Here is a 57,671-nt window from a genome sequence, read left to right as displayed (position 1 = left end):
CTGAATTGATTGCTTCACGGAGTTTTTTTAACGATCTACGTTGTAACCTGGAAACATGCATTTGGGAAATCCCCAACAGTTCACCAGTTTCCTTTTGGCTCATATTATCAAAATATGTGCATTTAATAATCTGTTGTTCTCGATCCGTTAAAATTGGAAGTATTTTTTCTAACAACATTTTCAGGTCTATTTTTGTATATCCAGCTTCGTCTGTTCCGATCATATCTAGAATAGCTACGGTACTTCCATCTGAGGTTCCTTCAATAGTGCGATCGACGGATAGTGCTTGATAGCTCTTGCTCATCTCCATCGTTTCCAGCACTTCTTCCTCAGATACTCCGATATGCTTGGCTATTTCTTGAACTGTAGGTGATTTTTGTTCGATTGTGGTTAACTCATCCACGGCTTTTTTTATTTTCGGACCTAGTTCTTTAATTCTTCTAGGTACATGAACACTCCATGTTTTATCACGGATGAACCGCTTCATTTCTCCAACAATAGTAGGAATGGCAAAGGATTCAAAAGTCTTTCCAATGGATGCATCAAACCGTCTGATTGCAGCAAGCAGTCCAATCATACCAACTTGAACTAAATCCTCGTGAATCATACTATTTTTCGAGTATTTCCTAGCAATCGCATGCACTAAATCCTGGTAGGCTAGAACAATCTTCTGCTGTGTTGCCTCATCTGTGGGATTCTGTTGAAGCTGCGCTATCCATTGATATACCTCATCGCTTCCTTTATTGTCTGGTTGAGACGTGGTCGTCATGTAACCCCACCTCTTGTTTCTCCAGGTACTTGGTCATAAGAACGATAACACCTGAGTCATTATTTATTTCAACTTTATCCATTAAAGCAGTAATTAAAAATAAACCAAAGCCTCCTTCGCGCAAATTTTCTACGGATTCCGTGCTTTCATAAGGACCGATTGTCGCTTTCACATCGCTCAAGCTAAAGCTCCCACCATGATCTGCTACCATGATTTCTAATCGTTCTTCATAGACCCCAAAGCCTATGGTTACTTCCCCGTCATCTTCTTCGTTATACGCATGTGTTACGGCATTGGTCACCGCTTCTGAAATAGCGACCTTTAAATCTTCAATTTCTTCATACGTGAATCCCATCCGGTTAGCAATACCCGAAATGGAAAGCCGTATAACTCCAACATATTCTGGTTTTGCCGGAAATCTCATTTCAATAAAGTCAAACGATTCCATTATTCATTCACACCTCGAATCGTAGCGTTTATATCCATTATTTCATGTAATCCAGTAATTTGAAATAAACGAAGTACACGATCTTGCAAATTAACAAGTCGTAGGACGCAATCATTTTCTTTCGTTGATTTTAAGGCGTTTACGAACACACCTAGCCCCGTACTATCCATGTAATTGACATGCTCCAAATTCACTTCTAGAACATTTCCTTGCTGTTTCGTTAGTGGGAGTAATGCATCCTTTAACAATGGAGCTGTATACACATCAATTTCTCCAGTTAAATGAACTACTGACTTATTATTCTCTTCATCTATACGAATTCGTAGATTCATAATCTTTCCCCCATAACCTGCTTTTCTGAGATTTGTTCCCATTGTAGCTATTGTTCGTGTTCCCTAATTCCAATTCTTTTAAACTACTTTTTTAACAATTACCAAGGTAAAATCATCCCGTAATTGAAAATCCTGTAAACGTTCAAAATGCTTGTAAACACGATTCACCGCCTCTTGGGCTGGCAAATGCATATATGTTCTAATTACTTCCAGCACTTCATCCCGCTCAATAAATTGGCCGTCCTTTCGGCACTCTGTCACACCATCGGTTAACAGAATGATCATATCATCCTTTTCAAGCTGCAATTCATACTGGGTATAGGTAGTAGTTGGATTGACCCCTAACACCAAGCCTTTCGCTTCGATTTCTTGAAATTCCTGTGTTTGCTGTTGATAATAAAAGCCTGGCTCATGCCCGGCAGAAGAGTAATAAAGTGTTCCTGTAGCAGGTTTATACTGGGCATAGAACATCGTAATAAACATACTAGGATCCACATTACGCTCAACTACTCGGTTCAGGCTAGCCAGAATCGCATTCGTCGCCATGACATTTTCCGGAAAACTATCCATTGCATATTTAATCATCGACATGGACAGTGCAGCTGGGATTCCTTTTCCGATTACATCTGCAATGGCAATACCAATAGAGCCATCCTTCCCCTTCACAAAATGATGGTAGTCACCATTCATTTGATTAGCAGGAACACTAATGACTCCAATATCCAATTCTTCTGTTTTTGGAATTTCGGATTGAAGCAGCATTTGTTGCATGCTTGCCGCCACATGGATTTCTGATTTAAGCTCCACCTGTTTCTCTCGTAATTGTTGAAACTCCTGGTGAGCTAATCCATAGGAAATCATAGCTTCCAATAAGAAATTCATCGAAATATGGATTTGTTCATGTAATTCTGGATAAATCTCTAGTAACGCCTGTATATGTAAATTCACAATTTCTTCTGGTAAAATATTCTTCTTTATGAATGCTTTTGAAATTTGTTCCGCACCATATAAGGCGGTTTCATCTTGTGTTGCAATATAATGTTTTAATAAGTCCGTATAATTCCTCGCATCTAAATTCGTATCCATCATGGCCTCTCCTATTCTCTATAGGAAAATTTTTAATTCCAGATTGTCTTACTAGGATGATAGTCAAGAAGCATATGATACTAAATCTGTTACCTAACCCATTTTACCGTTTTAATTGTTGTTCCTTTATCCGCTTCTGAAACAATATCAAATTCATCCATCAACCGCCTAACGCCAGGTAACCCTGCACCCAAACCTCCCGATGTAGAAAACCCGTCCTCCATCGCTTGGCTTAAATCCTTAATGCCAGGCCCATTATCTTGGGCAATAATTACGATCCCTTTATGATCCAATGAGTCAAGTATTTCAAAACTAATCTTTCCTTTACCAGCATATAAGTATATATTACGAGCAAGCTCAGAAATTGCAGTTGTAATACGAGCTTGATCCACTGTGCCAAACCCAATATTTTTTGCAATTTCACGTCCCATTTGACGTGCTGCTACGATATCCCATTCTTTATAAATGGTTACACAGGACTGGGAATTCACAGGCTATTCCCCCAATTCCTGATGGAGTTTCATTAAACCTTGCTCAAGATCCAAGGCAGTTGGCACATTTTGCATATGAATGCCTAGCTCAATTAGCGTCATGGCAACAGCTGGTTGGATACCAGTTAAGACTACTTTCGCCCCCATTAGGTCTGACATCGCAACAACGTCTCCTAACACCTTGGCAATAAAGGAATCAATAACATCGACTGAGGTCAAGTCAATGACTACACCTACCGCCTCGGTCTTATGGATTTCTTTTAGCAAATCCTCCTGAAATTGAATGGCTGTTTGGTCATCTAATTCTGTTTGTATGGAAATCAGCAAATAGTTATGTAGTTTTAATATCGGTATTCGCATGACTCACTTCACTCCCCTTACCTGTTCCTAACAATTCTTCCATTCCTTGTATTTTTTTATCAAATTCCACAATTGATTTATTCGTAATTTCTAACGCTAATATGAATCCTTTTTTCAAGGAACTCTTTGTTGGAAGCTGCGAAAAATTAATGCCCAAGTTCACGATGGTTTGGGCAATTTCTGGTCGTATTCCAACTAAAATACACTTCGCCCCTAATAAGCGGACTGCTTCTGTCGCTTGGAATAAGTGATGAGCAACCATCGTATCCACCACCGGGACCCCGGTAATATCAATTAATACCACTTCCGCGTTATGCCGCATAACACCTTCCAATAGGTTTTCCATAATGAACTTGGCACGCTCTGTGTCAATAGTCCCTACTAAAGGCATAATTGTAATGTTATCCATAACCGGAATCAATGGTGCAGATAATTCCTGTAATGCCACACGTTGCAAGGATACCACATGCTCCCAGCTGACGGAATATTCATTGACGAGCTGACGAATGATTGGCTCTACCCATGAATCAACATCGTTTAATACTTCACTTATGTATTCGGTATCAACTCGGTCAAGTTTACTAAGTATGGTACTAATGGTTACACTCCGGAACTTCTGTAGACCATCCGTAATATAACTTAACGGCCAACCTAGATGGATGATTTTTTCTGAGAAGTCCTTTACAATTTTCGCAGAACCATTTTCTTTTATACTACTGAAAATAACGTCAACAAATTCACTATTATTACTTTCGAATAATTCTTTTGAAATATCCGCTGTATAATTTAATCCCTTTAACGAATTAATCTCCTTTAACCATTCCTGGATTATTTCATCACTGTTCTCAATTGCTATATCCCGTAAATTTCGCTTCATCGCGAGCAACCCCCGATTACATAAAATATTATAAATATTGTCACATGTTATGCCGTTTATTGCAACTATATACACATATAAACGTCAATTGGTTTAATTTAATATCTATTAGAATGATTCGGATATTTAATGGATTATTTGGGCAGGGAAATTAGTTTTATGATAAGAACTATTTGGCCGGTGCTTCTTCCCCGCTTCAACTATTCTCATTTTATATAGAATTACACAAATAAAAAACTCATAGTTAACAGCTAAGTAAACTATGAGTTCCTATTAATCATACATGTCTTTTAGTCCTAGACTAATTTCTAATGCATGGTTTATTTTTTTCATCATTTCGTTATCTAATTTCGTAATTTTATCTGTTAACCGCTGTTTATCCAATGTACGAATCTGTTCCAAAAGAATAACAGAATCTCGGTCAAATCCATAACGTTTGGCATCAATTTCTACATGGGTAGGTAATTTTGCCTTTTGGATTTGAGCGGTAATTGCAGCAACAATTACGGTTGGGCTGAATCGATTTCCAATATCATTTTGGAGGATCAATACAGGTCGCACTCCCCCTTGCTCCGATCCAACGACAGGGGATAGGTCAGCGAAATACACTTCGCCTCTTTGAACGATCAAATTCTACACCCCGATCACAGAGCGCTCTAGAGTAATTTCTGCCTCCTCTTCAGCTTGAAAAGCTTCTGAAGCAATTGTGAGATTAATTCTTGCCATTTCTTGATAGCCTTTTTGCATGGATTGGTAGAAGTTTTGAATATATTCTTCTTTTTTTGATTCTAAATAAGTTCTTGTTGCCTGACTTATGAATTCACTAAGATCTCTATTTTCCTTTTTCACTAATCCATCCACCTCATTTAGTAGGGTTTTCGGTAGCCGCACCATAATTTCTTGTAAGCTCTCTGACAAAACCAAGCACCTCCGCCAACTGTTGAACGACCGTCACATATAGACAATTTTAATCAAACTTAATAATATCATTGAATAGCCGTAAATGCAAAGGCTTATCAGCATTTTCGCGAAAAAAAGTAGGGAATTTGACCAGTACTACAAAAAATTCTGTTATTTTACCAAAATTCCCCATTTATCCTTGGTAAATTCTAGGAATACGATCATTTATCATACATGGAATCTCGTAATTAATCGTATCCAAATACATAGCCAATTCATCCATCTCAATACGGTCCTCACCTTGTTCGCCAATTAACGTAACCTTTGTTCCAATCGGATATGCCTGGTCTAGACGAATCATCGTCTGATCCATGCAAATTCGCCCTACAATTGGCATACGCTTGCCAGCGACTAACACGCTCGAACCTTGTAATTTTCGATTCCAGCCATCCCCATATCCAATTGGTATTGTCCCAATCCATTCATCCTGCTTTGCTGTATAAGTCTTTCCATAGCTAACTGATTCACCTTTTGAAATTTTCTTCACGTGTGCCAGTTTACTATGTAATGAAAATGCAGGTTTTAAAGAAATCTTATTTTCTAGTCTTACCACAGGAGAAGGATATAACCCATACATGGATATGCCAAACCGAATAAAATTATGCGTTTTTTCCGGAAAACGAATGGACGTTGCACTGTTGGCAACGTGCATACTGACAGGTTCAGTCCAATTTTCATAGAAGACGGATAGTAATTCCTCCAAACGCTTCGATTGTTCATAAAAGTAATCCAATTCCTCGGCATCTGCCGTCGCATAGTGGGTAAACACACCTGTCAACTTCACGTTTTTGTTCTTTTCTATTTCTCGTAAAATACGTATCAATTCTTCTTTCGCTCTTACACCAATTCTCCCCATGCCTGTATCAAGCTTCAAATGAACTTGCACAGGGCGTTCCATTGCTGTACCACTTAGTTGTTCTAGCCATTCCCTTTGGAAGAAAGTTAGTGTTATATTATTTGCCGCTGCAACTGATGCATAGGCAGGCGATACCCATCCTAGCACTAAAATCGGTGCGTCGATGGATGCCTTTCGAAGTAGCATTGCCTCCTCTAATAACGCGACTGCTAAGGCCGTTGCCCCAGACGCTAATGCTTGCTTCGCAACGGGCACAATACCATGTCCATACGCATTCGCCTTCACAACTGCCATTATTTCGCTATCTTCGGGTAGTTTTTCCTTTATTTGCTCCAAATTATACGTAATTGCATTCAGATTTATTTCAGCCCATGTATCCCGAAACATGTCTACCATTCAAGATAGCCCCTTTCCAATAATCATTTCACTCCTTATAGTATACTACCTTTTATCCAGATACTAAAAAATAAAAGCAGACTCCTAGCATGAGCCTGCTTAGCATTTTCTATTTCTAAACCATCGATCGTCACTTCTCGTTACTTCACTTCTTGCCCTTGAACAGATTGTGCTACTTCTAGTAAAGCTTCCTTCGGTAACTCATCACTTGCTAAATAGAAGTTCATACCATCATAATCCCACTCTATTGCATTTTCCGATAGGACACCCACCGCAAAGCCTAGATTAACAATATCGCCACTAACCTCTACTGGGGCGGTTAACGTTTCGACGACATCACGCTTTTCTTGTACTAGCGTAAAGTTCTTTTCACCAGAATAAGTAGAAATAATTCGTTTGCCATTTTCCAAATCAACCTCGATACGATCGGTTAACTCTGCACCAGCCGTATTCACTGGCACCATGACAGCTAGATCGTCTGTAACCCCATCCCCTGAGGTTGGTATATCATCTGGGAGGCCATTTGCCATATTTTGTTCAATCTCAAAATCTTTTTCGTTAAAGCTCGGATCGACTTCAAAGCTTGTGAATTTGACTTCAACCATTGCATTTTCATCCGTGTCCAATACCTTAACTAAGGCCGGTGTGTAGTTTTCCTTATCAAAATAAATTTCCTGATATGGCAAATTGTTATTGCTTTGATAATTGGTTTTCGTCTTGAAGATATAATAATTTTTATCAACCGTAAATTCCGCTTCCTTATCGTTCACAATATCTTCGACGAGTGATTGATATAAGTAGGGCTGACTACTATTATCTGGCCACTCGGACTGAAATTTGAAGCTCTTTTTCAGCTCCGGTGTTAAGACAAAGACACCTTCCTTGTTTTTAAGAATGATTTGACCACCTTTGTCTTCTTGATTACTGGACAATGCTACACGGTAGAAATCTGCTTTTTTGTGCCATACTTCGATAGTATACTTCTGCTCTTCTTGTCCCGTTTTCATCGTCATTTCTGCGTTCGTTTTGTATCCAGATAGACCCTCGACATGTTCACCTAGCTTTTTCACAACATCCTCTTGGGATTTCTCACCACATGCTGCCAAAACTAAAAGTAAGCCTACTACGAAAGTCATCCATATACTCGTTTTTTTTGTCATAGACATATCTCCCTTGTCTAAAATTCATAGAAAGCCTGACATATTGCCAAGCCATTATGGAAAAAGCCTTAGTTGCATGCAGGGAGGAAAGCTCTTGATTTTTCCTATTTCCCAATGAAAGCCTACTCCATTTGGGTTAATCGATTTATACACAAAGGGAACCTAAACACCATCACATCAAGAATAGAAATGTACAGCCTGACCATCCACCAAAACTCACACCGCCGTATCACACTTGGAAAATTACTATCCTCGTATAACCCATGAGTCAAAAAGAAAGTGTTATTCAAGTACAACTAGCCTTCTTAACAGGTAGCAAGTATCGTAGTACGATTTTAGTAGTATTATGGTTCTCTTCCAAGGCCCAAGGCATAAAACCTTTTCCCAGGGTCTCCGTACAGAAGCTCGAGAAATTTCTCCACTAGTGTTTATCAGCTTGGGATTTTTTTAGAAAAACTACATTTACGATTGCGTTCATTTTCCGTGCCAATCAGCAAGGTAATTTTCGTTCAATTGGCCCCGCAAAGCTTCTAGTCCTTGGATTATTCCGAAAACCACGCTAGGGTAACTATTTCAGTTGTTTTTATTACGAATATTTTACCCATCTGCTTGTACAGCCCTCAAACGTCCATTTCCCTCCTGAAGGCCTCCCTAACACTAGACATAGGCAGAAACATTCATTCATGAAATCAATATCTAGCTATTACAATAGTGTTAGAATCATGTACACATAGTGTTAACCAGTTGATCTAGTCTTAACTTGCCAATACACACGCTTTTTTATCTTTGGTCTGCACCGGCTACCTTCTCTCCGCCTATGCTGTCTTTTCAACTAGTACGACCTTGTTTTAGTCCGATTCGTTTCATGCTGCCTGGACACGAATGCTTCCTGCTGGTATACCGGTCCATTTCATACATTTCTTTGTGGTGGCTATAGTACAATTTGTTCCCTCCTGCCCGCACTAAAATATATGAGACAACCTATGCAATTATGCAGATGTGATGAAATTATCCTTCTAAGACAACCTGAGCTACCGCATATTCTCTACTATGAGTAATGGAAACAAAAATATTCATCGCTTCATCCAATGCAACCGTGATAAATGGTGCACCGTTTTCATCATTTCCTATTTCGATGTCCTGGAAGCTCAGTTTCCCAATTCCAGTACCCATCGCCTTTGCGAAGGCTTCTTTTGCAGCAAATCTTCCTGCAACAAATTCTATTTTTCTAGCGTGGCTGGAAATCGTTAAAAACCGTTCCCTTTCACGTTCTGTTAAAATCCGCTCCACGAATCGTTTATTTTCTAAACTTTTCTCGATTCGTTCTAGTTCAATAATATCGATACCAATTCCTTTTATCATTCGTATGCTCCTAACAGGTTCTTAGTTTTTTTATCCATATCGTTTTAATTGAAAATAGTATTATAGTAATCTAATAATGACCATACTATTATCATAACCGCAATTATACATTATAAAAAAAGTAAATGATGGCTGGATATGTGGTCATTAGGAAAGAGGGGAAGCTATGTTTGTTCGCAATGAAAGAAGTGTGAAAGAATTTATTACCTATTATCCGGTTGTATCTACGATTGTCATTATTCATATTGCCATTTGGCTCTTACACGATTTTCTACCCATCCCATTTATGGAACAGCTATATAATCTCGGAACCGGAAGCCATTACTGGATTTATCAAGGTGAATATTGGCGGTTTATAACCCCGATTTTTCTTCATGGTGGACTAACACATATGCTATTTAATTCCTTTTCACTGGTGCTTTTTGGTCCTGCCTTGGAGCAGATGTTAGGAAAATGGAAATTTACAATTGCCTATCTTGGCGCAGGGACACTTGCCAATGTAATCACCTTTTTCCTAAATCCTTCCTTTATGTTTTCCCATGTCGGTGCATCTGGTGCGATATTTGGGTTACTCGGGATTTACGTCTTTATGGTGGCCTTTCGCAAACAATTAATTGATTCTCAAAACGCACAAATTATTATGGTCATTTTTATTATTGGGATGATCATGACATTTATCCGTCCCGGAATCAACCAATACGCCCATGTCTTAGGATTTATCGTCGGATTCATTCTTGCACCACTAGTATTGACCAAGGTACGACCCTATCATCCATGGCGCTATCGTCACGATGTAGATGACCAAGAAATACAATTCGATCCAAATCGCTGGAAGAAAAAGCGCTTTTCGGTAAAAGGAACGTTTAATTGGCTCTGGATTATCCTAGCGGCTTTAGTGATATTCGGATTAGTAGGCTATCTACTATAAAGCTTAAGAATAATACAACAAAAAAGACTCCTATATATTGATATGCTCCCCTTAAGGTAGACAGATTAAAAAACAAAAATCTGTTTTGCCTTAGGGGGAGTTTTTTTGTCCTATAAAATTCATTCTAGTGAATTTAAATATGAAGTAATAACAGCTTATAAAAATGAAGATTATACACTGCAGGAATTATGTTTAAAATATCATATTAATAAAACGACTCTTAGAAGTTGGGTTGAGAGATTTGAGACAGAAGGAATAAATGGACTAGAGAATTCAAAAACGTGGAAGAAGTATTCTAAGCAATTAAAAGAAGCAGCTGTACTTGATTATTTGTCAGGAGATTATTCCTATAAAGAAGTTGTCCGAAAGTACCATATTTCGAGTCATTCCGTGCTCATTAGGTGGGTAAATAAGTATAATAGTCATAGAGAATTAAAAGATACGGGAAAAGGGAGAACACGATCTATGACTAATGGAAGAAAAACCACTTGGGAAGAAAAAATTGAGATAGCTATTTACTGTTTGGAGAACAGAAAAGATTATCAAGGAACTGCAGAAAAATATAGGGTATCCTACCAACAGGTTTATCAATGGGTAAAGAAGTATGAAACAAAAGGGGCAGAAGCTTTAAAGGATAACCGTGGAAGAACCAAAAGTGAATTTGAACTGTCTCCAGAAGAAGAAATGAAACTCGAAATGAAGCGATTAGCATTTGAAAATGAACGTTTAAGGGCTGAGAACGCATTTCTAAAAAAGTTAGAGGAGATCGAAAGGAGGCGAAAATAAACCAAGTAAGGTTTGAAGATAAATACATCGCTATACAAGAACTTCATGTGGAGGAAAATCTATCGATTTCCCTACTTTGTGAAATTGCAGGGATTGTAAGATCTGCTTACTATAAATGGCTAAAGCGTATACCATCTAAACGAGAACTTCAAAATAAAGAAATTATTAAAGAGATGGTTACTCTTCATGAAAAAGTAGAAGGTATTTATGGTTATCGACGAATGAAGTTAGCTATGGATCGTATATTTAAAAAGAAGTTTAAACAGAAACTTAATCGCAAAAGAATATATAGATTGATGAATATCGTCGGTTTTCAATCGGTCATTCGTAAAAAGAAGAAGCATTATAAACGTTCTATCCCACAACATGTTGCGGAGAATATCTTAAATCGTAATTTCAAAGCAGAGAAACCCAATGAGAAATGGGTAACGGATGTGACGGAGTTTAAGTATGGTACTTCCAAGAAAGCATATTTAAGCGCTATTCGTGATTTGTATGATGGATCCATCGTAAGCTATGTTTTGGGGCATCGAAATAATAACCGACTTGTCTTTAAAACAATGGACCTGGCAACAGCAATTATAAATGGAGAAGACCATCCGTTGATCCATAGCGACAGAGGATTTCAGTATACTTCACACGGTTTTAAACGCAGGATAGATAAAGCAGAGATGACTCATAGCATGTCTCGAGTAGGAAAATGCATTGATAATGGACCAATGGAATCTTTTTGGGGAACGCTGAAATGTGAAAAGTATTATCTACATAAATATGAGACATTTGAGGAATTATCAAGAGCAATTAATGAATACATTTACTTTTATAATTACGAAAGATACCAAGAAAAATTAAACGGCCTTAGCCCTATAGAATTTAGAGCTAAAGCCGCTTAAATCAATTTTATTATTTCCACTGTCTACTTGACAGGGGGCAGTTCATATCTCTAGGAGTCTTTTTGGATGTTCCATTCCAATTAGTCACGATTTCTACGTTTTTGGAAATTCCCTTTGCGATTACGGCCACCTTGGTTTCTTGCTCCACCTTGGTTACGGTTGCCACCGCCATTTTGGTTGCGATTTCCGTAGTGTCGCTTGTTATTAGATCGACCTTTGCTTTGCTGTGCCTTTTTAACACTAATCGGAGCAACAGAAGAAATTTGAACTGGTACATCTCTTCTTTCCTTCGTTAACATTTTTAGTGCAGCAGCAACAATTGTTACAGAATCATGATCTTCTAATAAATCGTTAGCTGTTTGATGATAAGCTTCTAAATCATTCTTCTCAATTGTTTTTAGGATTTTTTCTACCGTTACCTGTTGTTGCCCAATACGAGCTTCTTTGTTCGTTGGTGGAACCATACGCTTCATTTTACTGTTCGTTACTTTTTCGATTAAACGTAGGTGCGCCATTTCTCTTGGTGTGATAAAGGAAATAGCTTCTCCAGTACGTCCTGCACGACCTGTACGTCCGATACGGTGTACATAGCTTTCTGGGTCTTGCGGGATATCAAAGTTATATACATGTGTTACACCTGAGATATCAAGTCCACGTGCCGCAACATCTGTTGCAACAAGAACATCCACACGGCCACCTTTAAATTTATTCAGTACAGACATACGCTTACCTTGTGTTAAATCCCCATGAATTCCTTCAGCACGGAATCCTCTTGCTTGAAGTCCTTCTGTAATTTCATCTACACGTTTTTTCGTTCTACTAAACACGATGGATAAATCTGGATTATTAATATCCAAATGATTAGTCAACGTATCAAACTTAAACTTCTCAGGAATTTCTACAAAATATTGATCGATATTTTCAACAGTCATTTCTTTCGCTTTTACTTTTACTTCTTTCGGACTGTTCATCAAATTCGTTGCAATGTCACGAATCTCTTTTGGCATTGTCGCTGAGAATAGTAATGTTTGTCGTTCACTTGGGATTTGCTTTAGGATTTCACGAATATCATCGATGAATCCCATGTTAAGCATTTCATCCGCTTCGTCTAATACGACCGTATGAACGATATCTGTGCGAATCGTTCTTCTTCTGAAATGATCCAATAGACGTCCTGGTGTTGCAACTACAATATGAGGACCATCTTTAAGAGAACGAATTTGACGGTCCATATGCTGACCACCATATACCGGAAGGACACGAACTCCCTTTAATTTCCCTAAACGGTTTAACTCTTCCCCAACCTGTATTGCTAATTCCCTTGTTGGAGCAACTACAAGTCCTTGGACTTTTCTTAATTTCGTATCAATCTTCTCAATCATTGGAATACCGAATGCAGCAGTTTTACCTGTTCCAGTCTGTGCCTGCCCAATAACATCATTTCCTGCTAACGCAAGAGGAATTGTTTCTGCTTGAATTGGTGTTGCTTCTTCAAACCCCATTTTTTCTAACGATTTCATTATAGGACTTGAAATACCTAGTTCATTGAATGTTGTCACGCTTTTACTTCTCCTTTATGCAAAATATTTATTGTATTAGCGCTTGAACTTGCCGTGATGCTTGTACCGAGAATCACATCACCCATTTATCTTATCTTATCCATTAACGTAAAACTTACGTGCCCTGAAAAGCATGGATACAGAACACTTAAAATTTGATATTGTATGGATCCGTATGAATTTTTCCATAATTTTATTAACGTGGAAAAAGGCCTAGCCGTAATGGAAAAGCTCTGAAAGCATTTTCCGATTACACGGGAGACCTACATAAATGTCTGATTTAATCAGACGATAAGCACCGTGGCAAATTAACCGTTAGTTTATGATACCATACATGGAACAAAACAAGCTAGTTACAATATGATTTTTAATTTCGTACATGGTAATATTAAAGTTAGAGCTTCTATCCATTAGAGGATTGTTTTTATACTAAACATACATGTAGGAGGATTTTAAAGCATGAGAGTCCCTCCATTTAACCCCTATGTCGCAGTTGTGGTCGGGGTAATATCGGTTTCCACTTCTGCCGTACTAGTCAAATTAGCCAGCGAAGCACCAGCAGCCATTATCGCTAACTATCGACTATTATTCGCTGTATTATTAATGGCACCGATTATCCTGTTAAAATATCGTCACGAGTTCAAGCTGATTCAAAAAAAAGATTGGATTCTATCCATCGTAGCAGGTATATTTTTAGCATTTCACTTTATTCTCTGGTTTGAATCCTTAAATTATACATCAGTTGCGAGTTCGGTTGTGCTCGTCACCTTGCAGCCAATTTTCGCCTTTATTGGAACGTTTTTATTTTTTAGGGAGCGTTTTACACCGGGAGCAATTATAAGTATGATTATTGCAATCTTAGGTAGTGTCATTATAAGTTGGGGTGACTTCCAACTTAGTGGTATGGCCTTATTCGGAGATATTTTAGCCTTTATTGGCGCGATTGCAATTACAGCTTACTTCTTATTAGGACAAAACGCACGTAAGCGACTATCGTTAATGACATATACCTTTGTTGTGTATGGGGTTAGTTCTATCACGTTAATTGTGTATAATCTCCTGGTACAGAATCCTTTTGTTGGTTATCCAGCTGACAACTGGATCATTTTCCTTGTACTCGCAATCGTCCCTACCTTTTTAGGGCATACCTTGTTTAATTGGGCCTTAAAATGGTTAAGTACGTCGACCATTAGCATGGCTATTGTGTTTGAACCAATTGGAGCATCTATCCTCGCCTATTTTGTTTTACACGAAAAAATAACATGGTCACAATGGCTTGGAGGAACAATTGTGTTATTTGGTCTGTTTTTATTTATTGTGAGCACAACGAAGAAATCAAGTGTAACAATCTATAAAAAAAATTCAACGAGTTGATCCTATGTTTCCAGCAGGTAACACGTTATAATAAAGAAAATACTTTAGAAGAAACAGGTGATTCTATGACAATTCAGTTAATGACTGATGGCGGTTCGGATATTCCAAAGGAACTTATGGAGCTAATCGATATTGCTGTTGTTCCACTTTATTTAAATTTTAATGATAAACAATATAAGAGCGGTGTTGAGCTAGATCTTCCCGAGTTCTATCGTAAAATAGCCGAAACAAAAGAATTACCTCGCTCAGCCGCACCGAGCCCGAACGACTTTTACGAAGCATTTAAACGAGTGGATCCAGCAAAGAAGATTATCATGCTAAGTCTATCCGGCGGATTAAGTAGCACGTATGATAATGCAGTCACTGGTAAGCAAATGCTACTAGAGGAAGAACCAGAACGTGTTATCGAAGTTCTGAATACTAAAACCGCAAGCAGTGGCCAAGCACTATTACTATTTGAAGCGTATCAAAAAATAAACGAGAATGCTTCCTTTGACGATATAGTTGCACATTTAAAGCAGCAAATAAACCATACGACAACATTATTTGTATTAAAAACACTTGAGAATTTAGTATTAGGTGGTCGTCTTGATAAAGTAAAAGGAACATTAGCGAAAACACTAAATATTAAGTTGCTAATGAAGGGCAGTGAGGAAGGTACCATTGAAGTTGCGGAGAAAGTTCGAGGGGACAAGAAGTCTATCCGCCGCTTTGTTGAACAAATCGGTGAATACGCCAAAACCGTTGAAGACAAAATATTGGTCATGACCCACTGCAATGCCAGCGAGCGCGCGAAGGCTGTCTTAGCTGAAATTAAAGCTAACTATCCGTTTAAAGGCACCTATGTTACAGAAATGGGACCATTAATTTCTACATACGGAGGAGAAGGAGCGTTGGTTATAGCGTTCTTCAAAGACTAACAGGTCGGCAAAATGCCAACCTGTTTTTTTATACGGTATCTGCAGGATAATATGGAAAATCCGTCTTCCTTGGAGACTTAATTAGAAAGTCGTAAATCATTTTATTTAATGTATCCTTATCATTTCCTAAACAAATCAAATGTCTCGAGCGTTCGAAAAACACGACTTCTTTTTGCTTAGAAGGTATTTCTCTATCTAGATAGTAGGCCGTTTTATATGGCACAACACTATCCATCTGCCCTTGTGCGATGAGCACTGGGGATTGCACACCTTTTAAATACCCTCTTGTCGCTCGCACAAGCTTTAGAAACTCAATATTTGCTCGTAACGGTACAGCGCCTAGTTTTTTCTTATAATGTTGATAGATTTTGTTTTCTCCAAGCTTCCCAGTGACCCCATCTTTTAGTGCTCCTCCAATATCCACACCAATTTGTTTTACCGATAAATATTTGCCTGCCGTTGCCAGTAAAACTAGCTTATCTACCTTATATTTAGCGGCTAGATAGGCTGCTATCATACCTCCCATTGAAAATCCGATAATGTAAATTTCATTATAGGTTTCTTTCAGTTGTATCAATGCCCGTTCCGCTGTTTCAATCCAGTTTTTATAGGTGACATTTTCAAGCGCTAACTCTTTTCCATGTCCAGGTAATGTTGGAACAGTTATATGCCAGTTCGTATTATCCTTTAAGTAATCCGTAAGTGGCTGTAATTCATATGGACCACCCGTAAATCCGTGTATAACCAAACAACCTATCATGGTTAATTCTCCTTTTTAACATAATACAAGCCAAAAAAGCAAAAGGTCTTTTTTTCTTTTGCCCATTTTCACACGAAATATTACTTATGGCTCTCATACTCCCACCAGCTTATATCCAATTAACGGAATGTCTTCATAAAAGCACCAAATTGTTTAATAATTGGTGATACCTGATGATACGTACTAGCAACTTGACTGACCGTAGTTAACATTTTATCTAGATTAAACTGTCCATTTTGATTCTGAAATTGAGACGGGACTCCTGGCGAAGGACCGCCGCCTGCTTGATAATAATCCCCTTGAATCTCCTGATTCTGATTTGCCGCATACCAATCTTGGGGTTGCTTTGGTTTGGCGAATTGTTCATATGGAGACACCGGCTGTTGATACATGTAATTGCTTGGAGGTTGTTGTGACTGATACGGATTCTGTGGCGGTTGATTTGTCTGAAATGGTTGTTGGTATGGTGGATATGGTTGATTAAATTGGCGCTGATACGGAGGATTTCGATATGTTCTCACGTACTACACCCTTTCTCGCTAGCCTTTTACTACACGTTATGCAAGTAGCTTATCGTATGTGTGTCATCACCACGAAAAAACACACACAATTGATAAAGTTTACCAATAGTTTCGCCAATGATTTTCCATGTAAATTTTACTTCATAATATCTATCTCCTGTTCGCTATCATGAATAGCTGTAAGATATTACGGTTTTTGCTTTAAAAATCATGCCATACCAAAATTATTACATACTATTTAAAGCAAAATCCGAATATTACATACCCAAAAATGTCGATTTTTAAGGAAAAATTGTAAAAAAGGTGTAAATTCAAGAAAAAAAGCCTAGCTTTTTTCACAAAATTGTTATTTAATAAAATAGTAAGCTTTATAATCTTTATATTTCATAGGAGGGTCACAATGAAGAAACTTTATGGTCTAGTGCTTATCGTAGCATTAGCAGTAGTATTGGCAGCATGTGGATCAAACGATGCAGCAAATCCGGATACATTGGTAATAGGATTTGTACCTTCACAGGATTCAGATACAATTGCTGATACAGTTGAACCGTTAGCTGAACGCTTAGGAGAAGAATTAGGTAAAGAAGTAGAGCCGAAAGTAATGACTAGCTACAGCGCATTAGTAGAAGCAATGGGAGCTAACCAAGTACATATTGGATTCGTTCCAGCATTTGGTTACGTTCTAGCAAATCAAGAATATGATGTTGAAGTTATTCTTAAATCTATCCGTTATGGTTCTGGAACGTATAAAGCACAATACGTTGTTCGTACTGATTCTGGAATTGAAAGCCTTGAGGATTTAGAAGGTAAAGTTTGGGCTTATGGTGACCAATTATCAACTTCTGGATACTTATTCCCAGCGAATGAGCTTATGGAGAAATTCGGTATAGAAACTGCAGCAGAACTAGAAAATGAGTTCTTCAGTGGAACAGTTCAATCAGGTGGTCATGATAACTCTGCTTTAGCGGTATACAACGGAGAAGCTGATGTTGCTACAACATTTGATGATGTACGTACAGAGTTAGAAGCAGACTATCCAGATGTTATGGATAAATTAACTGTACTAGACTATACAGCTGAAATTCCTAACGATACCATTTCAGTAACAGCTGACCTTGATGATGAGCTTGTACAAGAAATTAAAGATATTCTATTATCTTTCAATGAAGATGATGACATGATTACCATCATGAAAGAAGTTTACAACTGGGATGCTATCTCAGAAGCTACTGACGAAGAATATGATGTTGTTCGTAAAACATACGAGAAGTTCAGAGAGAACATCTCCATTGATGACCTATAAAATTAACTTGAAAATTTGATAGTAAGGAAAAGGGAAGGGTTTGCAACTTCCCTTTTTCCTTGCTTTAATTACTTGTTATAATAGAGAAAAATGCCTGTACTGGAGGACTAGTAAAAATGATAGAGTTTAAGAATGTAGGTTTAGTGTACCCAAATGGCACTGAAGGGTTAAAAAATGTAAATGTGACCATTAAGGATGGGGAATTCGTTGTTATTGTTGGACTTTCCGGAGCTGGAAAATCAACTTTTATCCGAAGCATTAACCGTTTGGTTACCCCTACATCAGGTTCTTTAGAGGTTGATGGAGAGAATATACTAGATTATAAAGGTAAGAACCTTCGAAAATTACGCACAAAAGTTGGGATGATTTTTCAAAATTATAACCTTGTCAAACGTTCCAATGTTTTTAAAAACGTGCTAGCTGGCCGTCTTGGTCATACTGGAACATTACGATCAATACTTGGTTTATTTAAAGAAGAAGATAAGGCGTTAGCATATGAAAGTTTAAAACGCGTTAATATAGAAGAAAAGCTTTATAACCGTGCAGATGAATTAAGTGGTGGACAACAACAACGTGTTAGTATTGCTCGCGTGTTAACACAACAACCGAATTACATCTTAGCTGATGAACCAGTAGCATCACTTGACCCACCGACATCACATCAAGTTATGTCTTATTTAAAGAAAATCAATAAAGAAGATAATATCACAACGATTGTTAACCTACACTTCATTGATATGGCAATGGAATATGCGGATCGTATTATCGGGATGCGTGCTGGAGAGGTTGTATTTGACGGACCAGTATCAGAAGTAACCGAGAAGACATTTGAAGAAATTTACGGTCGTACGATTCGTGAGGATGATTTACGTGGAGGTGCAGATAGTGACGGAGAATAAGAAACAACCACTATCGATGTACCCTAGCAAAACAAAAAAGCAAGTAACCGTTATCGGACTAGTTATTCTTGTTATGTACTTATTTAGTATGTATTGGACCCAACGAGAAATGGTTGGTGGTTTTGGCGGAGCCCTAGGAAATATGTTCCGAGTAATCGAGAAATTCTTTCCACCGAATTTCTCCGTTATACCAGATATTATGGGACCGTTATTTCAAACCATTCAAATGGCTATTATTGCAACAACGATCGCTGCGATTATAACCGTCCCATTAGCATTATTATCAGCGCAAAATGTAACAACCTTTAAACCGTTATATTATGTTACGAGAACTATTTTAAATCTATTACGTACCATTCCGGATATCGTACTAGCGGTAATTTTTGTTGGACTATTTGGTATCGGGTTATTCCCTGGTATTCTAGCACTTATCGTATTCTCTTTAGGAATTTTAGCGAAATTAATAAGTGAAACAATCGAAGCGGTCGATATGAATCCACTAGAAGCAATGCGTGCTTCTGGTGCAGGTACATTGCAAATGATTTATTACGGATTAATCCCACAAGTCATGCCGCAATATACATCATTAGTTCTGTATGTATTTGAAATCAATATTCGTGCATCAGTTGTATTAGGATATGTAGGCGCTGGTGGTATCGGATTAGTATTAAACCAACAAATCGGTTTCTATAACTATCCAAACGCCATGGCGATTATTATCATGATATTTGTTGTTGTCATTATCATTGAATATATCAGCAATAAACTAAGGGAGGCATTAATCTAATGGAAGCATTACAACTACCTCCAAAGCCTAAGAATTCTGCCTTTCGAATTGCAAAACGAATTCTTATCGCACTAATTGTTATCGCGCTCTATGTATGGACGTTTCTAGGAATTGACATTAATTTCGGAAAAGCCATGAGTCAAATGATGCAAAATTTCGGCACTGTCATAATTGGCCTATTTCAGCCTAACTGGGCTGCATCTGGTGATGTAGCACTTAGTATGCTAGAAACGATTGCCATCGCATTTGCTGGTTCCTTAATGGCTGCTATTCTTTCGATTCCATTAGCATTCCTAGCAGCTAATAACATGATCGGCGGGAAAATTGCTTCCACTATTGGAAAATGGATTTTATCTGCGGTTCGTGCTTTCCCAGACATTATCCTAGCTATTCTTTTCGTTGTTGCAGTTGGTCCGAACGCATTTGCTGGGGTACTTGCCATTGCCATCGGTTCTACTGGTATGCTTGGTAAAATGTTCTCAGAAATCATCGAATCAATCGATATGGAAGTTGTTCATGCCATGGAAGCAAACGGCGCAAATAAAATACAAATCCTATTCTTTGCGGTTATGCCGCAAATCATCCCAGAATTCCTATCGTACGCAATCTATCGTTTTGAAGTAGATATTCGTGCATCATCCATTCTTGGGATTGTAGGTGCAGGTGGTATTGGTACGATGATCTTCTTTGCATCCTCCAACCGCGACTGGCATCAAATGGGAACGATTCTGTTAGGAATTATCATCGTCGTTACTATCATTGACTTTGCATCAGCAAGAATTAGACGTAAAATTGTATAATAGTTACCTAGGAGACGGAATTAAAGAAGCAAACCTCTTTAATTTCGTTTCTTTATGAGAAAGGATGTTCATATTGGCAAATACAACTACAGTAAAAATCGTTTATACCAGTGATGTGCACGGTAATGCCATGCCAATCTTATACGGTTCCAATGAAGTAGCCGATTTAGGCTTAGCAAAATACGCCTCCATTGTAAAACGTATACGCAAGGAAAACGAGAACGTCCTTGTTCTAGATAATGGGGATCTTATTCAAGGTACACCATTAATGACCCACTATGTAAAAGAACATGCTACGCAAGAAAACCCAATGATAGGCATTATGAATCGCATCGGCATTGATGCTGGTGTCATTGGGAATCATGAATTTAACTTTGGAAAGAAAATTTTAACGAATGCTATTAAAAGCTCCAACTATCCTTGGCTATCAGCTAACATTGTCACAGACGATGGAAAACCATACTTCGGTAAACCTTATCTGATAAAAGACCTTCCCAATGGTGTACGTGTTGCTATTGTTGGTGTGACAACCCATTACATACCGAATTGGGAATCTCCCGCACATATTGAAGGAATTCAGTTTCATGATGCGTTAGCCACATTAAAGCATTGGGTAACCCATATTCAGAAGGAAGAAAAGCCCGATTTAGTAATCGCTTGCTATCACGGTGGATTTGAACGTGATTTAGTGACCGGAGAACCAACCGAAGCGTTAACTGGTGAGAACCAAGGCTATGCCATGTGCCAAGAAATTGAAGGGATAGATATCCTACTTACCGGACATCAACACCGTATATTAACTGGTAAGGTTAATGGCGTTTTAGTTGCCCAGCCTGGTAATAACGGCAAAATGTATGGCGAAATACACGTAGAATTAAAACAGCAAGATGACGACGAGTGGCAGCTAGTTGAGAAAGAAGCAACTATCATTCCGATTGGCGATACAGAACCAGATAATGAGATTCTTTATTATATGGAAAACATCGAAGCATCCACCCAAAGCTGGCTAGATCAGCCAATTGGATATATCAATGGGGATATGACAATTACAGATCCTTTTCATGCCAGAGTCGTTAAACATACGTTTGTTCAATTTATCCAAGACGTTCAGATCGAAGCAAGTTCTGTGGATATCTCTGTCACTTCCCTTTTAAATAACGAGTCCAAAGGCTTTAGCTCTGTTGTAACCATGCGGGATGTAGTTTCGAATTACATGTATCCAAACACACTTGTCGTCTTAGAACTAACTGGAACTAATATCAAACTAGCATTAGAAAAAAGTGCCGAGTACTTCACACTCGATGAGGCTGGGGAGATTACAGTCAATCCTACGTACATACATCCTAAGCCACAGCACTATAATTATGATATGTGGGAAGGAATTCATTACACGATAAACGTTGCAAAGCCGGTTGGATCACGAATTGAAAATCTGACCTATCATGGCGAACCATTAACAGCGGATGGAACCTATCATGTCGTCTTTAATAACTATCGTGCAAACGGTGGCGGGAACTATGATATGTTAAAAAATAAACCAGTAGTAAGAGAAATCCAGCAGGATACCGTGGAATTAATCCATGCTTATTTCGAGAAATATAAAACGGTAAATGCTCACGTAATCCATAATTTCAAGGTTATTGCAGACTAACGAAAACCCGTACTATAAATTGCATTTCTAGTTGGATAAGGTATTATTAATACCATATAAAAATAGGGAGGGATATAGAATGCTTGCACTTGATCACATTGTCATTGCTGGGAAAAACGCAGAAAAAGATAGTGTTTCATTTAACAAAAGGCTTGCTATTAAAGCAATAAAGGGTGGCGAACACGAACATTGGGGAACTTACAACTATCTCGCCTATTTTTCAAATGAGAGCTATATTGAATGGCTAGGAATTCGAGATATTACTATAGCAAAGCAAAGTGATAACCCTCTCATTCAGCATTTAGTATTTCTACATGAGAAAAATCAAGCTGGTCCTTTTCAATTTGCCCTACGAACCGATCAGATGGATGACTATATCACCCATTTTGAAGAAAATAATATACCTTATAAAGGTCCCTTCCTTGGAAAGCGGCAGCAACCTGATGGGACAGTTTTAAAATGGCGCATGCTTTTTCCGACATATGATTACCAAACTGGTATGCTACCATTCTTAATTGAATGGATACATCCTTCGAATGGTCCATCACCCATCAGTCTAACTAATTCTCAAGCAATAACCAACGTATCATACAGTGGTGTTGACAAAGATGCATTTAGCCATATCTATCAACTGAAAACAAAGAAAAGCTTTTCCAATCAATTTTCACTACAAAACACCAAGATTGTTTTTAATAATGATGAGAAATTAGGCTTTGAATTGATCTAAAGAACAAAAGTGTTATGATAAGGTAAAATCCGAACGTGGTTGCACGTTGCACGTTACCCGCTTTCCATCGGCGGCTAGTGTCTTGTTCGTCTTTTTACCTTACCATTTCACTTGTGTGCCAAGCTGATTTACTCTTATCCTAATTGTTGATGAAGAAATTCTGTGACGGATTCCGGTGATTTTGTGAATGCACTATGCTGATGTGCTAGTTTTTCACCGCGTTGGAAGATTAGAATGCTTGGTATGCCCATTACTTCATATTTCCCAGCAATTCCCTCAAGTTCATCCGTGTTAACCTCATACCATTTATAATGTTGGAACTCCTCCAGCACGCCATCAATAAACATGTCCATTCGTTTGCAATCTGGACACCAATCAGCAAAAAACTTTATGATTACAGGATCTTCGCTTTGAATTACCTCGTTGAATTTTTCCATTGTTTGGATATATTCCATGTCTATCTCTCCTTTTTGTTAACTACCCTCATTGTATCCATTATCATCATCTTTGTCTTATTGTTTGCTTTACTCGTTATATTCTACTTTCCCTAAAATAAAGGCAACAAACAACCCAACCGCAAAGGTTACTACACTAATTAAAACCATGGTCGTACTACCAGGCAATCCCGGGAACACAACAAAAATAGATCCAATTACAAGCCCGATAATGACGGCAAATGTCGCATTACGAAAATGCACTAAGAAGTAATTAATTAATTTACTCATCGTCAAAATTCCTAATACAATCCCAACCCCGACCACTGCAATAATATCCAATTGCAGATTACTGATTGCACTGATTACCGTTGAATATACACCAATTACCAATAAAATAAACGATCCACTAATCCCTGGCAAAATCATAGCTGCACTTGCAATAAATCCAGAAAAGAACAGGAGAATATAGGTGGACATTGTTACCGTTTCAATAACCATCCCTTCCCCTTCATTCAAGAAGAGCATAGATCCTACTAAGATAGCACCGATAACGAGCAATATGTAATGTGTTGCTTTAAAATTCGTTTTAGCCTCTGCTTGATGGAACAAGTAAGGTAAAATACCAATAATCAACCCTAAAAAGAAAAACTGCGTAGGCCCTGCATAATGCTCAAATAACCATTCAATCAACCGACTTAATAATAAAACAGCCGCTCCTATTCCAATTCCTAACGGGATTAGAAAGCTTAAATGCTTTTTCCATTCCTTACTTAATAATCCGTTAATAGCTGCAATTAAACGATCATATATCCCCAATAGCACCGCAATCGTTCCTCCGCTTACACCCGGAATAACGTCACTCGCACCCATAATTAATCCACGATATATATTTTTCCATTCCATTCGTATCTTTCTCCTTTTAAATAAACGCTACTATCTATCATAGCAAATAATGGTTGCATTTTATAGAATAAGTTGTATACTGAATATAAGCTATTTTGTTATACAAGATAGCTATCTCTATTTCAGGTATCTTGCACTACAAGGTAGGTGAATGTATTGTCATTACGTAGTCAATTACTTAAAGGAGTACTAGAGGGCTGTATTTTATCCATCATCAATCAACAGCCTACATACGGCTATGAGCTTTCGGTTAAATTGCAGGAATTTGGGTTAGATGATGTTAGCGAAGGATCGATTTATCCAATATTACTCCGACTTCAAAAGGAAAATTTAATTCAAGGGAGCCTGCAGAAATCCGAAGTTGGACCTAAGCGTAAGTATTATCATCTCACAAATGACGGCCAAGTGGCATTACGTGAATTTAAGAATCAATGGGAAAACATTAAACTTCCAGTCGATAACATTATTCAAAAAGGGGAGAAGTAACATGATTTCAAAGGATATTATCCGCTTAAACAATGAAATGCGAGAAAAGTTAACAGAAGAAAATAAAAAAATCTATGAAGATATGCTCGTTTACATTCGATTAAATGCCAAAAAATCGGAACAAGACACCGAAGAAGTTTTATTAGAAATATTGGAGCACTTGCTTGAAGCACAGTCAGCAGACAAAACAGCCTATGATGTATTTGGTGATGATTTAAAACAATACTGCGATGAACTGATTGCAGAAATCCCTGGTGAAAAGCAGTCAAAAACACTCCTGTTTGGTTCTTATCTGGTTTTCTATTTTCTAGGTATCATAGGCATCCTTTATGGCGTTATCAGCTACGCCATCTATCAATTTTTTCAAAAAGGTTCTAATGAATTTACATTCTCACTAGGATCCGGCATAACTATCGTACTAATTGATTTAGTATTACTTTTTATCTTCGTTAAGTTAGTATTAAAATGGATGAAAAGCACCATGTTCCGTAAAAAGCAAGTTAAAAAATGGGTTGAGTTTTTCCAAATATGGTTAATTTGCACCGCTTATATTGGAATTTCATTAGCAGGAAGTATTTTCATGCCTGACTTCGGTGTACCCATCACTATTCCTGTCATTTATATCGCGGGAATCGGTGTTATCCTTTATATTGTTTCAGTCATACTAAATAAAAAATACCGACTTACAAAGTAAGACAAAAAGCTCATCCATTGAATCTGGATGAGCTTTTTTACTAATCTTCTATAAATGTTAACTCTGGCATCCATTGTGACATATGTGCCTTAATTTCTTCATAGTGTTGCACTGCATTCGGTAACTCTTGATTTGTTAATTGATACATCGGGATTACTTCAAAATTCCTCCAATTTACATACCGCACATAAGTAGGGAGAAATTCCGGTGTATGGACGTCAATGGTTGTTTCCCCACCAGATAGTGTTTTCGTGATTGAAAACTTGAGCATGCCACCGATTTGGCGATAAAACTCATCCTGGCCAGATAGGAAGTTTCCTAAAGAATAGGCAACTAATGTTTTATTTCCAGCTTCACCAGTTACCCACTCTATCGGCTGTAACACGTGTGGATGATGTCCTAAAACAACATCGACTCCTTGATCTGCCACAAACTGAACCAGATCTTTTTGAGCTTGATTTGGCATACGTTCATATTCATTACCAAAGTGTAAGCTTAGAACAACGACATCCGCTTTATCCTTTGCTTCGCCAATTGCCGTAGCGATTAGTTCTTGATCGATTAAATTCACTAAATAATCTTTTCCTTCTGGGACAGGAATACCATTTGTTCCATACGTATAAGAAAGAAAGGCAACTGATACCCCTTCTTTCGTTTCATATACTCGTAGGTTATCCTGATCCTGCGTATCCTTATAGGCACCAGTATACATCATATCAATACTTTCCCAATGCTCTATCGCACGCTGAATCGCTTCTTCTCCACGATCCAGCGTATGATTATTCGCCAGTGAGACAACATTAACGCCTGCCCATTTGAGTGCGTCTCCAACCTCTGTCGGACTGTTAAAGGTAGGATAAGATGACAGACCTAATGCTTCGCCACCAATCATTGTTTCTTGATTCGCTACCGATATCGTAGTATCACTAAGAAATGGTTTTACACGTTCAAGCATTGGCTTAAAGTCAAAGCCACCATCAACTTTGGCATCGTTATACACACTATTATGAATTAGCATATCGCCAATGGCAGCAATGGAGATTTCTTGTTTGATTTCCATTGTTTCTTTCGGTTGTTTGTTTTCAATGCTTTTACCGGGATGTGATGCAGCGATTTTTTCATCACCAGACCCATTCTCAGATGTTCCTGTACTACAAGCAACTAACAGAAAACATAGGAAAAGCAGTATAAAAGACCCTTTCATAATTCCCCTTATCATCCAAATGCTCCTCTATCTTTTTAACTAATCATATCATATATCCATGCAAATTTTTCCAAATAATTATCAATTTCTCCATTTTTCCACATGGTTGTCCAATACGCTTAGTATCCGTAAGACAAAAGGATGCATACATGATTAATAAGGATAATTGTTTTACAGGGATCCCTAAAACATCATCATGGTAATCGTTCAATAATCGTAGCGTTCGCCATTCCCATTCCTTCACAAATCGCAAGCAGACCGTATCGTCCATTTGAACGTTCCAATTCATACAGAAGTGATGTCATTAATTTCGTTCCTGTTGCTCCGAGAGGATGACCTAAGGCTATTGCGCCACCATTTACATTTAATTTTTCTGGATTTGCTTTTGTATCTGCTAGCCAAGCAAGTGGAACAGAAGCAAACGCCTCATTCACCTCATACCGATCCATGTCATCGATTGTTAGACCCGCACTCGCTAGCACACGCTTAGTTGCCTCGATGGGGCCTGTTAGCATGAAGGTTGGATCTGATCCAACTACTGTACGGGCAATAATCCTCGCTTTTGGTTTCAGCCCTAAAGCATTCGCTTTTTCCCGTGACATTAGTAGTACTGCACTCGCGCCATCACTCATTTGACTTGCATTCCCTGCCGTTATCATCCCATTCTCTTGGAAAACCGGCTTCAGCATCGATAACGCCTCTAAAGAGGTATTTTTCCTCGGTCCCTCATCGACTGTAATAGTCTGTTTATTCCCTTCTTTATCGGTTACTTCGATCGGAACAATCTCGGATTTAAATACGCCTGAAGCAATCGCACGGACTGCCTTTTGATGACTTTGAAAGGAATAACTATCCAACTGCTCTCTTGTAAATTCCCACTTTGTAGCGATTTTTTCAGCAGAAATACCTTGATTAACTATTTCATATTGCTTGGTCAAACGTTCGCTTGGCACTACATCCCCCATATTGGCGGACATTGGAGAACGAGTCATGCTCTCGACGCCTCCTGCTATTACTACATCCATATCACCCGCCGCAATCGCTTGTACTGCAAAATGTATCGCCTGTTGACTGGATCCACATTGACGATCAATGGTCACACCTGGAACAGCTACCGGAAATCCAGCAATAAGAGCTGCGGTCCGGGCTACATTCCCACCCTGTTCATTAATTTGCGTTACACAGCCAGCAATCACATCTTCAACTTCCTGTTTTGGAATGGATGTGCGCGCTATTAATTCCGCTAAAACATCAGCAAGCAAATCATCAGCACGATAATGTGCAAAATAACCGCCTTTTCTTCCTACCGCGGTTCGAACCCCATCTATCAAAACAACCTCTCGCATTTTTTTCCACCTCTTTTACTAACATGTTAAATTAGCTATATTATATGCGATAAATTCACAAAATTCTATATCATGATGAATTTACAAAGAATACATGTTAATGAAACAAATTATGTATTAAAATCGTATAGGATAGTACTAACTTTTAAGGGGGGTTACAGAATGAAACGAACAGCGGAAATTACGTTAGGAATTATCGGGATTGTATTCTACGTCTTTTCGATTTTGGTTGGCGCAGTACGTCTATGGATGGAAAACAATCAGGATTATTTACGAGATTTCTTGTTAGACAATCAGGAAGATTTCTTACTTACACCGGAAGATATTGATTTGCTATTTGATGTCCTCGCCACTGGAGGAATCATTGTAGTCATCATGCCAATCATTGCCGTCATCTTAGGCATTGTTGCAATGGTTTTCCTAAAAGGAGACAACAGACCAGTTGCTGCAGGTATCATTTTAATTGCAACAGGTGTTCTTTATGTCATTATTACTGGTGGTGGCGGAATTCTAAGTGGAATTCTATTCCTTATTGCCGGAATTCTTTGCTTAACGCGGAAACCAAATACAATTATTGAAGCACCCTAAATAATAAAAACGGAGGAGTAATGACATGCAGGCAGCCATGGAATTAATTGGAGTCAAGAAGACAATAGGAAAAAAAGAAATTATAAAAGGCTTAGATTTCTCCATTAATAAAGGAGAAGTATTCGGCTTCATCGGCCCAAACGGTGCAGGTAAAACAACTACCATTCGAATGATGGTTGGATTAATGAAGCTTACTGATGGTGATATCCGGATAGTTGGTCATAGTATAAAAAATGATTTTAAAAATGCCATCGCTGAAGTTGGTGCAATCGTAGAAAATCCAGAGATGTATCCATTTTTGACCGGCTGGAAAAATCTAAAGCATTATGCTCGTATGGTACCCGGCATAACAGATGAACGAATTGAAGAAGTCGTGGAGCTTGTTGGACTGACAAAAGCCATTAAGGAAAAAGCAGGGCGATACTCCTTAGGTATGAGACAACGCCTAGGGATAGCACAAGCCTTATTACATAAGCCGTCCATCTTAATTCTAGATGAACCAACAAACGGATTAGATCCTGCAGGCATTCGTGAAATCAGGCACTATATTCGTAAACTAGCAACAGAGGAAAAGGTCGCTATCATTATTTCGAGTCATTTATTATCCGAAATTGAGCAGATGTGTGATCGGATTGGCATTATTAAAAATGGTGAAATGATTGCCATACAAGCTGTTAATGAGGCAAATACGGATTCAGAAGCTAAGACATTAAGCCAGGTGAAGATGGAGGTCTCTCCTATCGCACAAGCTACAGAACTACTGAAATCTAGCTTTAATATAGACGCTGTATTAGATGGTGACACCTTGTCGTTTTCCTACGAGAAAGCAATGATACCATCCCTAATACAAGCACTTGTAAAACAGAACATATCCATCTATCAAGTAGATGTTTCGAAAACTAGCTTGGAAGATAAATTCTTTGATTTGATTGGAGAGAATGTCATTGGGTAATTTCTTGAAACTTGTATACAATGAACAATTAAAATTATATGTCCGAAAATCCACTTGGATTATGTATGGCATCATTGCAATTTTAACGATTGGTATCGCCACACTTACGCTAACGTTTGATGACCCCGTAACCTCTTATAGTGACGATAATTGGGAGTCTCAATTACAAAAAGAAAATGACGTTTTAACAAAAGAAGGCAAAGACGATGAATATATGGCCTCTTTCAATAATAGTATAATTGCAACGAATAATTATTATTTGGAGCATGATATTCAACCAGAAGGATATGGCGCCTTCCAATTCACGTTAGATAATGTAGGATTACTTTCACTTGTAAGCTTATTTACGATTATTATTGCAGCAGGAATTGTCGCAAGCGAATTTCGCTTAGGGACAATTAAGTTACTTCTGATACGCCCGATTTCCAGATCGAAGCTCTTATTATCGAAATATGTTTCGGTTCTGTTATTTGCACTTATCACACTGCTAGCACTTCTTTTCTTTTCTTACATTGTTGGTGCCCTCTTCTTCGGATTTGATGGTATCAATCCATCTATAGTTATGGAGAAATCTAGTGGACTGGAATATGTTTCAATCCTAGGCGAAATAGTATCCGGCTACGGGTACGGCTTAGTAAATCTTGTCATGATGGCGACATTTGCCTTTATGATTTCATCTGTCTTCCGAAACAGCTCTTTAGCAATCGGTATCGCTATTTTCTTAATGATGGCGGGGAATTCCATTGTAGGATTCTTTAGTAACTATGATTGGGTAAAATATATTCTTTTTGCTAATACAGACTTACAAGTATATGCAGATGGAAATTCTCATTGGATTGACGGAATGTCACTTGGATTTTCCATTACAATGTTAGCTGTATATTATGCGATATTCATGGTACTTTCCTGGACTTTCTTCACCAAACGAGATGTTACTGGACATTAATAGGAGAAAAGACTCACACCTAAGAGAACATGTGGTATATAATAAAGGGCGAGATATAAAAGAACTTCTCCTATTCTAAAAAATCGGTACAGTTACCGATATCTCCTTTTTGAGGTGTTCGTAATGAAGCGTTATTTAACAGTACTATTTCTTATTTTAGCTGCTATCATCTTATTCGTTGGTTTACGAATTGATTTGCAGTGGACTGGTGCAGTAACATGGGGGCTAACCCTCATATGTTTAATTTTTTCAGCTTACTTCACAAAATATATCCCTGATGAAAAACAGGCGAAAAAGAGGAAGTAAACAATCATTTGTTTACTTCCTCTTTTAAAATTTATGCGCAGTAAAATGGAAAAACATCCAAGTTCGTAATCATTTCATTCGTCTGGCGAAATCGACAAACCGGAATTTATCCGGGCGATGTCTTGATTCCGTAATTTGAAACAGACTTGCATCATCAAGATATACTAAGCTTTTGATGACCACAATCGTGTTATAATCTTGTAAATCTAATAACGCTTTATCTTCTTCAGTCGGCTCTTCCACAGTGATTTCCTTTTGTGCAAAGCCGATTGTCAATCCTAAATCTTGCTCCAGGTGCTCATATACCGATCCCTGACAGATTTCCTTCGATAATAATGGAACGAATTCCTCTGCGAAATAATCTTTATCAACTATTATTCGCTCACCTGTAATTTCACGCACGCGTGTCACATGCCAAATACGACCGGAATCGATTTGAAATTTACTATAAATTGGTTGTTCCTTATCGACATAGCCGATATCAATTACCTTCGTCCTCGTATCCAGCTTTAAATTAGTCGCTAATTCCTTAAAGCTAACAATCCCAGAGACCGGAAAGGAGAATTTATTTACATCCAAAATCATCGAGCCTTTCCCTTGAATCTTTTGAATGTAGCCATTTTGGGATAATAAATTCAATGCCTTTCGCACGGTTTCTCGAGACGTATTATAAAGTAATGCTAGTTCATTTTCAGATGGCAGCATGGAAAATGCAGCCCATTCCCCATGCTTAATTTTCGTAACTAGTTCATCATATATCGTGACATATTTCTTCTGCATCGCGTACCTCATCGGTCATTTATTTTACATAATACACGATGGATTCGTATGGTCTTAACGTAAGATTTGCCGTAATGGTTGAATCCGGATAGTTAGACAGCAAAATAGTGGTACTAGCATTAATTTCTACTGGAAGCGTTACTGTTACCTCCGAATCATAGAAATTGTTAACCACAATTAGTTGTTCACCATTCCAATTACGTGTATATGCAAAGACTTGTGGATTATCTGGTAATAATAATTGATAATCCCCATACGTAATAATATCATATTTTTTACGCAGTTCGATTAATGTTTGATAATGATTAAAAATAGAATCGGATGCTTTTAATGTTTTTTCTACATTAATTTCTTTATAATTTCGCGCGGGCTCAATCCATGGTGTGCCGCTTGTGAAGCCTGCATTATCTTCTGCTGACCATTGCATTGGCGTTCTTGAATTATCGCGTGATTTTTGCTTCAAGATGTCTAGTATTTCTGCTTCTGACTTGTCAGCCTTTTTCATGATTTCAAAGGCGTTCAACGATTCTACATCACGATATTCCTCGATACTAGTGAAATTAGGATTTGTCATCCCGATTTCTTCCCCTTGGTAAATGTACGGTGTTCCTTGCATCATATGAATTGTGGTCGCCAGCATTTTGGCGGACTCTATGCGATACGTTTCATCATTCCCAAAACGAGATACGACACGTGGCTGATCATGGTTGCACCAGAATAATGCATTCCAGCCGCCACCTTCATGCATCCCCACTTGCCAATCAGAAAGGATTTTCTTCAGTTCCAGAAAATCAAATGGCGCACGCGTCCATTTTTCACCGTTTCGATAATCTACTTTTAAATGATGAAATTGGAACGTCATATCCAATTCGTTTCGTTCAGGCTTCGTATAAAGCACACAATTTTCTAATGTTGTCGATGACATTTCACCTACAGTCATCATATTATACGGTGAAAAAGCAGCCTGATTTAATTCATGTAAATACTCATGAACACGCGGGCCATCCGTATAGAACTTCCGCCCATCACCTGACGAATCATCTGGGAACTCCTGATTCTTGGAAATTAAATTAATCACATCAAGACGAAAACCATCAATCCCTTTTTCCGCCCAGAAGCGAATCATCTCTTGGATTTTTTTGCGAAGCTGCTCATTTTCCCAATTTAGATCTGCTTGGGTAACATCGAATAAATGTAAATAATACTGCTCTGTTTTGTCATCATATTGCCAAGCAGAACCACCGAACTTCGATATCCAGTTGTTCGGTTCCCCACCATCTACGGCATCCTTCCAGATGTAAAAGTCTCGGTATGGGTTATCCTTCGATGAGGCAGCTTGTTTAAACCATTCATGATCTGTCGATGTATGGTTGATAACTAAATCCATAATTAATTTCATGCCGCGCTTATGGGTTTCTGATAAAAGGGCTTCGAAGTCCTCCATCGTTCCATAATCCGGTTCAATATTATAATAATCACTTATATCATAGCCGTTATCCATTTGTGGTGACCGGTAAATAGGTGTCAACCAAATGACGTCGACACCTAGCTCCTTCAAATAATCTAGTTTTTCGGTGATTCCACGAATATCTCCGGTCCCACTTCCAGTTGTATCGTTAAAGCTTTTGGGGTAAATCTGATAAATGACGGCTTTTTTCCACCATGGCTCTTGTAGCATGTGCTTTCACTCCTAGTATGTTGTTATCTCGGAAGTCTACGTTTAGCAATAATAAAGGTAATGATAAATGGTACGATAATAACAATGGCCATTCCGATTAAGAACGCTGGCCAATCCCCACCCACAATTGATAGTGGTGCAGGAATACCACCAACTCCAACCGATGTTGCTTTTACCTTAAAGAAGGTGATAAATGCACCGGCAATGGCGGTTCCAATAACCGCTGCGATGAATGGATAGCGATAGCGTAAGTTAACACCAAACATAGCAGGCTCAGTTATACCAAGCCATGCGGATATACCAGACGTACCAGCCAATCCTTTTAGCTTTTCTTCCCTTGCAGCAAACATAATAGCAAATACGGCTGCACCTTGAGCAATATTAGATAAAGCAAGAATCGGCCATAGGAATGTTGATCCTGTGCTACCGATAAGCTGTAGGTCGACAGCTAGGAAGGTATGATGCATTCCGGTAATTACTAATGGTGCGTAAATCGCGCCGTAAATAAGTCCGCCAATTATTGGGAAGGCATCAAAGATAGCCACTAGACCATCGGTGAGCCATGAACCAATCGTAAAGGTAATAGGGCCAATGATAATAAATGCTAAAAATCCAGTTACTAATAATGCAATAGGTGCTACAATTAATAATTGCAATGAATCAGGCACGCGTTTCCTTAAGAATATTTCTATTTTTGCTAGTACCCAGGAAGCGAGTAAAACTGGCAACACTTGCCCTTGGTAGCCTACTTTTTCAACTTCTAACCCGAATAAATCCCATTTCGGTATTGTTCCCGAATCTAATGCATCCCCATATGCCCAAGCATTTAATAAATCTGGATGAACTAAGATTAATCCAAGTACAATCCCTAATAACTCACTACCACCAAAACGCCTCATAGCCGACCAACCAATTAGTGCCGGTAAAAATGTAAAGGCTGTGTTGGCAATGATGTTAATCATATTGGCTATACCTGCCCATGATGGATATAACTCCACAATAGGCTCATCTGTGAAAATAGGATTAACTAGTATGTTATTTATCCCCATCAGTAAACCAGCCGTTACAATGGCAGGTAAGATTGGGATGAAAATATCTGCTAGTGTTTTAATAGCACGCTGTAAGCCATTTTGCTTTTGACCACTTAAGGCTTTTACTTCCTCCTTAGAGGATTCTTTCACTCCAGCCTCCGTAATCATGGCTTTAAATACTTTATCAACTGTCCCTTGCCCAATCACGACTTGGAACTGTCCATTCGCTGAAAATACACCCTTTACGAGCTCCATACCTTCTAGCTTTTCTTTATCAACTTGCTCTTCGTCACGTAAAGCAAACCGTAATCGGGTAACACAATGTGTAGCTGCTTCGATATTATCTAATCCGCCAACAGCTGCTACGATTTCCTTCGCTTCTTCACCATATTGCGTAGCGGATTTGGCAGTTGCTTTAGATTGTGTTGCTAATGCTTTTTGTGTCGTTCCTAATAGGACAGAGTCTAATGCAATGACGTCCTTTTCATCTGTTTTCGAAATCGCTTCCAATTGATCGCCATTTGTAATTACAATTGGTGTTATCGTGCTTTTTGCATTTTGACGAATGAAATCCAAGTCAAATGTAACTAACACGTCCCCTGCTTTGATGTGATCTCCTGCTTGCACATGGGTTTCGAAGCCCTCTCCGTTTAATGAAACCGTCTCTAAACCGATGTGGATCAATACTTCCACACCTGAACTGCTTAATAATCCAATCGCATGTTTGGTCGGAAAAACCTGGATTACTTCCCCATCAAACGGGGCAACTAGTTTCCCCTCACTCGGTTCAATTGCAATTCCGTCCCCCATCATCTTTTGAGAAAATGTTGGATCTGGAACATTTTCAAGCGGTACAATGTTTCCACTTAGCGGTGCATAAATTAACTGCTCCTTGTCTTGCATTGCCATAACATACTCCCCTTTCAATTTAAACTTGTCTATACATGTTTTAACTAACCATCACAATTATAACTTGTATATACAAGTTTATGCAAAGGTTTTCATTTTTATCTCAAAAATTTCTATAAGAATCGCTCATAGCTTTCCCTTTAAATATGGAGTCATTACATTTTATTAATCAAAAAAGCCCTCTTCATTAAGAAGAGAGCTCTTTCAATTGATCCAAGGGAATAAAGATTAACCTGTCATCCATTTCTGTAGGATTTCCTCGACCATCTGTATTATTGGTAATAACATAGATGCCATCCGTTGTGGCGAGAACATCGCGAACTCTACCTAAATTAGAAATAAGCAATTTTTGTTCGCTAACTTCTGGGTCAAATACTCTGACCCCTTCGCCTCTTAACGATGCAAAATAGAACTTCTCGTCTAAATAAGCCAGCCCAGATGGAGCCCAGGTTGATTCCCCAGAATGGACAATGGGTGACTCCATCTCCTCTCCAGTCTCCTCTCCCTCTATAATTGGCCAGCCATAATTTTTTCCCATTTTAATACGATTTATCTCATCGTGTGCTTGATTACCATGCTCAGTAGCATATAAGTTTCCTTCTGTATCCCACGCAAGTCCCTGTGGATTTCTGTGTCCATACGAATAGACATAGCTGTTTTCAAACGGGTTATCTTTAGGGATAGTGCCATCTAAATTCATTCGAAGAATCTTACCAGCTAAACTCGAAATATCCTGAGATAAATCTGGATTTGTCGCATCCCCAGTGGTAATATACAAGGCTTGATCTGGTCCAATTTCAATTCGACCACCTTGATGAAATTGACCGCCAGGAATCTTATCTAATAGTACATTGGTTTCCTTCCAAAAATCTCCGGACTTCTTTATTTCGATAACTCGTTGATAATAGTTTTCCTCTTCCATATAGGAATAATAGGCATACGCTGTATCCGTGAAATTAGGCGGAAATGCTATTCCAAGTAATCCAGCTTCGGATTGATTCGATAAGTCCTTTTCAAGCATGACCTGACTTCTACTTGTTTCCCCATTTAGAACCTCCACAATATGACCATCTCGCTCACTTATAACTATTCTGTCTCCTTGTTTCACGATTTCCCAAGGCTCTTGAAGATTGGTGGCAATCGTTTCATAGGCAAGGTCCGATTGGTTTTGGTTTAATGTCGGCGAAGCAGAATTTGTTGTATCCTGATTTTCTTCAGAACAGCTGACTAAGAAAAAAATGAGCAACAATGGAATAAGTATACGAATAATAAACCGCTCCCTTCTGTTTTAATGATTAGCTACATTGTAAATCAAAAGAGGGAATTTTATAAGGTTTACATCTGTTATTGTTCATAAAAAAACTGATATCAGTAGATACCAGTTTTTCATCATTATACTAATTTAGAACGTTTTGCTGCTTTTTCACGTTCGTTTTTATTTAATATCTTCTTACGCAGACGAATCGATTCTGGTGTTACTTCACAGTATTCGTCTTCGTTCAAATATTCTAATGCTTCTTCCAGTGACATATTTCTTGTTTTACGAATGACAGAAGTTTGATCCTTCGTCGCAGAACGAACGTTAGTTAAATGTTTTTCTTTTGTGATATTAACGGTTAAGTCATTTTCACGATTATGCTCTCCAACAATCATCCCTGCGTATACTTCTGTACCTGGCTCAACAAAAATAACTCCACGGTCCTCAAGACCCATGATTCCGTAAGTAGAAGCTTTACCATTTTCAAGTGCTACGAGAACACCTTGGCGTCTTCCACCAACTTGACCTTTAATTAGTGGCTCATATGCTTCAAACGTATGGTTCAAAATACCATAACCACGTGTTTGAGACATGAATTCTGTTGAGTAACCAATTAAACCACGAGAAGGTACTTTGAATTCTAAGCGAACTTGACCATTACCAAAGTTCACCATATCAAGCATTTCACCTTTACGTGCACCAAGTGATTCCATTACGGCACCAGTATGTTCTTCTGGTACATCCACTTGTACTCGTTCAACAGGCTCACATAATACACCATCAATTTCTTTAATGATTACTTTCGGCTTAGAAAGCTGAAGTTCATACCCTTCACGGCGCATGTTTTCAATTAGAATCGATAAATGTAATTCCCCACGTCCAGAAACAACCCATGCATCTGGTGATTCTGTCGGGTCAACACGTAAACTTACATCTGTTTCTAATTGCTTCATTAAACGTTCTTCAATTTTACGTGATGTAATGAATTTTCCTTCACGACCAGCAAATGGACTGTTGTTTACTAAGAAAGTCATTTGTAGAGTCGGCTCATCGATTCGTAAAATTGGTAGTGGATCTGGACTGTCTTGTGGACAAATCGTTTCCCCAACATTGATATCATCTAATCCAGAGATTGCAACAATATCCCCAGAAATTGCTTCTTCAATTTCCATCCGTTTTAATCCGAAGAAACCAAATAGCTTGCTAATACGGAAGGACTTTTGTGTACCGTCCTTTTTAATAACAACCACTTGTTGTCCAACCGCAATCTTACCGCGAACAACACGTCCAATTCCAATACGTCCTACATAATCGTTATAATCTAATAACGTTACTTGGAATTGTAGTGGTTCTTCCTTCGTATCTGCTGGTGCAGGGATATGATCCAATATCGTTTGGAAAATCGGATCCATTGTTTCCTGTTGTTCCTCTGGCTCATAACCAGAAGTACCATTTAGTGCAGATGCATAAACAACCGGGAATTCTAATTGATCATCATCAGCGCCTAATTCAATAAATAAATCTAATACTTCATCTACTACTTCAGCCGGTCTTGCATTTGGACGGTCGATTTTGTTTAACACTACGATTGGTGTTAATTTTTGCTCTAATGCTTTCTTTAAAACAAAACGGGTCTGTGGCATTGTACCTTCGTAAGCATCTACGACTAGTGCTACCCCATCAACCATTTTCATAATACGTTCTACTTCGCCACCAAAGTCAGCGTGTCCAGGTGTATCTAAGATGTTAATTCGTGTATCGTTATAGCTAATTGCTGTGTTTTTTGCCAAAATGGTGATACCACGCTCACGCTCGATATCATTTGAGTCCATTGCACGATCATCTACATGCTCGTTTTCACGAAAAGTACCAGAATACTTCAGTAGTTGGTCAACTAATGTTGTTTTACCGTGATCGACGTGGGCAATAATTGCGATATTACGTATATCTTTTCTTAATTGCATAAAGTACGCTCCTCTTATTTTCCGAGATGAATCAAACTAGATTATTATATCACATAACGTGGCTTCTGTCCCACTTATCGTCAAATTTCATTTAGTCGTCGGTATTTAATTGGCTATTGCTTGAAAAACCAATGTGAATGCCGCACCACCAAGCGCAGACCTTCCAACGGTTATTTTCCCATCTGATTGTTCTACAATCGCACGCGCAATCGCCAATCCTAAACCAGTTTCTCCATTCTTACCTTTCACAAAACGATGGAAAATATGCGGCATTAGTTCCTCTGCAATACCTTCCCCATCATCTTCCACCTTCAGGATAATATGATCCTGTTGCTTATAGACGGTAAGAATGATTTCGGATGTTGCATGGCGCAATCCATTGAAGGTTAAATTTAACAACGCGCGTAATAGTCGTTCTTCATCACCCAGAAGATACGTATCTTTCTCGACTTGGTGATGGAGGGTGATATTCTTTTCAGTAGCCAATGGCAATGCACGCTCCATTACCTTATCGATTAAGCTCGATACATCAATTTTATCCTGCTTGTATGACACTTCTTCACTTTCTAGTTTCGCAAGTAAAATCATTTCATTGATGATTTTCTTTAAACGATTAACCTCGGACACCATGACTTCTAAGCCTTTTTCTTCATCTTGTTCATCGAATACCTTATCCTTCATCCCTTCTGCATAGCCTTGAATTGTCATTAATGGCGTCTTTAGCTCGTGACTGGCGTTTTGGAAGAAGGTCTGTTGGGTATTTATGTACCGCTGCAATTCATTGGCCATGTCATACATACCTTGAGCAACCTCTTTCACTTCGCCTGTTGCATCAATCGGCTCAATTTCATCGAACTTCCGCTTCTCAATTTTCTTCAATTGCTGCTTTAACCGTGTTAATGGGGTTACGAGTTTTCTCGTTAAAAAGTAGCTTAGACCGATTGCCACAATTGTTCCAACGAATAAAACAATTAGCATTCGCTGAATAAAGTTTTGTTGCACCAATTGAAGGTCCTGCAGCGGTGTTAGTAAAATTAATTCTAGCCCCAGACTCTCAGGCACAAAAAGGATACGGGATGTGACATACTTCTCATTGCCATATTCCCAAAGTTCTTCCTTGTTATCGGAGAAATCGTTATTTAAAAATAATCCCGTTACGATTTTTGTTGGTAAGGTAGAGAATATTACTGAATTTTGTTGCCGATCGTACAAAAACAATTGTAAATCCTGTTCCTGTAAGAAGGTATTGAAATCCTGTAATGTTTCCCTAGACATATACGCTTCGTCTAGTACATTAACTATAATCTCACCCTTCTGTTCTAGCTGTCGTTGTTCATCCTGTATTAACAAATTCAAAATCAAAGAATAGACAACATATCCGGTCACAGCCATCACAACTAATAATAAGGCAGTAAAGGCAATATTTAACTGATATTGAAGTTTCATAGTTAATCCTCTTTATGCCGCAAACGGTAACCAAATCCCCATACCGTCTCAAGTGGCATCTCCTTAAATTTCTTCCGGATTCGTTTTACTAAATCATCGACCGCACGATCACTTCCGAAATAGTCCTCTCCCCAGACATTAACTAACAGTTCTTCACGTGAAAAAGCACGATTTACATTTTCAGCAAATAACAGTAGCATGTCATATTCTTTCGTCGTAACATCCTGTTCCTCGCCATACCAAAAGACACGTCGATTGTTTTTATCAATTAATAATTGGTCCACAACTACTTGGTCTCGACTTGGTTGCAGATTCCCTTCTGGCCGGTACCGTTTAAAGATTCGTTTAATCCGGGCGATTAGCTCTCGTGGACTAAATGGCTTGGTTAAATAATCATCGCCACCTAATTCAAGTCCCAGGATTTTATCAATTTCCTCATCTTTGGCTGAGACAATAATGATTGGTACATCACTTTCATTCCTTATTTTCCGGCAAAATTCATATCCATCCATTCCCGGAAGCATAATATCCACGATCCACATATCTGGAGGAGTGGTGTTCCATAATTCGATACCTTTTTCCGCCGAATCCAACACGGTAATATCATAGCCTTCTTTTTTCAAAAAGGCCGTAATAATATTTTGGATATTTGGATCATCTTCAATTAACGCAATATGATATTTCATCCGTCTCACCGCTTCAATCTAGAATTTTTCTATTTCTATTTTCACATAAAATACAGGTGCTAGCCAACTGATTTCGTTTAATTACACATTTATTCCACAATTATACCGAAGCTATTCCAATGCTTATGGATAAAATAACACTATACATGATGAAAGGGTGACAATTCATGGATCAAAATGAAACAAATTCACATCAACCAATCCCAAATGAGGAGCAAGAAACCATTTCGGGAGAACATAACGAAACAACGACAGATAGAGGGCTAACAAAGCCTACTACATCTAAAAGCAAGGAAAAGAAACGAGGAACTACTGTTATCCGTGCATTCATTGCCGGAATTATTGGGGGACTGATTCCAGTAGCCATTCTATTAGTCCTACTGGCAAATGGCGTCATCTCCTTTCATACAAATGAGAGCTCTTCAGAAAATGCATCTCAGGAAATAAATGGCACAGATCCAGACATAATTACGACAATGGCCAATGAAGATGCAGACGCATCCACCAACATTGCCGAGGCATCGGAAGCAGTTGTAGGCGTTACGAATTTGCAAAAACAAAGCATTTGGACCAATAGCCAAGAAGCTGGAACAGGCTCCGGTATTCTGTATAAAAAGGAAAATGGAAAAGCGTATGTTGTAACAAATCACCATGTCGTCAATGGTGCAGAAGAAGTCCAAGTCGTTCTGTCAAACGATGAGAGTGTGCAAGCGAAGGTATTAGGTTCTGATGAATTAACGGATTTAGCTGTTTTAGAAATTGATGGAAGCAAGGTTGACCGCGTAGCAACATTAGGAAAAACAGAAGGAAAAAAAGTTGGCGAAACGGTATTTGCGATTGGTAATCCACTTGGAATTGAATTTGCCAATTCCTTAACAAAAGGTATCATTAGTGGACTCGAACGCTCCGTATCAATCGACACGAACGGAGACAATGTTGCAGACTGGGTAACTGAGGTTATCCAAACAGACGCCGCTATTAATCCAGGTAACAGTGGTGGTGCCTTAGTTGATGCCAATGGAGAAGTCATCGGAATTAACTCCATGAAAATTGCTAGTACACAGGTAGAAGGAATTGGATTCGCTATTCCGATTGATGCTGCCCTACCAATTATGCAACAACTGGAAGAGAATGGAGAGGTTCAGCGACCATTTATCGGTATCAGTACGGCCACCATTAACCAAGTACCGATGCAATATCGCCATAATGTCGTCTTACCTGATGGGGTAGAAAGTGGAATGGTTGTAGCTAATGTTGATCCAGGCTCCCCTGCTGAAGATGCTGGATTGCAACAGTTCGACGTAATCACTAAAATTGACGGCCATGAAACACCAACTATTTTAGAATTACGAAAATACATGTATTCCGAGACACAGGTAGGTGACACAGTCGAGCTGGAAATCTATCGAAATGGCGAAAAACAGACTGTAGAACTAGAACTAACACAACGTGAGAATTAGCATTTAACTAACCCAGAAGAAGGTTGGGGCATAAGTAAACGTAAGGATAACAAGACGAACAATGCGTACATCCCAGAATGGGTACTGTGCACCACTATTCGGATTGTGTCTAAAAACACGTATGCTCCATCTTCTTTTTTTGTATGGGCTTCATTGGAAGTTATTCTTTTTTGTCGAAACTAATTGTAGTATGATTAATGCATTAATCATGTGAAGGAGTGGTTTTATGAAATGCCAGCATTGCGGCCATGAAGCCGATGGTGGAAAATTCTGCACAAACTGCGGAGCAACTTTGGAAACAAATCAAGATAATCAGCCGGTAGATAGCGATACAAGTGTTACGGTTCAACCAGAACAAATGGACGCGCAAGCAGGAGCAACTGAAATAGCAGACGTATCATCTACCACCGTACACTCAACAACTGAGACGGCAGCACCGGAAGAAGCCGTTACGCAACCAAATACCAATGACTTTACTGACAAAATCGCACAAGTCTTTGGCAATTTTGGGCATTTTTTTATGACGTTACTAAAACAACCAGGACAAGCAAAAAAAGCAAATCACCATGATCTATACTCTGCGATTATCACGATTGCTGCTTTCTCGTTCATCATTGCGTTAAGTATGTTTGTTCCACAAGTACTACTTTCACGAACAACCTGGTTTATTCCAGCACCATCATTCATCGATTATTTTATCATGCCATTGCTATTATTTCTTATTATTTTCGGTGGAATTGCTTCCCTTACATATGGAGCTACCAAAATCGTAAAGCAGGAGTTTTCTTACGCTGATGTAATTGGAAAATATGGAGCGTATTTATTACCATATGGATTAGTTTATACGGCAGGAGTTATTTTAGCAGCAGCACAATTACCAGTACTTCCAAGTGTTTTATTCGTAATTGGTATCGCTGGTCCTATATTCGTTATTCCCGTTCTCATTCTATGGGAAAGAAAATCCGATGGCATTGACCGAATTTATACATTACTAGGACTTTATTTTGTAACCCTTCTCGCCATTAGCTTCATCATTCAATCAGCCGCATATGCCTTATTTAATGGTATTATCGGTGATTTTAGTACCTTTATTAGATAAATAGAGAACGCGGATAAGACGACCGTCCTACCGCGTTCTTTTAATAAGTGCATCCTCTAAAATTATTCTTCTAAATCTAACTGATCCTCATATTTGTGATGATTTGGTGTAACACCTGTAAATTTCCCGCGCTGGTCTGCAGCAATGAATTCTTCAATGTCCTCTACACTACTAACATTTTCATCACTATTAGGATACATGTCGTCGTAATTATCCTGATCACCATAGAAATCAGCAGCGGTTTCAGACGTTCCGTAACGACTGACCTCTTGCCAGGCATCCTCTGCATCATAACCTACCTGTTCTTCATCCGTTACTTCATCCGGATTAATGTTTGGACTAATGACTTCCTCCTCAACAGGACGGTTTCGTTCAAATGTATCACGATTAGCATGCAAAACACAGCGATCTGTGGTTGGAATCGCTTGTAGTCGTTCAAAAGGAATATCTGCACCACACTCGCTACATATCCCATACGTTCCTTCATTAATCGCATGAAGTGCTGCATTAATTTCCTCCAATTCCTTCTCTGCATGCTCATTCAACGCAATATCCTTTTGGCGTTCAAATAACTCAGTCCCCAAATCAGCTGGGTGATTATCATAATTAGATAACTCACCAGTTGATTCCTTCGCTAACTCCAGCGACTTCCCAAAGTGATCCTCAACATGGGGGATTAGTTCATTTTGTCTCGCTAACAATGCCTGTTTACACTGATTGATTTGATCATTCGAAATCATGTAGTAGCCTCCTTATAATTCCGCCTGCGATGAAAAAGGTTGCTACTAATACTATGTGTAAAAGCATCGTAACGATTCTCTATTTTTGCGCTCTGATCATGTCAATATGTGGAATCCCATCCTCCAAATAAGGCTCTGAAATTTGCACAAATCCAAGCGAACCGTAAAAATCCTTCAAGTATGTTTGAGCCTGTATCTTAATTACTTCTTCCCTCCAGTTTTCCCAAATGTACTGGATCGCCTTCTCTAATAAAATCCTAGCATAACCATTTCCACGGAACTCGCTTACAACTAATACTCGTCCGATTGAGGCAGCATCTTCATATTTCAATCCTTTCGGGAGCAATCTAACATTTGCTGCGATTTTGCCATCTACAGTGACATAATAATGCACGGATTCTTGATCATAATTATCTAATTCAGGGTAGGGACAATTTTGCTCAACGACAAATACATCCACTCTTGCTTTTAATAACGCGTATAGTTCATCGATTTCCATGTCATGGAATTTCTTTACATGCCACTCCATCTTCTTCACTCCTCTGGAAGGATTTTATACTTCTAGTGTCGAAATTAATTATATAGTAAAAATAATCAAAGGAGTTCTTAAAATGCTTACTAAACAATCAAAGATTGGGTTTATTGGTACTGGAGTTATGGGGAGAAGCATGGCACATAATTTACAGAAGGCAGGCTATCCGATTTCTATATATACCAGAACAAAGGATAAAGCACTTCCTCTCCTTGAGGCTGGGGCAACCTGGAAGGAATCCGTAAATGTGCTTGCCAAAGACTGCGACGTAATTATAACGATCGTTGGATATCCTAAAGACGTAGAAGAAGTATATTTCGGGACTAACGGGATAATCAAAAATGCCAAACCTGGTACCTACATCGTGGATATGACTACCTCAAAACCAACCCTTGCTAAAGAGATCTATCAGCATGCCAAGGAAAAGCAAATCCATGCGTTGGATGCACCGGTATCAGGAGGAGACATTGGTGCGAGAAGTGGAAAGCTCGCCATTATGGTCGGAGGAGACCAGGAAGCATTTGATGCTGTCTTGCCAATTTTTGAAGTGATGGGCGAAAATATTATTTTACAAGGACAAGCAGGAGCGGGACAGCATACGAAATTAAGTAATCAAATTGCAATTGCCACCAATATGATCGGTGTTTGCGAGGCGATCACCTATGCCCAGAAAGCAGGATTAGATCCTACTCGTGTTCTTGACAGCATCACAACAGGTGCTGCTGGTAGCTTTTCGTTATCTAGGCTCGCACCTAGAATGATAGCCGGTGATTTCGAACCAGGTTTTTACGTGAAACATTTTATTAAAGACATGACCATTGCCATTGAATCTGCAAAGGAACTCGGAATTTCGACTCCTGGTCTCTCACTTTCCTTATCCCTTTATCAAGAGCTTGCCGAAAAAGGGGAAGCCGATAGCGGTACCCAAGCACTTATCAAGCTTTTTAATGCATCATTTTAGCTGCTTCGCTTAGCGATTTCAGCTTGTACCACAAAGGCCAAATCATCGTTCCCAAAAAGCTGCAGTACATCGATTACAATTTGATCCGATATTTCCTCTGCTTCATTTTTGGGAACGGTTAATGCTAATGCCTCTGCTAATGCTGGATTTTTGAGTTGTCCCGGATAGGCATCACGATACAACTCTTCTGGATCTAACCCATTGTTTACACACCATTGCGCAAAAATTAATATCATCATCTTCTCGTCGTTTTGATAGTTCTCAATCACTTGCTCTTCAATCGCTTTTTTATCCACTTTTAATCACCAACCTTCTCAAACATAAATACCCACATAAAGGATAAGGCTTGTTTTAGTTCTATTGATAAATCTTTATAATGCTTTTCTGTCACGCCATCTTTATAGACACCAAAGCTATCACGTAGTTCAAATTTCATTTCTTTGGCGAGCTTATGTAATTCCCATGGCATGATAGGATGACTAATCGTCTTTTCACCATAAACACGTCGGTAGCCACTGGCCCTCGGTCCTGCGGTAGGACCCAAAATCCCGATACAAAGCAAACCACCCTTACGCAATATGCTACGAAGTTCTTTTAAGGAGTGTGCGGGAATTTCTGTCCATTCCACTACATTAATACACATAATACCATCCACAGATTCAGCCGCCAATGGTAAATTGCCAATATCCGCTTGTAGTAATGGAACTTCTTTCGGTAGCTGTTCCTTCGCCTTTTCAATCATTGCTACTGAAATATCGGCACCAATGACATCATATCCTAATTGACGTAATTTGTATGTGCCATATCCATCTCCACAGCCTATATCCAATATCGTACTACCTTTTGCTACATGTTTTACCATAAACGGGATAATATCCTTCCTACTTCCTCGCTCCCACATAGTTTGGCTTCTTTCACGCCAAAACCCAGCTCGATTATCCCATTCTGCCTTCGCAGCTTCATTCCAATCAAACGTTTCCATTTGCTCACCCCAATTCGTCTAATTTACGTAAAACAGAAAAAGGCTTATCTCGTTTGAGATAAGCCCTGTGGTTGTATGTTTATTATAGTTTTGTAACGTTAGCTGCTTGCGGTCCGCGGTTACCTTCAACGATTTCAAATTCAACGTCTTGACCTTCTTCAAGCGTTTTGAAACCTTCAGATTGAATAGCTGAGAAGTGTACGAATACATCGTCTCCGTCTTCACGCTCGATGAAACCGAAACCTTTTTCTGCGTTAAACCATTTTACTTTACCAGTCATTTATATGACCTCCTTATCCAAATAGCTTGCAAAGTATAATTGAATCATTAATACTTTTACACCTACTCTGATAAAGAGAACGTAAAGTATTACAAATTTCAATTTCCTTTTGCTACTAATAACTTTACCCTTTTAGGAAAAAAAAATCAAGTAAATCACAAATTTTTAAGAAAAAATTATCATTCCATATCCACCAACCTTTTCATAAGAAAAACCTGATGCATAATACGAATTAATGGTATTGAAATTTTTGTTGAAACTTGTTAAACTATACTCTTGCAAGATAATAAAAAGTGAATAACAACTACCAACATTTATATCTTGCAAATATGAATGATAGGTGGTAAAAAAATGGAAAAGAAAGATTATCGCGTATTACTGTATTACAAGTACGTAGAAATCGAAGACCCAGAAACATTTGCGAAAGAACACTTACAATTCTGTAAAGACACGGAATTAAAAGGTAGAATTCTAGTAGCAAAAGAAGGTATTAACGGTACCGTATCTGGAACAATTGAAAACACGAACAAGTACATGGAAATGATGCATAACGATCCTCGTTTTGCGGACTTAACCTTCAAGGTTGACGAACATGATGGTCATGCATTCAAGAAAATGCATGTTCGACCACGTAAGGAGCTTGTGACACTTCGTTTGGACGATGAAGAGAATGTGGATCCAAAGAAACTTACTGGCGAGTTCCTATCACCAAAAGAATGGTACGAAGAGATGCAACGGGATGATGTCGTTATTTTTGATACACGTAATGACTACGAGTATGAATTAGGACATTTCCGAGGCGCATTAAATCCAGATATCGATAACTTCCGCGATTTACCAGAATGGGTTCGTGAAAACAAACATTTGATTGAAGGAAAGAAAATCCTTATGTACTGTACTGGTGGAATTCGTTGTGAGAAATTCACTGGCTGGATGATTAAAGAAGGCTTTGAAGATGTTGCACAGTTACATGGTGGTATTGTAACGTATGGTAAGGATCCAGAGGTTCAAGGTGAGCTTTGGGATGGACAGTGCTATGTGTTTGATGAGCGTATTGCTGTTCCTATTAACCGTAAAGAGCATGTTGTAGTTGGTAAAGACTACTTTGATGGAAAACCATGTGAACGTTACGCAAATTGTGCAAATCCTGAATGTAATAAACAAATTCTCTGCTCAGAAGAAAACGAGCATAAATATATGCGAGGATGCACACATGAATGTCGTGTAAGCCCGCGCAACCTTTATATTCAAGAGCATAATCTGTCTCCTGAAGAAGTTCAGCGCAGACTAGACATTATTGCTGAAGAAGAAAAAGTAGCACAACAAGCTTAATTCCTAGACGGCCATTTATTTGGTCGTCTTTTTCTTTTGTGTGCCCTTCATTTTTTTGTTATGCTTTTCTTAACGATAGGGAGGGATTAGGCGTGAGCATTTACCAATTTTCTGCTGAGACCATAAATGGCGAACAAAAAAGTCTTGAAGATTTCAAAGGTAACGTCTTACTGATTGTCAATACCGCAAGCGAATGTGGCTTTACCCCTCAATTCGAAGGACTTCAAGCACTCTATGAAGCTTACCAGAAGGATGGCTTTGAAGTACTTGGTTTCCCCTGTAATCAATTCGGAAACCAAGATCCTGGTTCAAGCGAAGAAATTAACAGCTTTTGCAAGAAAAATTACGGTGTTACTTTCCCAATGTTTCAGAAGGTCGATGTCAAAGGAACGACTGCCCATCCGCTATTCCAATACCTAACAGCCGAAGCTAAAGGCTTGTTAACAAAGGAAATCAAGTGGAATTTCACCAAATTCCTTATTGACCAAAACGGAAATGCCATCAAGCGCTATGCCCCACAAACAACACCAGATCGGCTAAAAGAGGATATAGAGAAATTACTACACAAAAAAACTCGATGAGAACGAACTCATCGAGTTTTTTTCTTACAACACCTTCGCTAAGAAATCCTCTGCACGTTTTGTTTTTGGTTTAGCGAAGAAGGTTTGTGGATCACTTTCTTCCATCAGCTTCCCGTCATCCATAAAAATGATGCGGTCAGCCACTTCTTTGGCAAAATTCATCTCATGAGTAACAACGACCATCGTCATTCCAGTATCCACAAGATCCTTCATAACATCCAATACTTCTTTAACCATTTCTGGATCCAGTGCCGAAGTAGGCTCATCAAATAGCATAATTTCCGGATCCATCGCTAATGCTCTCGCAATCGCAACCCGCTGCTTTTGTCCACCTGATAGTCGATTCGGATACGCATCAATCTTGTCCATTAAACCAACCTTTGTCAGTAGTTCTTTCGCAATCTTTTCTGCTAGTTCTTTTTTCATGTTCTTCACTTTAGTTGGTGCATAGATAACATTTTCCAAAACTGTCATATGTGGAAATAGATGAAAATGCTGAAACACCATCCCAATATTTTTACGCACTTCTAGCTTGTTCACCTTGGGATTCGTAATTTCTTGATCCTTTATCCAAATATACCCTTCAGATGGTTCTTCTAAAAGATTTAGACAGCGCAGAAACGTCGATTTTCCAGAACCAGAAGGACCAATTACCGCAACAACTTCACCTTGATTAATGGTTGTTGTAATTTGCTTTAAAACCGTATTGTCACCAAATCTCTTTGTTAAATCAATCGTTTTAATCACTTTGTCTCATCCTCCGTTCAACCAAGCTACCAATATTGGTTAAAATAAATATCATCACCCAATAAATAATTCCGGCAAATAATAACGGTTCGAAGTTACGGTATAATTGCGCCCCAACAATTTCCGCTCGGCGCATTAAATCCATATACCCAATTGTTGAAACAAGTGCAGATTCTTTCGTCAATGTCACAAATTCATTCATTAACGCTGGTAGAATATTTTTTAAAGCTTGCGGTAATATGATATTCACCATCATCGGTCGATAGGGTATCCCTAGAGCTTCTGCTGATTCAAACTGTCCTTTATCAACCGCCAAGATACCCGCCCGGATAATTTCCGATACATAAGCTGCTGAATTCAGACCAAATGCTAACACAGCACTTAAAAACACCCCAATATCGTAGCCTGTCAACTGTGGTACCGCAAAATAAATAATCATTAATTGCAAAATCAATGGTGTCCCACGAAATACAGAAGTATAGGCATCTGCAGGCCATTTCAAAAACCGACGTTTACTTATCTTAAATAAAGCTAATACCGTTCCTAGTAATAATCCAAGAATGATCGCTACACTTACAAATTTTAACGTTGCCCCAATTCCTTCTAATATAAAAGGAATAGAAGGCACGATTTGGCTAAAGTCCAAATTCACGCCTTCACACCTCGCTTTCTAGTTGTACAACTTATTCTTCTGCTAGCCATTCATCTTTTAATTTTTGTAGCGTTCCATCTTCTTCAAACTTCGCTAACACCGCATTAACCTCTTCCACAATAGCACTTCCTTTTGGAAAGGCAATCGCCATTCCCGGAGAGCTGGATGTCGGATCATCAAACCCCGCAAAGCCTTGAGATTCCATATATCCTAATGCGACTGTCTTATCCATATATGCTACATCAATACGATTCGAATTCATTTCCTGAATTAAAATACTAACATCGTCCGTTTTCTTCACTTCAAAACCATATTCAGATGCAAGCTCGTCTGCACCCTCTTCTTGAATCGTTCCCAGCTGTACGCCAACAATCTTACCTTCTAAGCTTTCTAAGTCTTCAATACCAGCATCTGTTTTGGAGATAAACATCTCACCAGAGCGATGGTACTCTGTTGAAAAATCTACATTCTCTTTACGCGCATCGGTTGCACTCATACCCGATAATACTAAATCAACACGCTTTGCTTGAAGAGAACCAATTAGTCCATCAAAGTCCATATCCTCAATTTCTAGTTCATACCCTAACTCGTCGGCTATAGATTGGGCTAAAGCAATGTCAAAACCAACGAAATTCCCTTCTGTATCATATGATTCAAATGGTGGGAAATCAGCAGAGGTTGCCATTTTCAATACCTTTTTCTCCCCAGAATCATTATTTCCTTCTGCAGATGAATTTGCATCTCCAGACCCACACGCCGCTAACAAACTAACGAATAAAATAAACATAAAACCTTTTATAATTGCATTTTTCATTGGTATCTCTCCCTCATGATTATAAATTCAAATTAATGTTTATACATTTTTTGGTATGCCATTCGTTTTGTTTTGGAATTCTGTTTTAATTTCTTGATAGAGCTTGTCATTTGTTAAAATATCATAGCCTGTATACGCTAAGGCTAATGCGCCGGAAGTAAGTGTCCCGTATCCATCATTCGTAATCGTTTGATCGGCGAATTCTTTCGTATGGGCAACTAATCCTGGCTTATTTAACCCAATGTATGGGTGAATGGCTGGAACTACTTGACTCACATTACCCATGTCAATCGATCCGTAAGATTGCTTCGCAGGTAAGATTGGCAAATCACTCGTTTGTTTTAAATTACTAGAAAAGGCTTCAGACAAGGCTTGATTCGTAATCATGTCATCATAGCTTAACTCATAATTGGAAATTTCAAGTGATGAACCAGTCATGAGTGCTGCACCTTGTGCTATATTGATGACCTTTGTAACGACTTCATTTAAATAGAATCGTTCCTTGGCTCGGATGTAAAATTGGCCAACTGCATAATCTGGTACTACGTTTGCAGCCTTCCCTCCCTCCGAGATAATGCCGTGAATACGCACATCCGTTGGTAAATGTTCTCTTAGTGCATTGATGCCATTAAATAATTGGATAACACTGTCCAATGCATTTATTCCCTGTTCCGGTGAGGCTGCAGCATGTGAAGCTTTTCCAGTATAAGCAAATTGGATCGCATCCATCGCAAGTGAATCGCCACTTACATAGGATTGGTCACTCGGATGAAGGATCATTGCGACATCAATATCATCAAAGATTCCTTGCTCACTCATCGGAACCTTAGCACCATTTGTTTCTTCTGCTGGAGTACCTAATACAACGACACTGCCACCAGTTTCATGGGCAAGCTTACTTAAAACAATCCCCGCCCCAACGCTCATTGTGCCGATTAAATTATGACCACAGCCATGACCAACACCAGGTAATGCATCATACTCTGCCAGATAAGCAATAGTTGGACCGGGTTTTCCACTAGGAAACACCGCTTTAAAAGCGGTAGGACGATCGACAAGTCCTGTCTCCACTTCAAATCCATGGTTTTGAAGTAGTGTCACAAGTAGTTTCATAGATTCAAACTCTTGGTCACCCAGCTCCGGATTTTGATATAGCGTATTACAAATTCCCCATAAATCTTGGTTTACTTCATTCAAATGCTCTTTCAAGTCATTTTTCATTTCTGCATTCACCTTTTTGTATATTTATTTAATCATATGTATATTTATACCACCATTTTTTAGAACTGACAATACTTTTTTCCTATTATTTTGTTCACCGATCCCTCTATTACGATCGGAAAAGTTATTAGACAGGGCAGGGCTTAGCCATTATCTATACATAAAAAAACTCCTGATTACGAAAAATCGTAACCAAGAGTTTTGCTTTTTTATTAGTAGGCTTTTGCCCAATAAACCATTTCTTTCGCTTCTTTTCCACAGCACACGCACGAATCCGAAACTTTTTCCGCTTCAAAAGGAATACAACGTGATGTAGCAGTTGTTACTTCTTTAATTTTCTCTTCACAAGCTACATCGCCACACCACATGGCTTTAATAAATCCACCTTTTTCATCAAGTGTTTGTTTGAATTCATCCATTGTTGTTGCGACAGTCGTCATGTCATTGCGATGTGCTAATGCTTTATCATAAAGGTTTTGCTGAATTTCGTCTAGTAGTGCAGGCAAGCGATCCGTTAAGTCTGCTAACGCAACAAATTCCTTCTCACCTGTATCACGACGAACTAATACCACTTGCTCGTTCTCGATATCTTTAGGTCCCATTTCGATACGAACTGGAATACCCTTCATTTCATATTCATTGAACTTCCAGCCAGGCATTTTATCGCTAGCATCGATATCAACACGCACTAGCTCTTTTAACTGATCGCGAAGCTCATATGCTTTATCCAATACGCCTTCTTTATGCTGTGCAATTGGCACAATCATCGCTTGTGTTGGAGCAATTCTTGGTGGTACTACTAGACCACGATTATCTCCGTGAACCATGATTAATGCACCCATGATACGAGTCGATAATCCCCATGATGTTTGATGGACAAATTGACTCTTACCATTTTCGTCGAGATACGTAATATTGAATGCTTCAGCAAATCCAGAGCCAAAGTGATGGGATGTACCAGATTGTAATGCTTTCCCGTCATGCATTAATGCTTCAATGGTCAATGTATATTTAGCACCGGCAAATTTCTCTTTATCAGTTTTACGACCACGTAATACTGGAACAGCTAAATAGTTTTCAGCCAAATCTGCATAGACTTCTAACATACGATCCGTTTCGTTCGATGCATCCTCATCAGTCGCATGTGCGGTATGACCTTCCTGCCAATGGAATTCTGATGAACGCAAGAAAGGACGTGTTGTCTTTTCCCAACGAACAACATTCGCCCATTGATTATAAAGCTTCGGAAGATCACGGTAGGAATGAATATTCTTGGAATAATAATCACAGAAAAGCACCTCAGAGGTTGGTCGAACAGCAATACGCTCCACTAACTCCTCTTCTCCACCATGGGTAACCCAAGCTACTTCTGGTGCGAATCCCTCTACATGATCCTTCTCTTTTTGCAAGAGACTTTCTGGAATAAATAATGGGAAGGCAACATTGGAGTGACCAGTTTCCTTAATCATTCGATCTAGCTCATCCCTGATGTTCTCCCAAATCGCATAACCATAAGGTTTAATAATCATTGTTCCTCTTACTTGCCCATAATCCACTAGCTCTGCTTGCTTCACAACATCGGTATACCATTGCGCAAAGTCGTCTTCCATTGCTGTAATTTTTTCTACAAACTGCTTATTCTTCTTGCCCATTACCAGCACCTCTTTCTATAGTTACAAAATTTTTAAGAACACAAAAAAACCCCAAATCCGTAAAAGGGACCGAGGATTGGTGGTACCACCCTTGTTCACTGCTTACATCTTGCCTAAGTAAGTAGCACACTCAACTTGATAACGGTCAGGGACCGCGCGCTTCTTCAAGGCTTTAACCCATCTGAAGGCGAACTCAAAGGCAGGTTCCAATGAATGTCTATGGAAATTCTCACCAACCATTTCCTCTCTGCAATAGACCAACTACATTGTACTAATCCTTCTCAACGTTTCCATATGTAAAGTTAAATATATCGTCCTCTATACCGAAAGTCAAGCAGTTACCTTAATCACTTTTTCATAGAGCGAAAATCTATCGTCACCATCACCTACATACCCGGCAAACTGAAATCCCGCTTTTTGATAAAAAGCGTTTAGTACCGGATTGTTCGCAACACAGTCTAGGCGAATATATCCGTCTTGAATCGTATGGTTCTCATCAATCCACTGCAGCAATCGTCCGCCTAATTGGCGATGCTGATGTGTAAGGTTTACAACGAACCGGTGGATGTAAAAGGCATTCTCCTGACGCTTCCCCCACATATCAATATCCCACTCGTTCTGTACATTGGTGAAGTTAAAAGATGCCACTGGTTCCCCACTACCTGTTTCCACAATATATGTTTTGCCAGCTGAAATGTCCGCCTTAATTTCCTCATCCTCACCACCCTGCAGTAAGTATCCCCATTGTTTAATTTCTTTTTCATGTAATGACCTTGCAGCTGCCTTCAACATGTTCGTAATCGGCTCTACATCTCGTTCATTAGCTACTCTTACGGTAAAGTCATCAAGCTTAGCTACTTTAAATGTTGTCATCAACCTTCTCCCCCATCAAAAGATTACATTTATAATAAATAGGATTATCATAATAATTTGCACAAAAACCTTGGCGAAGGTTCCGCTTAAAAAGCCTAGCAATGAACCAACAGCTGCCTTAAACGCTTCTTGAATTGTTCGCCTTTGTAACATTTCCATCACGAGAACAGCGACAAATGGTACAATGATAATACCGAACGGCGGAACGATGAATGATCCAACGATGACGGCAAGTGCCGCAACACGCTCTCCCCATTTGCTTCCACCAAACTTTTTGACAAAATAACTATTAGCGACAATATCAGCGACAAACAAGATAACGGTGAAAACAATCATAATCGACCAGAAAACAAAGCCTAACTCATCACCATTAATGCCAAACTGATATAGTAAAAAGCCAATCCATAATAAGAGAACCGATGGAATAATCGGATAGATCACACCGACGAAACTCAAAATAAATAATGCTATAATTAACACCCAAATAATAACATCAACCATAGAAACCTCCACACCAGTAATTTAGTTCTTTTGGAACATGCTTGATAATTTTCGTTCTTCCTTTTTTATAATACGTTTATAATTTTCCATATGTTTCATTATACTCAACATAAATAAAATCAAAACAATCAGGCTTGGCACTAGCCCAAATAAATAAAAGGTTAATAGGAAGACAGCGAGATACATTGCTAATACACCTATGACGAGATAATCGGTTAGCAAGGTAAAAACAATTAACATCAAAATACTAATTAGCGCCAGCTTCCAATCGATTGCCAATACAATCCCAATTAGTGATGCCGTCCCTTTTCCACCGCCAAACTTCATCGTTACGGGATAATCATGTCCGAGAATCACAGCTAAACCGGTAAGATAAGCGAATATAATTTGATCTTCACGTGCAATGTCAGCGAGACCAACAATATATTGAACAAGTAGAACAGCAAATGTCCCTTTAAATATATCAATGATGGCAACAATAATTCCATATTTCCAGCCTAATAGAATGGTAGTATTGGAAGCGCCAGCATTTTTCACGCCTGTATTTTTTATATCAATCTTTTTATAATTTCCTATTAACTGAGAACCATGTATACACCCTATCAAATAGCCAATAAACAAGCTAATTACACTATACATGTACTTCCCCCCAACAAAATACACTTATCTCATTCATTCTAATATAATCAACGGGGTATGCATACATTATTTTTAACCTAAGCTTCTAGGTAAGGAGATTGAAACGACCATGAAAAGACGTGGACAACCCATCATTCCAACAATTATCATTAGTTGCTTGCTGCTCTTACTCATTTTATTAATCTACGTTTACTTCGGGTACCATCGCTATGATTATTATGGGGATGATGCACCTGTCCCAAATGTGTTACATCCAGTAGTTGAACAAAAGCGATCCGAGCTAGTGGAACGAGCAAAGGAGGAAAATATCGCCATCATCATAACGGAGACGATTCGTTCCTTCGAGCGACAGAACAAGCTATATGATCAAGGTAGGACAACTGCCGGGGATATTGTCACCTACGCTAGAGGCGGAGAGTCCTATCATAATTACGGACTTGCAATTGATTTCGCGATAGAGGATGCAGATGGCAATCTTACTTGGGATATTCATTACGATGGAAACGGTAATCATCTCCCAGATTGGGACGAGGTGGTAGCAATTGCCAAGGAGCTTGGTTTCGAATGGGGTGGTGATTGGGACAGCTTTAAGGATTACCCCCATTTACAAATGACCTTTGGATTATCCATCAAACAGCTCCAACGCGGATTCCGCCCAAAAGCTGAAACTCCGGAATAACCATAGCCTAGACAAAATTAATCAGATTGGATACAATGTATTTATCTCGAATTCGAGACAAATGACAAGGAGGCCTCTTTATGTACTTAAAAGGTATTCATCACGTCTCTGCTATTACTGCAAACGCAGAAAAAAATCATCAATTTTACACAACCATACTCGGAATGCGATTAGTTAAAAAATCAGTTAATCAAGATAACCCAGCCATGTATCATTTGTTTTATGCGGATGAAGCCGGCAGTCCTGGAACAGATCTAACATTCTTTGAGATTTCCAATGCTGGTAGGACACACCAAGGAAATCATAGTATTTCTAGGACAGCCTTACGTGTTCCTAATGATGACGCACTTCTGTATTGGGAAAATCGTTTTAATGACTATAAAGTAGATTATGATGGTATAACCACTCAGGGCGAGCGAAAGGTAATCCATTTCCGTGATCATGAAGATCAACGTCTTGTTCTAATTTCTGATGAAACTAATCAAGGGGTTTCAGGCGGGAATCCCTGGAAGCATAGCCAGGCATCTGTTGAGCATGGAATTGTCGGCCTTGGTCCCGTTACACTTACCGTTCCAGACCCCAAGCCAACGATTAACGTGTTAACCGAGATTTTATCCTTCCAACAAACCGACAAGTATCCTTCTCCGATTGACGGGCAGGAAGATATCCTTGTCTTTGCTACAGGTGAGGGAGGAACTGGCGCAGAAGTACATTTGGAAGTAAGAAGTGACCTTCCAAAAGAAAGACCTGGAAGAGGTAGTGTTCACCATGTTGCCTTCCGTGTAGAGAATGATGAGGAACTTGCGATGTGGCAGGAGCGTTTAGTGGATGCACGAATACCGAACTCCGGTGTCGTTGACCGCTATTATTTTAAAGCTTTATATTTCCGCGAGCCAAATGGAATCCTGTTTGAACTATCCACAGATGGACCTGGATTTGCTACTGATGAAACTATCAATCATCTCGGGGAAACACTTGCGCTTCCTCCATTTTTGGAAAACCAACGAGCAGAGATTGAATCAAAATTAACACCACTTACAACCGGGACTGGGACATAAGTGTTAATGGTTAGATAAAATAGAAACGTTGGAGCACGATACCCGCTCCGGGAATATACTTCGCTTTCACTTCCAGCACAGGGGTGACATCTGCTCGAAACTACCTCGCAGTGTCTACCTTGCCGCGGGGCTGCTGAGCCTCCTCGCGCTGAAAAGCAGTGCGCCTGTGTCTGCTAGTATCGCTTCGGAGTATGCTTCCTCAGCGCAAGGGAACGAAGAAGGTTATTCAAGTAGCACCCTCACTGCGGG

Annotated in this window: 62 protein-coding genes and 1 other annotated feature (1 of these 63 running past the window's edge); of the genes, 23 read left to right on the top strand and 39 right to left on the bottom strand. The window is 38.9% G+C overall.

Annotated features, from left to right (window positions below):
• The 12 genes from sigB to acpS form a co-directional block, all read right to left on the bottom strand.
• Positions 1–769: the 5' portion of an RNA polymerase sigma factor SigB gene (sigB, locus tag JF53_RS13155; protein WP_047981053.1), read on the bottom strand. It extends 20 nt beyond the left edge of the window; 769 of the gene's 789 nt are visible here — the first part of the coding sequence; its start codon is at positions 767–769; its stop codon lies beyond the left edge, outside the window.
• Positions 741–1,217: an anti-sigma B factor RsbW gene (gene rsbW, locus JF53_RS13150; protein WP_047981052.1), complete on the bottom strand. Its 477-nt coding sequence runs from the start codon at positions 1,215–1,217 to the stop codon at positions 741–743. The genes sigB and rsbW overlap by 29 nt, the downstream gene beginning before the upstream one ends.
• Positions 1,217–1,549 carry an anti-sigma factor antagonist gene (locus JF53_RS13145; RefSeq protein WP_047981051.1) on the bottom strand — a complete coding sequence of 111 codons (333 nt, stop codon included), beginning with the start codon at positions 1,547–1,549 and terminating at the stop codon, positions 1,217–1,219. Before JF53_RS13145 ends, rsbW begins: the two co-directional genes overlap by 1 nt.
• 78 nt (positions 1,550–1,627) lie before the next feature.
• The gene (locus JF53_RS13140) at positions 1,628–2,638 is read right to left on the bottom strand and encodes a PP2C family protein-serine/threonine phosphatase (protein ID WP_047981050.1); all 1,011 of its coding nucleotides are present in this window, start codon (positions 2,636–2,638) and stop codon (positions 1,628–1,630) included.
• Positions 2,639–2,724: 86 nt separating this feature from the next.
• Positions 2,725–3,126: an anti-sigma regulatory factor gene (locus JF53_RS13135; protein WP_047981049.1), complete on the bottom strand. Its 402-nt coding sequence runs from the start codon at positions 3,124–3,126 to the stop codon at positions 2,725–2,727.
• A gap of 3 nt (positions 3,127–3,129) precedes the next feature.
• Entirely contained in the window at positions 3,130–3,486 is a 357-nt protein-coding gene (locus tag JF53_RS13130) for an STAS domain-containing protein (RefSeq protein ID WP_047981048.1), read from the bottom strand.
• On the bottom strand, positions 3,458–4,363 hold the full coding sequence (locus JF53_RS13125; protein ID WP_047981047.1) for an RsbT co-antagonist protein RsbRA: 906 nt from the start codon (positions 4,361–4,363) through the stop codon (positions 3,458–3,460). The genes JF53_RS13130 and JF53_RS13125 overlap by 29 nt, the downstream gene beginning before the upstream one ends.
• 273 nt (positions 4,364–4,636) lie before the next feature.
• Positions 4,637–4,993 (bottom strand): type II toxin-antitoxin system PemK/MazF family toxin, encoded by a 357-nt coding sequence (locus JF53_RS13120; RefSeq protein WP_047981046.1) that lies wholly within the window; start codon positions 4,991–4,993, stop codon positions 4,637–4,639.
• Between the two features lie 3 nt (positions 4,994–4,996).
• The gene (locus tag JF53_RS13115) at positions 4,997–5,281 is read right to left on the bottom strand and encodes a CopG family ribbon-helix-helix protein (protein WP_047981045.1); all 285 of its coding nucleotides are present in this window, start codon (positions 5,279–5,281) and stop codon (positions 4,997–4,999) included.
• Between the two features lie 175 nt (positions 5,282–5,456).
• Positions 5,457–6,575, bottom strand: a complete 1,119-nt coding sequence (gene alr / locus JF53_RS13110; RefSeq protein WP_047981044.1) for an alanine racemase — start codon at positions 6,573–6,575, stop codon at positions 5,457–5,459.
• A 140-nt stretch (positions 6,576–6,715) separates the two neighbouring features.
• Positions 6,716–7,735 (bottom strand): LolA family protein, encoded by a 1,020-nt coding sequence (locus tag JF53_RS13105; RefSeq protein ID WP_047981043.1) that lies wholly within the window; start codon positions 7,733–7,735, stop codon positions 6,716–6,718.
• A gap of 1,008 nt (positions 7,736–8,743) precedes the next feature.
• Positions 8,744–9,097: a holo-ACP synthase gene (gene acpS / locus JF53_RS13100; RefSeq protein ID WP_047981042.1), complete on the bottom strand. Its 354-nt coding sequence runs from the start codon at positions 9,095–9,097 to the stop codon at positions 8,744–8,746.
• 166 nt (positions 9,098–9,263) lie between these two features.
• Between acpS and JF53_RS13095 the strand changes: the two genes are divergently transcribed.
• The gene (locus tag JF53_RS13095; RefSeq protein WP_047981041.1) at positions 9,264–10,025 is read left to right on the top strand and encodes a rhomboid family intramembrane serine protease; all 762 of its coding nucleotides are present in this window, start codon (positions 9,264–9,266) and stop codon (positions 10,023–10,025) included.
• Positions 10,026–10,130: 105 nt separating this feature from the next.
• Positions 10,131–11,704 (top strand): IS3 family transposase gene (locus JF53_RS17315; RefSeq protein WP_157052524.1). Its coding sequence is split into 2 segments (ribosomal slippage): positions 10,131–10,773 and positions 10,773–11,704, totalling 1,575 coding nucleotides; the frame shifts between segments, so codons are not numbered across the junction.
• A gap of 80 nt (positions 11,705–11,784) precedes the next feature.
• Here the strand turns inward: JF53_RS17315 and JF53_RS13080 are convergent.
• On the bottom strand, positions 11,785–13,263 hold the full coding sequence (locus JF53_RS13080; protein ID WP_047981039.1) for a DEAD/DEAH box helicase: 1,479 nt from the start codon (positions 13,261–13,263) through the stop codon (positions 11,785–11,787).
• 459 nt (positions 13,264–13,722) lie between these two features.
• On the opposite strand from JF53_RS13080, the gene JF53_RS13075 reads away from it, so the two are divergent.
• Positions 13,723–14,637, top strand: coding sequence for a DMT family transporter (locus JF53_RS13075; protein WP_047981038.1), 915 nt, complete (start codon positions 13,723–13,725; stop codon positions 14,635–14,637).
• Between the two features lie 65 nt (positions 14,638–14,702).
• Positions 14,703–15,557 (top strand): DegV family protein, encoded by an 855-nt coding sequence (locus JF53_RS13070; RefSeq protein WP_047981066.1) that lies wholly within the window; start codon positions 14,703–14,705, stop codon positions 15,555–15,557.
• A 28-nt stretch (positions 15,558–15,585) separates the two neighbouring features.
• Here the strand turns inward: JF53_RS13070 and JF53_RS13065 are convergent, their stop codons facing one another.
• Both JF53_RS13065 and JF53_RS13060 read right to left on the bottom strand, forming a co-directional pair.
• Complete coding sequence (locus JF53_RS13065; RefSeq protein WP_047981037.1) at positions 15,586–16,317, bottom strand: alpha/beta hydrolase; 732 nt, start codon at positions 16,315–16,317, stop codon at positions 15,586–15,588.
• Positions 16,318–16,436: 119 nt separating this feature from the next.
• Complete coding sequence (locus JF53_RS13060; protein ID WP_047981036.1) at positions 16,437–16,838, bottom strand: YppG family protein; 402 nt, start codon at positions 16,836–16,838, stop codon at positions 16,437–16,439.
• Between the two features lie 400 nt (positions 16,839–17,238).
• On the opposite strand from JF53_RS13060, the gene phnD reads away from it, so the two are divergent.
• From phnD to JF53_RS13030, 6 genes are all read left to right on the top strand, one after another.
• Entirely contained in the window at positions 17,239–18,141 is a 903-nt protein-coding gene (gene phnD, locus JF53_RS13055) for a phosphate/phosphite/phosphonate ABC transporter substrate-binding protein (RefSeq protein ID WP_047981035.1), read from the top strand.
• Between the two features lie 116 nt (positions 18,142–18,257).
• Positions 18,258–19,040 carry a phosphonate ABC transporter ATP-binding protein gene (phnC, locus tag JF53_RS13050; RefSeq protein WP_047981034.1) on the top strand — a complete coding sequence of 261 codons (783 nt, stop codon included), beginning with the start codon at positions 18,258–18,260 and terminating at the stop codon, positions 19,038–19,040.
• Between the two features lie 16 nt (positions 19,041–19,056).
• Positions 19,057–19,827, top strand: a complete 771-nt coding sequence (gene phnE, locus JF53_RS13045; protein ID WP_236686953.1) for a phosphonate ABC transporter, permease protein PhnE — start codon at positions 19,057–19,059, stop codon at positions 19,825–19,827.
• Positions 19,827–20,627: a phosphonate ABC transporter, permease protein PhnE gene (gene phnE / locus JF53_RS13040; RefSeq protein WP_047981032.1), complete on the top strand. Its 801-nt coding sequence runs from the start codon at positions 19,827–19,829 to the stop codon at positions 20,625–20,627. The genes phnE (JF53_RS13045) and phnE (JF53_RS13040) overlap by 1 nt, the downstream gene beginning before the upstream one ends.
• Before the next feature lie 64 nt (positions 20,628–20,691).
• Positions 20,692–22,278, top strand: coding sequence for a bifunctional metallophosphatase/5'-nucleotidase (locus JF53_RS13035; protein ID WP_047981031.1), 1,587 nt, complete (start codon positions 20,692–20,694; stop codon positions 22,276–22,278).
• Between the two features lie 79 nt (positions 22,279–22,357).
• Positions 22,358–23,005: a VOC family protein gene (locus JF53_RS13030; RefSeq protein WP_053071890.1), complete on the top strand. Its 648-nt coding sequence runs from the start codon at positions 22,358–22,360 to the stop codon at positions 23,003–23,005.
• A 134-nt stretch (positions 23,006–23,139) separates the two neighbouring features.
• Here the strand turns inward: JF53_RS13030 and JF53_RS13025 are convergent, their stop codons facing one another.
• Together JF53_RS13025 and JF53_RS13020 are read right to left on the bottom strand one after the other, a co-directional pair.
• Positions 23,140–23,460, bottom strand: coding sequence for a thioredoxin family protein (locus JF53_RS13025; RefSeq protein ID WP_047981030.1), 321 nt, complete (start codon positions 23,458–23,460; stop codon positions 23,140–23,142).
• A 69-nt stretch (positions 23,461–23,529) separates the two neighbouring features.
• A complete protein-coding gene (locus tag JF53_RS13020; RefSeq protein ID WP_047981029.1) occupies positions 23,530–24,345 on the bottom strand; it encodes a DUF368 domain-containing protein in 816 nt (271 codons plus the stop codon).
• Positions 24,346–24,501: 156 nt separating this feature from the next.
• On the opposite strand from JF53_RS13020, the gene JF53_RS13015 reads away from it, so the two are divergent.
• Positions 24,502–24,831, top strand: coding sequence for a PadR family transcriptional regulator (locus JF53_RS13015; protein WP_047981028.1), 330 nt, complete (start codon positions 24,502–24,504; stop codon positions 24,829–24,831).
• 1 nt (position 24,832) lies between these two features.
• Complete coding sequence (locus JF53_RS13010; protein ID WP_047981027.1) at positions 24,833–25,525, top strand: DUF1129 family protein; 693 nt, start codon at positions 24,833–24,835, stop codon at positions 25,523–25,525.
• A gap of 40 nt (positions 25,526–25,565) precedes the next feature.
• Here JF53_RS13010 and JF53_RS13005 read toward each other — a convergent pair whose 3' ends face one another.
• Entirely contained in the window at positions 25,566–26,744 is a 1,179-nt protein-coding gene (locus tag JF53_RS13005; protein WP_047981026.1) for a CapA family protein, read from the bottom strand.
• 179 nt (positions 26,745–26,923) lie between these two features.
• Positions 26,924–28,075: a thiolase family protein gene (locus tag JF53_RS13000; RefSeq protein WP_047981025.1), complete on the bottom strand. Its 1,152-nt coding sequence runs from the start codon at positions 28,073–28,075 to the stop codon at positions 26,924–26,926.
• 162 nt (positions 28,076–28,237) lie between these two features.
• Between JF53_RS13000 and JF53_RS12995 the strand changes: the two genes are divergently transcribed.
• From JF53_RS12995 to JF53_RS12980, 4 genes are all read left to right on the top strand, one after another.
• A complete protein-coding gene (locus tag JF53_RS12995) occupies positions 28,238–28,663 on the top strand; it encodes a DUF4064 domain-containing protein (protein ID WP_047981024.1) in 426 nt (141 codons plus the stop codon).
• Positions 28,664–28,688: 25 nt separating this feature from the next.
• Positions 28,689–29,615 carry an ABC transporter ATP-binding protein gene (locus JF53_RS12990; RefSeq protein WP_047981023.1) on the top strand — a complete coding sequence of 309 codons (927 nt, stop codon included), beginning with the start codon at positions 28,689–28,691 and terminating at the stop codon, positions 29,613–29,615.
• On the top strand, positions 29,608–30,561 hold the full coding sequence (locus JF53_RS12985) for an ABC transporter permease (protein WP_047981022.1): 954 nt from the start codon (positions 29,608–29,610) through the stop codon (positions 30,559–30,561). Before JF53_RS12990 ends, JF53_RS12985 begins: the two co-directional genes overlap by 8 nt.
• Positions 30,562–30,684: 123 nt before the next feature.
• On the top strand, positions 30,685–30,867 hold the full coding sequence (locus JF53_RS12980; RefSeq protein ID WP_047981021.1) for a hypothetical protein: 183 nt from the start codon (positions 30,685–30,687) through the stop codon (positions 30,865–30,867).
• Positions 30,868–30,936: 69 nt separating this feature from the next.
• Here the strand turns inward: JF53_RS12980 and treR are convergent, their stop codons facing one another.
• From treR to JF53_RS12945, 7 genes are all read right to left on the bottom strand, one after another.
• Positions 30,937–31,647 carry a trehalose operon repressor gene (gene treR / locus JF53_RS12975; RefSeq protein ID WP_047981020.1) on the bottom strand — a complete coding sequence of 237 codons (711 nt, stop codon included), beginning with the start codon at positions 31,645–31,647 and terminating at the stop codon, positions 30,937–30,939.
• 19 nt (positions 31,648–31,666) lie between these two features.
• A complete protein-coding gene (treC, locus tag JF53_RS12970; RefSeq protein ID WP_047981019.1) occupies positions 31,667–33,325 on the bottom strand; it encodes an alpha,alpha-phosphotrehalase in 1,659 nt (552 codons plus the stop codon).
• A 23-nt stretch (positions 33,326–33,348) separates the two neighbouring features.
• Positions 33,349–35,259, bottom strand: coding sequence for a PTS system trehalose-specific EIIBC component (gene treP / locus JF53_RS12965; RefSeq protein WP_083443634.1), 1,911 nt, complete (start codon positions 35,257–35,259; stop codon positions 33,349–33,351).
• A gap of 193 nt (positions 35,260–35,452) precedes the next feature.
• Positions 35,453–36,514 (bottom strand): PQQ-dependent sugar dehydrogenase, encoded by a 1,062-nt coding sequence (locus JF53_RS12960; RefSeq protein WP_236686951.1) that lies wholly within the window; start codon positions 36,512–36,514, stop codon positions 35,453–35,455.
• Positions 36,515–36,657: 143 nt separating this feature from the next.
• Positions 36,658–38,487: a translational GTPase TypA gene (typA, locus tag JF53_RS12955; RefSeq protein ID WP_047981017.1), complete on the bottom strand. Its 1,830-nt coding sequence runs from the start codon at positions 38,485–38,487 to the stop codon at positions 36,658–36,660.
• 105 nt (positions 38,488–38,592) lie between these two features.
• Positions 38,593–39,933, bottom strand: coding sequence for a sensor histidine kinase (locus JF53_RS12950; RefSeq protein ID WP_047981016.1), 1,341 nt, complete (start codon positions 39,931–39,933; stop codon positions 38,593–38,595).
• Positions 39,934–39,935: 2 nt separating this feature from the next.
• Positions 39,936–40,619, bottom strand: coding sequence for a response regulator transcription factor (locus JF53_RS12945; RefSeq protein WP_047981015.1), 684 nt, complete (start codon positions 40,617–40,619; stop codon positions 39,936–39,938).
• Positions 40,620–40,786: 167 nt separating this feature from the next.
• Between JF53_RS12945 and JF53_RS12940 the strand changes: the two genes are divergently transcribed.
• Positions 40,787–42,079 carry a S1C family serine protease gene (locus tag JF53_RS12940; RefSeq protein WP_047981014.1) on the top strand — a complete coding sequence of 431 codons (1,293 nt, stop codon included), beginning with the start codon at positions 40,787–40,789 and terminating at the stop codon, positions 42,077–42,079.
• Between the two features lie 226 nt (positions 42,080–42,305).
• Complete coding sequence (locus tag JF53_RS12935) at positions 42,306–43,178, top strand: zinc ribbon domain-containing protein (protein WP_047981013.1); 873 nt, start codon at positions 42,306–42,308, stop codon at positions 43,176–43,178.
• A 62-nt stretch (positions 43,179–43,240) separates the two neighbouring features.
• On the opposite strand, the gene JF53_RS12930 is transcribed toward JF53_RS12935, so the two are convergent.
• Together JF53_RS12930 and JF53_RS12925 are read right to left on the bottom strand one after the other, a co-directional pair.
• Positions 43,241–43,918 carry a TraR/DksA C4-type zinc finger protein gene (locus tag JF53_RS12930; protein ID WP_047981012.1) on the bottom strand — a complete coding sequence of 226 codons (678 nt, stop codon included), beginning with the start codon at positions 43,916–43,918 and terminating at the stop codon, positions 43,241–43,243.
• Positions 43,919–43,997: 79 nt separating this feature from the next.
• Positions 43,998–44,447 (bottom strand): GNAT family N-acetyltransferase, encoded by a 450-nt coding sequence (locus JF53_RS12925; protein WP_047981011.1) that lies wholly within the window; start codon positions 44,445–44,447, stop codon positions 43,998–44,000.
• 82 nt (positions 44,448–44,529) lie between these two features.
• Here JF53_RS12925 and JF53_RS12920 point away from each other — a divergent pair, with 82 nt between their 5' ends.
• Positions 44,530–45,411, top strand: a complete 882-nt coding sequence (locus JF53_RS12920; protein ID WP_047981010.1) for an NAD(P)-dependent oxidoreductase — start codon at positions 44,530–44,532, stop codon at positions 45,409–45,411.
• On the opposite strand, the gene JF53_RS12915 is transcribed toward JF53_RS12920, so the two are convergent.
• The 3 genes from JF53_RS12915 to JF53_RS12905 all read right to left on the bottom strand — a co-directional run bounded on the left by JF53_RS12915 (position 45,408) and on the right by JF53_RS12905 (position 46,673).
• On the bottom strand, positions 45,408–45,707 hold the full coding sequence (locus tag JF53_RS12915; protein WP_047981009.1) for a hypothetical protein: 300 nt from the start codon (positions 45,705–45,707) through the stop codon (positions 45,408–45,410). The two genes, JF53_RS12920 and JF53_RS12915, sit on opposite strands and share 4 nt — an antisense overlap.
• Before the next feature lie 2 nt (positions 45,708–45,709).
• Entirely contained in the window at positions 45,710–46,393 is a 684-nt protein-coding gene (locus tag JF53_RS12910; RefSeq protein WP_047981008.1) for a class I SAM-dependent methyltransferase, read from the bottom strand.
• 82 nt (positions 46,394–46,475) lie between these two features.
• Complete coding sequence (locus JF53_RS12905) at positions 46,476–46,673, bottom strand: cold shock domain-containing protein (RefSeq protein ID WP_047981007.1); 198 nt, start codon at positions 46,671–46,673, stop codon at positions 46,476–46,478.
• Positions 46,674–47,024: 351 nt separating this feature from the next.
• Between JF53_RS12905 and trhO the strand changes: the two genes are divergently transcribed.
• Both trhO and JF53_RS12895 read left to right on the top strand, forming a co-directional pair.
• Positions 47,025–48,005, top strand: coding sequence for an oxygen-dependent tRNA uridine(34) hydroxylase TrhO (gene trhO / locus JF53_RS12900; RefSeq protein WP_047981006.1), 981 nt, complete (start codon positions 47,025–47,027; stop codon positions 48,003–48,005).
• Between the two features lie 92 nt (positions 48,006–48,097).
• A complete protein-coding gene (locus JF53_RS12895; RefSeq protein WP_047981005.1) occupies positions 48,098–48,586 on the top strand; it encodes a glutathione peroxidase in 489 nt (162 codons plus the stop codon).
• A gap of 24 nt (positions 48,587–48,610) precedes the next feature.
• On the opposite strand, the gene JF53_RS12890 is transcribed toward JF53_RS12895, so the two are convergent.
• From JF53_RS12890 to JF53_RS12855, 8 genes are all read right to left on the bottom strand, one after another.
• Complete coding sequence (locus JF53_RS12890; protein ID WP_047981004.1) at positions 48,611–49,333, bottom strand: amino acid ABC transporter ATP-binding protein; 723 nt, start codon at positions 49,331–49,333, stop codon at positions 48,611–48,613.
• A complete protein-coding gene (locus JF53_RS12885; protein ID WP_047981003.1) occupies positions 49,326–49,985 on the bottom strand; it encodes an amino acid ABC transporter permease in 660 nt (219 codons plus the stop codon). The genes JF53_RS12890 and JF53_RS12885 overlap by 8 nt, the downstream gene beginning before the upstream one ends.
• 31 nt (positions 49,986–50,016) lie before the next feature.
• Positions 50,017–50,799 (bottom strand): transporter substrate-binding domain-containing protein, encoded by a 783-nt coding sequence (locus tag JF53_RS12880; protein WP_201777908.1) that lies wholly within the window; start codon positions 50,797–50,799, stop codon positions 50,017–50,019.
• Positions 50,800–50,838: 39 nt separating this feature from the next.
• Positions 50,839–52,020: a M20 family metallopeptidase gene (locus tag JF53_RS12875; RefSeq protein ID WP_047981002.1), complete on the bottom strand. Its 1,182-nt coding sequence runs from the start codon at positions 52,018–52,020 to the stop codon at positions 50,839–50,841.
• Between the two features lie 212 nt (positions 52,021–52,232).
• On the bottom strand, positions 52,233–53,672 hold the full coding sequence (gene proS, locus JF53_RS12870; protein WP_047981001.1) for a proline--tRNA ligase: 1,440 nt from the start codon (positions 53,670–53,672) through the stop codon (positions 52,233–52,235).
• Between the two features lie 61 nt (positions 53,673–53,733).
• Positions 53,734–53,966: a binding site (T-box leader), on the bottom strand.
• Positions 53,967–54,002: 36 nt separating this feature from the next.
• Positions 54,003–54,545 (bottom strand): GNAT family N-acetyltransferase, encoded by a 543-nt coding sequence (locus JF53_RS12865; protein WP_047981000.1) that lies wholly within the window; start codon positions 54,543–54,545, stop codon positions 54,003–54,005.
• Positions 54,546–54,560: 15 nt separating this feature from the next.
• On the bottom strand, positions 54,561–55,046 hold the full coding sequence (locus tag JF53_RS12860; RefSeq protein ID WP_047980999.1) for a DUF456 domain-containing protein: 486 nt from the start codon (positions 55,044–55,046) through the stop codon (positions 54,561–54,563).
• 21 nt (positions 55,047–55,067) lie between these two features.
• Positions 55,068–55,685 (bottom strand): glycerol-3-phosphate acyltransferase, encoded by a 618-nt coding sequence (locus JF53_RS12855; protein ID WP_047980998.1) that lies wholly within the window; start codon positions 55,683–55,685, stop codon positions 55,068–55,070.
• Between the two features lie 109 nt (positions 55,686–55,794).
• On the opposite strand from JF53_RS12855, the gene JF53_RS12850 reads away from it, so the two are divergent.
• Both JF53_RS12850 and JF53_RS12845 read left to right on the top strand, forming a co-directional pair.
• Entirely contained in the window at positions 55,795–56,364 is a 570-nt protein-coding gene (locus JF53_RS12850) for a M15 family metallopeptidase (RefSeq protein WP_047980997.1), read from the top strand.
• 80 nt (positions 56,365–56,444) lie between these two features.
• Positions 56,445–57,422 (top strand): ring-cleaving dioxygenase, encoded by a 978-nt coding sequence (locus JF53_RS12845; RefSeq protein ID WP_047980996.1) that lies wholly within the window; start codon positions 56,445–56,447, stop codon positions 57,420–57,422.
• Positions 57,423–57,671: the final 249 nt, after the last annotated feature.

The organism is Ornithinibacillus contaminans (assembly GCF_001038425.2).
Lineage (GTDB): Bacteria > Bacillota > Bacilli > Bacillales > Amphibacillaceae > Ornithinibacillus > Ornithinibacillus contaminans.
Note: the sequence above shows the minus strand (reverse complement) of the source record. Positions and strands in the feature narration are given on the sequence as shown.

What these genes read in the sequence shown, in the direction of transcription:
- rsbW (WP_047981052.1), bottom strand. Translation starts at nt 1,217, where the DNA reads ATGGAATCGTTTGACTTTATTGAAATGAGATTTCCGGCAAAACCAGAA.
- JF53_RS13145 (WP_047981051.1), bottom strand. Translation starts at nt 1,549, where the DNA reads ATGAATCTACGAATTCGTATAGATGAAGAGAATAATAAGTCAGTAGTT.
- JF53_RS13140 (WP_047981050.1), bottom strand. Translation starts at nt 2,638, where the DNA reads ATGATGGATACGAATTTAGATGCGAGGAATTATACGGACTTATTAAAA.
- JF53_RS13130 (WP_047981048.1), bottom strand. Translation starts at nt 3,486, where the DNA reads ATGCGAATACCGATATTAAAACTACATAACTATTTGCTGATTTCCATA.
- JF53_RS13125 (WP_047981047.1), bottom strand. Translation starts at nt 4,363, where the DNA reads ATGAAGCGAAATTTACGGGATATAGCAATTGAGAACAGTGATGAAATA.
- alr (WP_047981044.1), bottom strand. Translation starts at nt 6,575, where the DNA reads ATGGTAGACATGTTTCGGGATACATGGGCTGAAATAAATCTGAATGCA.
- JF53_RS13105 (WP_047981043.1), bottom strand. Translation starts at nt 7,735, where the DNA reads ATGACAAAAAAAACGAGTATATGGATGACTTTCGTAGTAGGCTTACTT.
- acpS (WP_047981042.1), bottom strand. Translation starts at nt 9,097, where the DNA reads ATGATAAAAGGAATTGGTATCGATATTATTGAACTAGAACGAATCGAG.
- JF53_RS13095 (WP_047981041.1), top strand. Translation starts at nt 9,264, where the DNA reads ATGTTTGTTCGCAATGAAAGAAGTGTGAAAGAATTTATTACCTATTAT.
- JF53_RS13075 (WP_047981038.1), top strand. Translation starts at nt 13,723, where the DNA reads ATGAGAGTCCCTCCATTTAACCCCTATGTCGCAGTTGTGGTCGGGGTA.
- JF53_RS13070 (WP_047981066.1), top strand. Translation starts at nt 14,703, where the DNA reads ATGACAATTCAGTTAATGACTGATGGCGGTTCGGATATTCCAAAGGAA.
- JF53_RS13065 (WP_047981037.1), bottom strand. Translation starts at nt 16,317, where the DNA reads ATGATAGGTTGTTTGGTTATACACGGATTTACGGGTGGTCCATATGAA.
- phnD (WP_047981035.1), top strand. Translation starts at nt 17,239, where the DNA reads ATGAAGAAACTTTATGGTCTAGTGCTTATCGTAGCATTAGCAGTAGTA.
- phnC (WP_047981034.1), top strand. Translation starts at nt 18,258, where the DNA reads ATGATAGAGTTTAAGAATGTAGGTTTAGTGTACCCAAATGGCACTGAA.
- phnE (WP_236686953.1), top strand. Translation starts at nt 19,057, where the DNA reads ATGTACCCTAGCAAAACAAAAAAGCAAGTAACCGTTATCGGACTAGTT.
- phnE (WP_047981032.1), top strand. Translation starts at nt 19,827, where the DNA reads ATGGAAGCATTACAACTACCTCCAAAGCCTAAGAATTCTGCCTTTCGA.
- JF53_RS13035 (WP_047981031.1), top strand. Translation starts at nt 20,692, where the DNA reads ATGTTCATATTGGCAAATACAACTACAGTAAAAATCGTTTATACCAGT.
- JF53_RS13030 (WP_053071890.1), top strand. Translation starts at nt 22,358, where the DNA reads ATGCTTGCACTTGATCACATTGTCATTGCTGGGAAAAACGCAGAAAAA.
- JF53_RS13025 (WP_047981030.1), bottom strand. Translation starts at nt 23,460, where the DNA reads ATGGAATATATCCAAACAATGGAAAAATTCAACGAGGTAATTCAAAGC.
- JF53_RS13020 (WP_047981029.1), bottom strand. Translation starts at nt 24,345, where the DNA reads ATGGAATGGAAAAATATATATCGTGGATTAATTATGGGTGCGAGTGAC.
- JF53_RS13010 (WP_047981027.1), top strand. Translation starts at nt 24,833, where the DNA reads ATGATTTCAAAGGATATTATCCGCTTAAACAATGAAATGCGAGAAAAG.
- JF53_RS13005 (WP_047981026.1), bottom strand. Translation starts at nt 26,744, where the DNA reads ATGATAAGGGGAATTATGAAAGGGTCTTTTATACTGCTTTTCCTATGT.
- JF53_RS13000 (WP_047981025.1), bottom strand. Translation starts at nt 28,075, where the DNA reads ATGCGAGAGGTTGTTTTGATAGATGGGGTTCGAACCGCGGTAGGAAGA.
- JF53_RS12995 (WP_047981024.1), top strand. Translation starts at nt 28,238, where the DNA reads ATGAAACGAACAGCGGAAATTACGTTAGGAATTATCGGGATTGTATTC.
- JF53_RS12990 (WP_047981023.1), top strand. Translation starts at nt 28,689, where the DNA reads ATGCAGGCAGCCATGGAATTAATTGGAGTCAAGAAGACAATAGGAAAA.
- JF53_RS12980 (WP_047981021.1), top strand. Translation starts at nt 30,685, where the DNA reads ATGAAGCGTTATTTAACAGTACTATTTCTTATTTTAGCTGCTATCATC.
- treR (WP_047981020.1), bottom strand. Translation starts at nt 31,647, where the DNA reads ATGCAGAAGAAATATGTCACGATATATGATGAACTAGTTACGAAAATT.
- treC (WP_047981019.1), bottom strand. Translation starts at nt 33,325, where the DNA reads ATGCTACAAGAGCCATGGTGGAAAAAAGCCGTCATTTATCAGATTTAC.
- treP (WP_083443634.1), bottom strand. Translation starts at nt 35,259, where the DNA reads ATGCAAGACAAGGAGCAGTTAATTTATGCACCGCTAAGTGGAAACATT.
- typA (WP_047981017.1), bottom strand. Translation starts at nt 38,487, where the DNA reads ATGCAATTAAGAAAAGATATACGTAATATCGCAATTATTGCCCACGTC.
- JF53_RS12950 (WP_047981016.1), bottom strand. Translation starts at nt 39,933, where the DNA reads ATGAAACTTCAATATCAGTTAAATATTGCCTTTACTGCCTTATTATTA.
- JF53_RS12945 (WP_047981015.1), bottom strand. Translation starts at nt 40,619, where the DNA reads ATGAAATATCATATTGCGTTAATTGAAGATGATCCAAATATCCAAAAT.
- JF53_RS12940 (WP_047981014.1), top strand. Translation starts at nt 40,787, where the DNA reads ATGGATCAAAATGAAACAAATTCACATCAACCAATCCCAAATGAGGAG.
- JF53_RS12935 (WP_047981013.1), top strand. Translation starts at nt 42,306, where the DNA reads ATGAAATGCCAGCATTGCGGCCATGAAGCCGATGGTGGAAAATTCTGC.
- JF53_RS12930 (WP_047981012.1), bottom strand. Translation starts at nt 43,918, where the DNA reads ATGATTTCGAATGATCAAATCAATCAGTGTAAACAGGCATTGTTAGCG.
- JF53_RS12925 (WP_047981011.1), bottom strand. Translation starts at nt 44,447, where the DNA reads ATGGAGTGGCATGTAAAGAAATTCCATGACATGGAAATCGATGAACTA.
- JF53_RS12920 (WP_047981010.1), top strand. Translation starts at nt 44,530, where the DNA reads ATGCTTACTAAACAATCAAAGATTGGGTTTATTGGTACTGGAGTTATG.
- JF53_RS12910 (WP_047981008.1), bottom strand. Translation starts at nt 46,393, where the DNA reads ATGGAAACGTTTGATTGGAATGAAGCTGCGAAGGCAGAATGGGATAAT.
- JF53_RS12905 (WP_047981007.1), bottom strand. Translation starts at nt 46,673, where the DNA reads ATGACTGGTAAAGTAAAATGGTTTAACGCAGAAAAAGGTTTCGGTTTC.
- trhO (WP_047981006.1), top strand. Translation starts at nt 47,025, where the DNA reads ATGGAAAAGAAAGATTATCGCGTATTACTGTATTACAAGTACGTAGAA.
- JF53_RS12880 (WP_201777908.1), bottom strand. Translation starts at nt 50,799, where the DNA reads ATGAAAAATGCAATTATAAAAGGTTTTATGTTTATTTTATTCGTTAGT.
- JF53_RS12875 (WP_047981002.1), bottom strand. Translation starts at nt 52,020, where the DNA reads ATGAAAAATGACTTGAAAGAGCATTTGAATGAAGTAAACCAAGATTTA.
- proS (WP_047981001.1), bottom strand. Translation starts at nt 53,672, where the DNA reads ATGGGCAAGAAGAATAAGCAGTTTGTAGAAAAAATTACAGCAATGGAA.
- JF53_RS12865 (WP_047981000.1), bottom strand. Translation starts at nt 54,545, where the DNA reads ATGACAACATTTAAAGTAGCTAAGCTTGATGACTTTACCGTAAGAGTA.
- JF53_RS12860 (WP_047980999.1), bottom strand. Translation starts at nt 55,046, where the DNA reads ATGGTTGATGTTATTATTTGGGTGTTAATTATAGCATTATTTATTTTG.
- JF53_RS12855 (WP_047980998.1), bottom strand. Translation starts at nt 55,685, where the DNA reads ATGTATAGTGTAATTAGCTTGTTTATTGGCTATTTGATAGGGTGTATA.
- JF53_RS12850 (WP_047980997.1), top strand. Translation starts at nt 55,795, where the DNA reads ATGAAAAGACGTGGACAACCCATCATTCCAACAATTATCATTAGTTGC.
- JF53_RS12845 (WP_047980996.1), top strand. Translation starts at nt 56,445, where the DNA reads ATGTACTTAAAAGGTATTCATCACGTCTCTGCTATTACTGCAAACGCA.